This window comes from uncultured Sphingomonas sp. (genome assembly GCF_937871615.1).
Lineage (GTDB): Bacteria > Pseudomonadota > Alphaproteobacteria > Sphingomonadales > Sphingomonadaceae > Sphingomonas.
The window spans coordinates 1-46665 of the sequence record NZ_CALMPA010000032.1 but is presented as its reverse complement, the minus strand read 5'-3'; the positions used below and the strand labels follow the sequence as shown (position 1 = coordinate 46665).

Annotated in this window: 49 protein-coding genes; 24 read left to right on the top strand and 25 right to left on the bottom strand. The window is 66.9% G+C overall.

Features of this window, described 5'->3' with window-relative positions; all coding sequences use genetic code 11:
* The first annotated feature begins 228 nt into the window (after nucleotides 1–228).
* Nucleotides 229–891 (top strand): MBL fold metallo-hydrolase, encoded by a 663-nt coding sequence (locus tag Q0316_RS08505; protein ID WP_298671299.1) that lies wholly within the window; start codon nucleotides 229–231, stop codon nucleotides 889–891.
* Between the two features lie 163 nt (nucleotides 892–1054).
* Here the strand turns inward: Q0316_RS08505 and rpoZ are convergent, their stop codons facing one another.
* Nucleotides 1055–1399 (bottom strand): DNA-directed RNA polymerase subunit omega, encoded by a 345-nt coding sequence (rpoZ, locus tag Q0316_RS08500; RefSeq protein WP_298671298.1) that lies wholly within the window; start codon nucleotides 1397–1399, stop codon nucleotides 1055–1057.
* 118 nt (nucleotides 1400–1517) lie between these two features.
* Between rpoZ and Q0316_RS08495 the strand changes: the two genes are divergently transcribed.
* Entirely contained in the window at nucleotides 1518–2663 is a 1146-nt protein-coding gene (locus tag Q0316_RS08495; protein ID WP_298671297.1) for a phosphatidylserine/phosphatidylglycerophosphate/cardiolipin synthase family protein, read from the top strand.
* A 114-nt stretch (nucleotides 2664–2777) separates the two neighbouring features.
* Here Q0316_RS08495 and Q0316_RS08490 read toward each other — a convergent pair whose 3' ends face one another.
* Nucleotides 2778–3413: a class I SAM-dependent methyltransferase gene (locus tag Q0316_RS08490; protein WP_298671295.1), complete on the bottom strand. Its 636-nt coding sequence runs from the start codon at nucleotides 3411–3413 to the stop codon at nucleotides 2778–2780.
* A 132-nt stretch (nucleotides 3414–3545) separates the two neighbouring features.
* Here Q0316_RS08490 and Q0316_RS08485 point away from each other — a divergent pair, with 132 nt between their 5' ends.
* Together Q0316_RS08485 and Q0316_RS08480 are read left to right on the top strand one after the other, a co-directional pair.
* A complete protein-coding gene (locus tag Q0316_RS08485; RefSeq protein ID WP_298671293.1) occupies nucleotides 3546–3881 on the top strand; it encodes an antibiotic biosynthesis monooxygenase in 336 nt (111 codons plus the stop codon).
* Complete coding sequence (locus tag Q0316_RS08480; protein ID WP_298671292.1) at nucleotides 3878–5194, top strand: MFS transporter; 1317 nt, start codon at nucleotides 3878–3880, stop codon at nucleotides 5192–5194. Before Q0316_RS08485 ends, Q0316_RS08480 begins: the two co-directional genes overlap by 4 nt.
* Nucleotides 5195–5250: 56 nt before the next feature.
* On the opposite strand, the gene Q0316_RS08475 is transcribed toward Q0316_RS08480, so the two are convergent.
* Nucleotides 5251–7542, bottom strand: a complete 2292-nt coding sequence (locus tag Q0316_RS08475) for a CDC48 family AAA ATPase (protein ID WP_298671291.1) — start codon at nucleotides 7540–7542, stop codon at nucleotides 5251–5253.
* 324 nt (nucleotides 7543–7866) lie between these two features.
* Here Q0316_RS08475 and Q0316_RS08470 point away from each other — a divergent pair, with 324 nt between their 5' ends.
* Entirely contained in the window at nucleotides 7867–8760 is an 894-nt protein-coding gene (locus Q0316_RS08470; protein ID WP_298671290.1) for a LysR substrate-binding domain-containing protein, read from the top strand.
* A gap of 58 nt (nucleotides 8761–8818) precedes the next feature.
* Here Q0316_RS08470 and Q0316_RS08465 read toward each other — a convergent pair whose 3' ends face one another.
* Complete coding sequence (locus Q0316_RS08465) at nucleotides 8819–9274, bottom strand: peptidylprolyl isomerase (protein WP_298671289.1); 456 nt, start codon at nucleotides 9272–9274, stop codon at nucleotides 8819–8821.
* Nucleotides 9275–9417: 143 nt separating this feature from the next.
* Here Q0316_RS08465 and mgtE point away from each other — a divergent pair, with 143 nt between their 5' ends.
* Both mgtE and Q0316_RS08455 read left to right on the top strand, forming a co-directional pair.
* On the top strand, nucleotides 9418–10815 hold the full coding sequence (mgtE, locus tag Q0316_RS08460) for a magnesium transporter (RefSeq protein ID WP_298671288.1): 1398 nt from the start codon (nucleotides 9418–9420) through the stop codon (nucleotides 10813–10815).
* Nucleotides 10816–10879: 64 nt separating this feature from the next.
* A complete protein-coding gene (locus tag Q0316_RS08455; protein ID WP_298671287.1) occupies nucleotides 10880–11278 on the top strand; it encodes a DUF1489 domain-containing protein in 399 nt (132 codons plus the stop codon).
* Here Q0316_RS08455 and Q0316_RS08450 read toward each other — a convergent pair.
* The 4 genes from Q0316_RS08450 to recQ all read right to left on the bottom strand — a co-directional run bounded on the left by Q0316_RS08450 (nucleotide 11173) and on the right by recQ (nucleotide 14879).
* Nucleotides 11173–12153, bottom strand: a complete 981-nt coding sequence (locus Q0316_RS08450; protein ID WP_298671285.1) for a sterol desaturase family protein — start codon at nucleotides 12151–12153, stop codon at nucleotides 11173–11175. The genes Q0316_RS08455 and Q0316_RS08450 overlap by 106 nt on opposite strands.
* Before the next feature lie 13 nt (nucleotides 12154–12166).
* The gene (locus Q0316_RS08445) at nucleotides 12167–12562 is read right to left on the bottom strand and encodes a hypothetical protein (protein ID WP_298671283.1); all 396 of its coding nucleotides are present in this window, start codon (nucleotides 12560–12562) and stop codon (nucleotides 12167–12169) included.
* 14 nt (nucleotides 12563–12576) lie between these two features.
* Complete coding sequence (locus tag Q0316_RS08440) at nucleotides 12577–13011, bottom strand: TIGR01244 family sulfur transferase (RefSeq protein ID WP_298671282.1); 435 nt, start codon at nucleotides 13009–13011, stop codon at nucleotides 12577–12579.
* A 107-nt stretch (nucleotides 13012–13118) separates the two neighbouring features.
* Nucleotides 13119–14879, bottom strand: a complete 1761-nt coding sequence (gene recQ / locus Q0316_RS08435) for a DNA helicase RecQ (RefSeq protein ID WP_298671281.1) — start codon at nucleotides 14877–14879, stop codon at nucleotides 13119–13121.
* Nucleotides 14880–14944: 65 nt separating this feature from the next.
* Between recQ and Q0316_RS08430 the strand changes: the two genes are divergently transcribed.
* Nucleotides 14945–15217 (top strand): GNAT family N-acetyltransferase, encoded by a 273-nt coding sequence (locus Q0316_RS08430; RefSeq protein WP_298671280.1) that lies wholly within the window; start codon nucleotides 14945–14947, stop codon nucleotides 15215–15217.
* A 112-nt stretch (nucleotides 15218–15329) separates the two neighbouring features.
* Here Q0316_RS08430 and Q0316_RS08425 read toward each other — a convergent pair whose 3' ends face one another.
* On the bottom strand, nucleotides 15330–17150 hold the full coding sequence (locus Q0316_RS08425) for an ABC transporter ATP-binding protein/permease (RefSeq protein WP_298671279.1): 1821 nt from the start codon (nucleotides 17148–17150) through the stop codon (nucleotides 15330–15332).
* 132 nt (nucleotides 17151–17282) lie between these two features.
* On the opposite strand from Q0316_RS08425, the gene Q0316_RS08420 reads away from it, so the two are divergent.
* On the top strand, nucleotides 17283–17543 hold the full coding sequence (locus Q0316_RS08420; RefSeq protein ID WP_298671277.1) for a hypothetical protein: 261 nt from the start codon (nucleotides 17283–17285) through the stop codon (nucleotides 17541–17543).
* A gap of 4 nt (nucleotides 17544–17547) precedes the next feature.
* Here Q0316_RS08420 and ubiG read toward each other — a convergent pair whose 3' ends face one another.
* A complete protein-coding gene (gene ubiG, locus Q0316_RS08415; protein WP_298671275.1) occupies nucleotides 17548–18303 on the bottom strand; it encodes a bifunctional 2-polyprenyl-6-hydroxyphenol methylase/3-demethylubiquinol 3-O-methyltransferase UbiG in 756 nt (251 codons plus the stop codon).
* 57 nt (nucleotides 18304–18360) lie between these two features.
* Here ubiG and Q0316_RS08410 point away from each other — a divergent pair, with 57 nt between their 5' ends.
* A complete protein-coding gene (locus Q0316_RS08410; RefSeq protein WP_298671274.1) occupies nucleotides 18361–19620 on the top strand; it encodes an aspartate kinase in 1260 nt (419 codons plus the stop codon).
* A 21-nt stretch (nucleotides 19621–19641) separates the two neighbouring features.
* Here Q0316_RS08410 and Q0316_RS08405 read toward each other — a convergent pair whose 3' ends face one another.
* The 7 genes from Q0316_RS08405 to Q0316_RS08375 all read right to left on the bottom strand — a co-directional run bounded on the left by Q0316_RS08405 (nucleotide 19642) and on the right by Q0316_RS08375 (nucleotide 26035).
* Complete coding sequence (locus Q0316_RS08405; protein ID WP_298671272.1) at nucleotides 19642–20349, bottom strand: DUF2807 domain-containing protein; 708 nt, start codon at nucleotides 20347–20349, stop codon at nucleotides 19642–19644.
* A gap of 46 nt (nucleotides 20350–20395) precedes the next feature.
* On the bottom strand, nucleotides 20396–21133 hold the full coding sequence (locus tag Q0316_RS08400) for a head GIN domain-containing protein (protein ID WP_298671271.1): 738 nt from the start codon (nucleotides 21131–21133) through the stop codon (nucleotides 20396–20398).
* 48 nt (nucleotides 21134–21181) lie between these two features.
* A complete protein-coding gene (locus tag Q0316_RS08395) occupies nucleotides 21182–21925 on the bottom strand; it encodes a DUF2807 domain-containing protein (protein WP_298671269.1) in 744 nt (247 codons plus the stop codon).
* A gap of 119 nt (nucleotides 21926–22044) precedes the next feature.
* Complete coding sequence (locus Q0316_RS08390) at nucleotides 22045–22578, bottom strand: CarD family transcriptional regulator (protein WP_298671268.1); 534 nt, start codon at nucleotides 22576–22578, stop codon at nucleotides 22045–22047.
* Between the two features lie 289 nt (nucleotides 22579–22867).
* On the bottom strand, nucleotides 22868–23209 hold the full coding sequence (fdxA, locus tag Q0316_RS08385; protein ID WP_298671267.1) for a ferredoxin FdxA: 342 nt from the start codon (nucleotides 23207–23209) through the stop codon (nucleotides 22868–22870).
* A 35-nt stretch (nucleotides 23210–23244) separates the two neighbouring features.
* Entirely contained in the window at nucleotides 23245–23568 is a 324-nt protein-coding gene (locus Q0316_RS08380) for an RNA-binding S4 domain-containing protein (RefSeq protein ID WP_298671265.1), read from the bottom strand.
* Nucleotides 23561–26035, bottom strand: coding sequence for a helicase-related protein (locus Q0316_RS08375; RefSeq protein ID WP_298671263.1), 2475 nt, complete (start codon nucleotides 26033–26035; stop codon nucleotides 23561–23563). The genes Q0316_RS08380 and Q0316_RS08375 overlap by 8 nt, the downstream gene beginning before the upstream one ends.
* Before the next feature lie 193 nt (nucleotides 26036–26228).
* On the opposite strand from Q0316_RS08375, the gene Q0316_RS08370 reads away from it, so the two are divergent.
* A complete protein-coding gene (locus Q0316_RS08370; protein ID WP_298671262.1) occupies nucleotides 26229–27695 on the top strand; it encodes a M23 family metallopeptidase in 1467 nt (488 codons plus the stop codon).
* Nucleotides 27696–27728: 33 nt separating this feature from the next.
* Here the strand turns inward: Q0316_RS08370 and ctaD are convergent, their stop codons facing one another.
* Together ctaD and Q0316_RS08360 are read right to left on the bottom strand one after the other, a co-directional pair.
* Nucleotides 27729–29387 carry a cytochrome c oxidase subunit I gene (gene ctaD / locus Q0316_RS08365; RefSeq protein WP_298671260.1) on the bottom strand — a complete coding sequence of 553 codons (1659 nt, stop codon included), beginning with the start codon at nucleotides 29385–29387 and terminating at the stop codon, nucleotides 27729–27731.
* A gap of 241 nt (nucleotides 29388–29628) precedes the next feature.
* The gene (locus Q0316_RS08360; RefSeq protein WP_298671258.1) at nucleotides 29629–31395 is read right to left on the bottom strand and encodes a chloride channel protein; all 1767 of its coding nucleotides are present in this window, start codon (nucleotides 31393–31395) and stop codon (nucleotides 29629–29631) included.
* Nucleotides 31396–31476: 81 nt separating this feature from the next.
* Between Q0316_RS08360 and Q0316_RS08355 the strand changes: the two genes are divergently transcribed.
* Entirely contained in the window at nucleotides 31477–31902 is a 426-nt protein-coding gene (locus Q0316_RS08355) for a MarR family transcriptional regulator (protein WP_298671257.1), read from the top strand.
* 81 nt (nucleotides 31903–31983) lie between these two features.
* Nucleotides 31984–32322, top strand: coding sequence for a hypothetical protein (locus Q0316_RS08350; protein ID WP_298671255.1), 339 nt, complete (start codon nucleotides 31984–31986; stop codon nucleotides 32320–32322).
* On the opposite strand, the gene Q0316_RS08345 is transcribed toward Q0316_RS08350, so the two are convergent.
* The 5 genes from Q0316_RS08345 to Q0316_RS08325 all read right to left on the bottom strand — a co-directional run bounded on the left by Q0316_RS08345 (nucleotide 32279) and on the right by Q0316_RS08325 (nucleotide 38198).
* A complete protein-coding gene (locus Q0316_RS08345; RefSeq protein WP_298671253.1) occupies nucleotides 32279–33943 on the bottom strand; it encodes a DUF87 domain-containing protein in 1665 nt (554 codons plus the stop codon). The two genes, Q0316_RS08350 and Q0316_RS08345, sit on opposite strands and share 44 nt — an antisense overlap.
* Nucleotides 33944–34033: 90 nt before the next feature.
* A complete protein-coding gene (locus tag Q0316_RS08340) occupies nucleotides 34034–34801 on the bottom strand; it encodes a TIGR02186 family protein (protein ID WP_298671252.1) in 768 nt (255 codons plus the stop codon).
* The gene (locus tag Q0316_RS08335; protein WP_298671250.1) at nucleotides 34798–35712 is read right to left on the bottom strand and encodes a sulfite exporter TauE/SafE family protein; all 915 of its coding nucleotides are present in this window, start codon (nucleotides 35710–35712) and stop codon (nucleotides 34798–34800) included. Before Q0316_RS08335 ends, Q0316_RS08340 begins: the two co-directional genes overlap by 4 nt.
* A gap of 99 nt (nucleotides 35713–35811) precedes the next feature.
* The gene (locus Q0316_RS08330; protein WP_298671249.1) at nucleotides 35812–36834 is read right to left on the bottom strand and encodes a hypothetical protein; all 1023 of its coding nucleotides are present in this window, start codon (nucleotides 36832–36834) and stop codon (nucleotides 35812–35814) included.
* Nucleotides 36831–38198, bottom strand: coding sequence for a glycosyl transferase family protein (locus tag Q0316_RS08325; protein WP_298671247.1), 1368 nt, complete (start codon nucleotides 38196–38198; stop codon nucleotides 36831–36833). Before Q0316_RS08325 ends, Q0316_RS08330 begins: the two co-directional genes overlap by 4 nt.
* 119 nt (nucleotides 38199–38317) lie before the next feature.
* On the opposite strand from Q0316_RS08325, the gene gluQRS reads away from it, so the two are divergent.
* From gluQRS to Q0316_RS08310, 3 genes are all read left to right on the top strand, one after another.
* Nucleotides 38318–39160: a tRNA glutamyl-Q(34) synthetase GluQRS gene (gluQRS, locus tag Q0316_RS08320; RefSeq protein WP_298671302.1), complete on the top strand. Its 843-nt coding sequence runs from the start codon at nucleotides 38318–38320 to the stop codon at nucleotides 39158–39160.
* 11 nt (nucleotides 39161–39171) lie between these two features.
* Entirely contained in the window at nucleotides 39172–39408 is a 237-nt protein-coding gene (locus tag Q0316_RS08315; RefSeq protein ID WP_298671245.1) for a twin transmembrane helix small protein, read from the top strand.
* A gap of 104 nt (nucleotides 39409–39512) precedes the next feature.
* Nucleotides 39513–40073 (top strand): cob(I)yrinic acid a,c-diamide adenosyltransferase, encoded by a 561-nt coding sequence (locus Q0316_RS08310; protein ID WP_298671244.1) that lies wholly within the window; start codon nucleotides 39513–39515, stop codon nucleotides 40071–40073.
* 12 nt (nucleotides 40074–40085) lie between these two features.
* On the opposite strand, the gene Q0316_RS08305 is transcribed toward Q0316_RS08310, so the two are convergent.
* Complete coding sequence (locus Q0316_RS08305; RefSeq protein ID WP_298671243.1) at nucleotides 40086–40433, bottom strand: hypothetical protein; 348 nt, start codon at nucleotides 40431–40433, stop codon at nucleotides 40086–40088.
* Nucleotides 40434–40581: 148 nt separating this feature from the next.
* Here Q0316_RS08305 and Q0316_RS08300 point away from each other — a divergent pair, with 148 nt between their 5' ends.
* From Q0316_RS08300 to Q0316_RS08265, 8 genes are all read left to right on the top strand, one after another.
* Nucleotides 40582–41493 (top strand): heme o synthase, encoded by a 912-nt coding sequence (locus Q0316_RS08300; protein WP_298671241.1) that lies wholly within the window; start codon nucleotides 40582–40584, stop codon nucleotides 41491–41493.
* Nucleotides 41490–41630: a hypothetical protein gene (locus Q0316_RS08295; protein WP_298671240.1), complete on the top strand. Its 141-nt coding sequence runs from the start codon at nucleotides 41490–41492 to the stop codon at nucleotides 41628–41630. Before Q0316_RS08300 ends, Q0316_RS08295 begins: the two co-directional genes overlap by 4 nt.
* A gap of 2 nt (nucleotides 41631–41632) precedes the next feature.
* Nucleotides 41633–42166 (top strand): cytochrome c oxidase assembly protein, encoded by a 534-nt coding sequence (locus Q0316_RS08290; RefSeq protein WP_298671238.1) that lies wholly within the window; start codon nucleotides 41633–41635, stop codon nucleotides 42164–42166.
* Between the two features lie 34 nt (nucleotides 42167–42200).
* Nucleotides 42201–43127: a cytochrome c oxidase subunit 3 gene (locus Q0316_RS08285; protein ID WP_298671237.1), complete on the top strand. Its 927-nt coding sequence runs from the start codon at nucleotides 42201–42203 to the stop codon at nucleotides 43125–43127.
* 73 nt (nucleotides 43128–43200) lie between these two features.
* The gene (locus Q0316_RS08280; protein WP_298671301.1) at nucleotides 43201–43566 is read left to right on the top strand and encodes a DUF983 domain-containing protein; all 366 of its coding nucleotides are present in this window, start codon (nucleotides 43201–43203) and stop codon (nucleotides 43564–43566) included.
* Entirely contained in the window at nucleotides 43563–44180 is a 618-nt protein-coding gene (locus Q0316_RS08275) for an SURF1 family cytochrome oxidase biogenesis protein (protein WP_298671235.1), read from the top strand. Before Q0316_RS08280 ends, Q0316_RS08275 begins: the two co-directional genes overlap by 4 nt.
* An 11-nt stretch (nucleotides 44181–44191) precedes the next feature.
* On the top strand, nucleotides 44192–45586 hold the full coding sequence (gene thrC / locus Q0316_RS08270; RefSeq protein ID WP_298671233.1) for a threonine synthase: 1395 nt from the start codon (nucleotides 44192–44194) through the stop codon (nucleotides 45584–45586).
* Between the two features lie 7 nt (nucleotides 45587–45593).
* A complete protein-coding gene (locus Q0316_RS08265; protein ID WP_298671230.1) occupies nucleotides 45594–46466 on the top strand; it encodes a class I SAM-dependent methyltransferase in 873 nt (290 codons plus the stop codon).
* Nucleotides 46467–46665: the final 199 nt, after the last annotated feature.

Here is a 46665-nt window from a genome sequence, read left to right as displayed (position 1 = left end):
GCAACGCCGCGAGCGCGCCCGCCACATCGCCGGGCGCCCGCGCCTCGATCACCGCCGCCGGTGCGCTGTAAAGCCGCGCGGGCGCGCCACCGGCGCGCGCATCATCCAGCAATACGAAGGGGGCGGGGGGCAGCATCGCGCGGGTGATGCCCGTCGCCTCGCCTTGCGGCAAGGGCGCGCCGCGGGGTAGGGACGGGCGGCACCCCGCCTGCCGAAAGGATTGTTTGAATGAGCGAACCCGCGTTGCGCGCGATGATCGTGCCGGTCACCGCGATCGAGCAGAATTGTACGATCATCTGGTGCACCAGGACGATGAAGGCGGCGGTGATTGATCCCGGCGGCGATATCCCGCGCATCAAGGCGGCGATCGCGCAGGCCGGGGTGACGGTGGAGAAGGTGCTGCTCACCCATGGCCATATCGACCATGCGGGCGAAGCCAAGCCGTTCGCGGACGAATATGACGTGGCGATCGAAGGCCCGCATGAGGACGACCGCTTCTGGCTCGCGCGGCTGGGCGACGATGGGCGCAACTGGGGGATTCGCGGCGTGCCGTTCGAGCCGGATCGCTGGCTGGACGATGGCGATACGGTGACGGTCGGCGAATTGACGCTCGATGTCTATCATACGCCGGGGCATACCGCCGGGCATGTGATCTTCCACCATGCGCCCTCGAAATTCGCGCAGGTGGGCGATGTGCTGTTCCAGGGCTCGGTCGGGCGGACTGATCTGCCGCAGGGCGATCATCAGCAACTGATTCGCTCGATCGTTACCAAGCTGTGGCCGCTTGGCGATGATACCACCTTCATTCCCGGCCACGGCAAGGCCAGCACCTTCGGGCACGAGCGGCAGTGGAACATGTTCGTCAGCGATGAGGCGCTGTCAGCGGCCTGATCGTCGCGGTGCCGGCCCGCTCCCCCACCCCGCCTCCCATCAGGATATTGACGTGGGAGGCGGGGTGGGGGAGCGGGCCGGCACCGCGACAAAACAAAAAAGCCGCGACTGCCGATAGGGCGGTCGCGGCTTTTTGATCGGGCGGTTGTCGTGAAAGCTGAAATCAGCCCTCGTAATCGGCGCCGAGATTCTGGTTGCGCGGCGGGGCGGCGGCGGTGAGGCGCAGCGCCTCCGCCGACGCGGCCAGGCTGCCGACGGCATCCGCCTCGTCCTCATCGTCGATCTGCACGCGCTGCAGGCTGGCGACGAGCGATTCCTCAAGGCTGCCGGGCAGCACCGTCTCTTCGGCGATCTCGCGCAGCGCGACCACCGGATTTTTATCGCGATCGCGATCAATCGTCAGTTCCGCGCCGCCCGAAACCTGCCGCGCGCGCTGCGCCGCGAGCAGAACCAGATCGAAGCGGTTGGGGATTTTGTCGACGCAATCCTCGACCGTCACGCGCGCCATGGACGCTTTCCTTCGCAAATTTATCGCTGGATGAAGGCGCGCGATCTAGGGGCTGGTGGCCGCGAAGTCAAGAAAAGCGCGCTTGTCGCCTCGCCGGTATCCCGCCAACAATGATGCGATGGAGACGCTGACCGTCGACGGCAACCGCCTGACGCTGATTACGGAGGGGCCGGCGCTGCTCGATGCGCTGATCGCGCTGATCGAGGGCGCGCAGGCGAGCTTGCGCATCCTTTACTATATCTATGCCGACGATGAATCCGGGCGCCGCGTCAATGAAGCGCTGATCGCCGCCGCCGCGCGTGGCGTGGACGTGACGCTGATTGTCGACGGGTTCGGCAGCGATCGGGCGGGGCGCGAACATTTCTTCGATCCGCTGGCCACGGCGGGGATCGCGGTCTGCTGGTTCATGCCGCGCTTTGGCCGGCGCTATCTGTTGCGCAACCACCAGAAGCTCGCGCTGGCCGACGGGAAGCGCATTCTGATCGGCGGGTTCAACATCGCCAATGACTATTTCGCCGCCGCCAGCGCGGATGCGTGGCGCGATCTGGGGTTGCTGCTGGATGGCCCGGCGGCTGGCCGGATCGCGCCCTATTTCGATGCGCTGCGTGAATGGGTGCTGCGCCCCGATGCGGCGACGCGCCATCTGGGCAGGACGCTGGCGCAATGGAGCGAGCCGAGCGGCGCGGTGCGCTGGCTGATCGGCGGCCCGACGCGGCGTTTATCGCCCTGGGCGCGCGCGGTGCGCCACGATATGCGTTCCGCGCGCCGCATCGACATCATCGCCGGCTATTTCACGCCGAGCCCGATGATGCTGCGCCGGCTGGATCGCGCGGCGCGGCGCGACGATCGGGTGCGGATCGTGACCGCCGCTCGATCGGACAATAACGCGACGATCGCCGCCGCGCGCTTCACCTATCGCGGCCTGCTGAGGCAGGGCGTGCGGATTTTCGAATATGCCCCGTCGAAACTGCATACGAAGCTCTATGCGATCGACGATACGGTGCATGTCGGCAGCGCGAATTTCGATATGCGCAGCTTGTTCATCAATCTGGAGCTGATGCTGCGGATCGAGGATGCCGGCTTCGCGGCGCAGGCTCGCCGCTATATCGACGGCGAGGTGGCGCATTCGAACGAGATCACGCCGGATGGCTATCGCGCCGCCACCGGCTGGTGGCAGCGGATCAAGCAGTTCGTCGCCTATCTGATCGTCGGTGTGGCTGATCCCACGCTGTCGCGCGGGCTCAATTTCGGGATTGATGAGTGATGGTGTGCGGTCTCGGGGCGGACGATGGCGAAGCCATCGTCGTCGGACGGGCTCGGCTTTGCCGACCCGCCGGCCGGACGCGGAGTTGCGCGGCATGGGCCGCGCACCAGCGCGTCAGCCTGACGCGCTTACTTCCGCGTCTTTCCACGCCCAATAAAGCTGGGCCGGGGGCACGTTCCACCATTCCATGCCATGGTCGATCCGCGGGAAATGCGGCGCGACGAAATCGCGCACCTTCGGGCTGAACTGATAGACCAGGAAAGCCCCGCCGGGGCGGATCACGCGCTGAGTCGCGGCGGCGATCGTCGGGCCGACGCCGCTGGGCAGCGTGGAAAAGGGCAGGCCCGAAAGCACGTAATCGGCCTGTTCATGGCCGTGCTGCGCGACGATCGACTCGACATCCGCTGCTGAGCCGAGGACGGGCACGAAGCGCGAATCCCCGATCGTGTGGCGCAGATAATTGATGAAATCGGGGTTGGTGTCGATCGCGAGCAACGTCGCGTCGGGCGCCATCTTCTCAAGGATCGGGCGGCAGAAAGTGCCGACGCCGGGGCCATATTCGACGAACAACTTGCATTGCTGCCAGTCGACGCGTCCGAGCATCTTCTCGATCAGCTTGTCGGAAGACGGGATGATTGATCCCACCATCACCGGATGCTTGAGAAAGCCCTGGAAGAACATCTGCCAAGGGCCCGGAACACCTGCTGGGCGGGACCGCGCGGGGCGGACGGCACTGGTCGAACTGGGCATTGAGGCTATGTCACTCCCGGATGTGGAGATGGGCGGTATCCCGCCCCGTCGCACATCTGCCAAACGCTGGGCAAGCGCTATCGGTTGCGAACGGGGGGTTGCGTCGCGGCGACAAGCGCCTAAGCGAGCGGGATGCACGACGGAACGAGCGTGGGGCGGACGGGGCAGGTGGCGGTGATCTTCGTCTCGCAACGCACCGCTACCGATGGGGAAGGCTATGCCGCCGCCGCCGCGGCGATGGACGCGCTTGCCGCTCAGCAGCCCGGCTATCGCGGGGTGGAGAGTACGCGGGACGCGGATGGCTTTGGCATCACCATTTCCTATTGGGCGACCGATGCGGACGCGTGCGCGTGGCGCGATCACCCGGATCACGCCGCGATTCGCGCCCGCGGGCGGGCGGACTGGTATCAGAATTATCAGGTGATCGTGGCGCGGGTCGAGCGCGGCTATGGCTGGGTGCGGCCATGACGCGCGGTTTCGACCGACGCTTCACCTTATTGTTCCTCGTCATGCTGACGATCGCGGCGGGAAATACCGCGCTGCAATCGGTGCTGCCCGCGCTCGGGCGATCAATGGGCGTGAATGACAGCGCGGTCGCGGCGGCGTTTTCGGTTTCCGCGCTGCTGTGGGTGATCGCCGCGCCATTCTGGGCCAATCGCTCGGATCGGCAGGGGCGGCGCGCGATGGTGCTGCTCGGCGTGGGCGGCTTCACCGTGAGCCTTGGGCTGTGCGGGCTGTTTCTCGCGGCGGGGATCAACGGCTGGATCAGCGGCACCGCCGCGTTCGGGCTCTTTATCGTCGGGCGGCTGATCTACGGCACGTTCGGATCGGCCGCCCCCCCGGCGGTGCAGGCGATGGTGGCCGGCAACACCACGCGCGAGGAGCGTACCCGCGCGCTGACGCTGCTCGCCTCGGCCTTTGGGCTGGGCACGATCCTCGGCCCGGCGATCGCGCCTTATCTGCTGCTTGGGCATTTCGGCGCGTTCGAGGTCGGGCTGGCGGGGCCGGCGTTCATCTTTGCCGCGTTCGGATTCGCGATGTTCGTCACCGTGCGGCGCGTGCTGGAGGACGATCGCGATATCGCCTCGGGAATCCATGGCGCGGCGACCGCCTATCCCTCGATCGGTGGGCAGGGGACCGGCGCGAGCGTGCGCGCGGCGACCGAGCCGCGCGGCGAGGAGGTGAAATTCACCGATCCGCGCATTCGCGGCTGGCTGATCGCGGGGCTGGTTTCCGGCCATGCACAGGCGATGACCGGGCAGGCGATCGGCTTTCTGGTGATTGATCGGCTGCACCTTGTTCCGGCGATGGCGCTGCAACCCACGGGAATCGTGCTGATGATGGGCGCCGGCGCATCGCTGCTGGCGCAATGGGGCATCATTCCGATCCTGAACCTCACGCCGCGCGTGCTGATGCTGGCCGGGCTGGTGGTGGCGGCGGCGGGCACCGCGCTGACCGGGCTGGCGACATCGCTCTACGGCATCGCCACCGCTTATGCGCTGGCGAGCCTCGGCTTCGGCTTCATCCGCCCCGGCTTCACGGCGGGATCGAGCCTTGCGGTGGGGCATGAGTCGCAAGGCTCGGTCGCGGGCAAGGTGACGAGCATCAACGGCGCGAGCTTCATCCTCGGGCCGTCGATCGGTGTCGGCCTGTATGAACTGTATCACCCATTGCCCTATCTTACGGCGGGCGCGGCGTGCCTGCTGCTGCTGAGCTATTGCTGGTTGCGGCTGCGGGACCAGCCGGCGGATGAGGCCGTGGAAATCGCGACCGCCGATTAGTGGCAGACTCGATCAGCACGGTGCCGCGCTGATCGAGTTTGGACCCTAAGCCCGGCTCAGCCGCCCTTGGGGCCGTGCGGCATCAACTGGCCGGGCATGACGAAGCCGATTGATTGCGGCGCATGTGCCTCCTGCTTCAGCCGGGCGGCGATCTCGGCATATTCACGCTCAAGCTCGGGCGTCACGCTGGCGCGCGATTCCTTCAGCGCGGCACGGAAATGCGCCATGGTCACCGCCGGCGTCTCGCGCGATTCGCGCAGCGCGATCAGCCCGGCGCGGCGCACCACATCCCCCAGATCCGCGCCGGTGAAGCGATCGGTCTCCGCCGCGACGACATCGAGATCGACATCCCCGGCGAGCGGCATCTTCTGCGTCTGGATCGCGAGGATGCGGCGGCGCCCGGCGCGATCGGGCACGCCGACATAGATCAGCTCGTCGAACCGCCCCGGCCTGAGCAGCGCCGGATCAATCAGATTGGGCCGGTTGGTCGCGCCGATCACGACGACCGATTGCAACTCCTCCAGCCCGTCCATCTCGGCGAGGATGGTGTTGACGACGCGCTCGGTCACTTGTGGTTCGCCCAGCCCGCCGCCGCGCATCGGAACGAGGCTGTCGAGTTCGTCGATGAAGATCACCGTCGGCGCCACCTGGCGCGCGCGCTGGAACAGGCGCGCGATCTGCTGCTCGCTCTCGCCATACCATTTGCTCAACAGGTCGCTCGATTTGGTGGCGATGAAATTCGCCTCCGCCTCGCGCGCGACCGCCTTGGCGAGCAGGGTCTTGCCCGTGCCGGGCGGGCCATAGAGCAGAAAGCCCTTGGCCGGGCGGATGCCGAGTCGGCGGAAGGCATTGGGATCCTTCAGCGGCAGTTCGACGCCTTCCTTCAGCCGCATCTGCGCATCATCGAGCCCGCCGATATCCGCCCAGCGCACGGTGGGCGCCTGCACCATCACTTCGCGCATCGCGGATGGCTGCACCCGCTTCAGCGCCTCCATGAAATCCTCGCGCTTCACCGCCAGCGTATCCAGCACCTCCGCCGGGATCGTGCGCTCCTCCAGATTGAGCCGCGGCATGATCCGGCGCACCGCCTCGATCGCCGCCTCGCGGGTGAGCGCGGCGAGATCGGCGCCGACGAAGCCGAAGGTGGTCCGCGCCAGTTCGTCCAGGCTGACGTCGTGCTCCAGCGGCATCCCGCGCGTGTGGATGCCCAGGATCTCGCGCCGTCCGCGCTCGTCCGGCACCCCGATGACGATCTCGCGATCGAACCGGCCGGGGCGGCGCAGCGCCTCGTCGACCGCCTCGGGCCGGTTGGTCGCGGCGATCACGACGAGATTGGCGCGCGATTCCAGCCCGTCCATCAGCGTGAGAAGCTGGGCGACGACGCGTTTTTCCGCTTCACCCGATACCTGCCCGCGCTTTGGCGCGATCGAGTCGATTTCGTCGATGAACACGATCGAGGGCGCGTTCTTGGCCGCTTCCTCGAACACGGTGCGCAGCCGCTGTTCGCTCTCCCCATAGGCCGAGCCCATGATCTCCGGCCCGTTGATGAGGAAGAATTGCGCATCGCTTTCGTTCGCCACCGCGCGGGCGAGGCGTGTCTTGCCGGTGCCGGGCGGGCCGTGGAGCAGCACGCCCTTGGGCGGCTCCACCCCCAGCCGTTCGAACAGTTCCGGATAGCGCAACGGCAGTTCGACCATCTCGCGAAGCTGATCGATCGTGGCCGCCATGCCGCCGATATCGTCATAGGTGACATCGGCGCGGCGCGCGTCGCCCGGCGCCTGATATTCGGGGCGCAGCTCAACTTCGGTATTCTCGTCGATATGGACGATGCCCTTGGGCGCCGCCGACACCACGATCAGCCGGATTTCCTGAAGCGCATAGGCCGGCGCGTTGACGAATTGCGCCATGCCGGGCGGCATGTTCTGCACTCGCTGATGCCCGGTTGTCGCCACTATATCGCCCTGGCAGAGCGGGCGATGGAAGAAGGTGCGCTTCAGTGCGTTGGTCGAGCCTTGCAGCCGCAAATTCTCCTGCGCGGGGGCGAAGACGACGCGCGTTGCCGGCTTCGATTCAGCCCGGCGCACTTCGACGAAATCGCCCGAGCCGACCCCGGCATTGGCGCGCTGGAGCCCGTCGATCCGGATGATTTCCAGCCCCTCGTCATCGGCATAGGGGCCGACTGCGCGCGCGGGCGTCGATTTCTTGCCGAGGATTTCGACCACGTCGCCATCGGTGATCCCCGCCGCCGCCATGAAATCACGCGGCAGATGGGCGATGCCGTGCCCGGAATCCTCCGGCCGTGCATTGGCAACCTGTAGCTTGCGCACCGCATCCCCATCATCTGCCACTATCCGCCCTCCATACCGCTTCATCGTGGGAGATAGAAACGCACGGCGCGGGTTTCGAGGTGCGTGGCGATCCGCGTGGTATCGCATTGCCGCCTGGCGGCATGGTGCAGGCGCGAAAAAAAGGGCCGATCGTGAAGACCGGCCCGTGAAAGTTTTTAGGAGAGGATGCCTGAAAGGCCCGCCCTATTTGCGTCGAGAAGGTTCGTTGTGCAAGTGCGAAATAAATTGATGCTCTTGCAATTTGTGCAATCGTGATGCGGGCGCGCTTGCCTTGACGTGTGCAGGAAGTGCATGATGCGGCGCACAAGAAATGAGTGAGACTCCATGCGCCGGCTGCCACCACTGACCGCGATCGAAGCGTTCGTCGCCGTCGCCCGGCTCGGCTCGGTGAAGGCGGGCGCGCAGGAACTGGCGCTGTCCGCGCCCGCGCTCAGCCGCCGGGTCCAGACGCTCGAACGGTTTCTCGGGCGCCCGTTGTTCGATCGCCGCCACCAGTCGATGGTCGCCAATGGCGATGGCGAGCGATTGCTGGCGCAGATCGCGCCGGTGCTCGATCAATTATCCGATGCGCTCGCCGGGCTGACCAGCGCGGCGGAGGTGGTGCGCCTTCGGCTTGGCGTGATGCCGCTGTTCGCCTCGCAGCGGCTGTTTCCGCGATTGGGCGAGTTGCGCGCCAAACATCCCGAGCTGCATCTGGACATTGATACGGCGGGCCACGCGATGACCCGGCTTGGCGAGGGGCTGGATGCGGTGATCGCGCTGGCGCGGGAAGTCGATCCGACGCTCTATGCCCGCCGGCTCGATCGCAACCGGGTCTATGCGATCGGCGCGCGCGCGCTGGTGGATGGCCCAAATCCGATCACCCGGCCCGAGCAGCTCGCCGATCTGTCGGTGCTGATCCACCGCGACATGCCCGATACCTATTCGACCTGGCGCCACGCCGCCGGCCTGCCGGAAATAGACCCGGTGGCGATCGACCATTTCGATTCGGGCGCGCTGATGCTGGAGGCGGCAGCGCAGGGGCTTGGCGTCGCCTTCATGCTCGAAAGCCATTTCGAGGATGCGAATGATCCGCGGCTCGTGCGACTGTTCGGCGAGATCGAAGTGGAGAGCCCGTACAGCTATTGGCTCGTCTGCCGCCCGCGCGCGCTTCAGCTCAAGCAGGTGCGAATCTTCCGCGACTGGCTGCTCGCCACGCTGCGGCAGGAGGGGGTTTAGGCGCCCGCCCGCTCCCGCGTCAGCGTTTTGACGCGGGAGGCGGGCCGGCGCCTTTGGATCACTCGGCGCGCATCGTCACGATCTTGCCGGGCTCGCGCGGCGGCTCGCCCTTGGGCAGCGCGTCGATATGCTCCATGCCCGATGTCACCACGCCCCACACCGTATATTGGTTGTCGAGGAAGCGGGCGTCGTCGAAGCAGATGAAGAACTGCGAATTGGCGCTGTCCGGGTTGTTGGTGCGCGCCATCGAGCACACGCCACGGATGTGCGGCTCGCGGTTGAACTCCTGCTTCAGATCGGGGAGGTCCGAACCGTGCATCCCCGTGCCGGTCGGGTCGCCGCCCTGCGCCATGAATCCGGGGATCACGCGGTGGAACACCACGCCATCGTAAAAGCCCTGGTTGGCGAGGGTGGCGATCCGCTCGACATGGTTCGGGGCGAGATCGGGGCGCAGCTTGATCGTCACGTCGCCGTCGGCGAGCGTCATCGTCAGCGTATTGAAAGTATCGGCCATGCTAGGCTCCTGCATCCGGGTAAGCCGGCGCACTACCGCTGGCGGAACGCCATGGCAATTCGTCTTCGCGTGGGTTGTCGATCCTGGGCCTTGGCCATATCAGTCATGACGCGAGGCGCGCGATACTGGAAGGAGGCGAAGCGATGAGCGACACCGAACTTCAGGTCGCGGATGATGAAAGCCAGCTCGACGAGGACGACCGGCTGAAGCCCGAATTCGTCGACGCGGTGCTCGCCGCCGTCGATGCCGGTGATGCCGGCGCCGCGCGCGCGCTGGTCGAGCCGCTCCACCCCGCCGATGTCGCCGATCTGTTCGAGCTGACGCCCGAGGATCGCCGCGCCGCGCTCGCCCGTGCGCTCGCCGGCCTGCTCGATGGCGACGTGTTCGCGGAGATGAACGATTACGTCCGCGAGGAGCTGCTCGACACGCTCGATCCGCGGCAGGTGGCGGATATCGCGTCGGAACTCGATACCGACGATGCGGTCGCGATCATCGAGGATCTCGATGCCGATGAGCAGCGCGAGGTGCTGCGCGCGATGGAGCCGGACGATCGCGCCGCGATCGAGGAGGCGCTGAGCTACCCCGAGGAATCCGCCGGTCGCCTGATGCAGCGCGAGCTGATCGCGGTGCCGGAACATTGGACGATCGGCGACACGATTGATTTCCTGCGCGGGCATGACGAACTGACGACCGATTTCTGGGAGGTGTTCGTCGTCGATCCGTCGCACCACCCGGTTGGCACGGTGGCGCTGTCGTGGATATTGCGGACCCCGCGCGGCATCGCGATGGCCGATGTGATGCAGCGCGAGCAGACGCTGATCCCGGTCGATATGGATCAGGAGGAAGTGGCGCTGCGCTTCCAGAAATATGCGCTGATCTCGGCGGCGGTGGTGGACGGCAGCGGGCGGCTGGTCGGCATGATTACCGTCGATGACGTGGTCCACATCATCCAGGAGGAGGCGGGTGAGGATACGCTGAAGCTGGCGGGCGCGGGCGACGGCGATATCAACGAGCCGCTCGCCGTCACCGTGCGCTCGCGCGTGGCGTGGCTGATCGTCAATCTCGGCGCGACGATGCTGTCCGCCTCGGTCGTCGGCCTGTTCCAGGGCGAGATCGCGCGATTCGCGCTGCTGGCCGCGCTGATGCCGATCGTCTCGGCGCTTGGCGGCAATGCCGGGACGCAGACGCTGGCGGTGGTGGTCCGCGCGCTGGCGACGAACCAGCTCACCAGTTCGAACACGTTGCGGATGCTGTTCCGCGAATTCCGGGTCGCGATCTTCAACGGCGCGGCTCTGGGGGCGGTCGGCGCGGCGGGCAGCTATCTCATCCTCGGCAATATCGGATTGTCGACCGTGTTCGCGGCGGCGATGGTCTTCACCAGCATCGTCGCCGGGCTGGTTGGTGTGGCGGTGCCCGTGGCGCTGGACAAGGCGAAGGTCGATCCGGCGGTGTCGTCGGCGGTGTTCGTCACCACGATCACCGATGTCATGGGCTTCTTCTCGTTCCTAGGCCTCGCCACCTTGTGGGGGCTGGGGCGGTGATATCTCGTCGCGGGAGCGGGCCGGCCCGTTGCCGAAGCGTCGCTTCGGCCCGATATAAAGCGCCATGCTCCATCTAACCAAGGTCGCGTTCGGTTGCGGCAGCGTGGAAATCCTGGCCGAGCGGCTGCGATTGCGTGGCGAGGAGGGGCCGGTGACGCTCACCACCCGCTATCTGCCCAAGCGGCATGAGGAGATCGCTGGGCAGGGTTCGCTGTTCTGGATCATCAAGCACATGCTGGTCGCGCGATCGCCGATCCTGTCGTTCGGCGAGGCGGAGGGCGGGCGCGTCGCGATCCACCTCGATCCGATATTGCGGTTGACCCATGCGCGACCCAAGCGCGCGCATCAGGGCTGGCGTTATCTGGAAGCGAGCGACGCGCCGGCGGACCTGTCGGATGGTGAGGGCGCGGCGGTGTTGCCCTCCGCGCTGGCCGGGCGGCTGGCCGAACTCGGGCTGATCTGACGCGCGCGCCACGCGGCCTTCAGCGTCTCGCTGGTGTCGCGGCTGTTGTCGTGGCTCCATCCCGGCGGGCGCCAGATATAGCCGGGCTTCGCGCGCCACGGCGCGCGCCACACGTCACGCGCGATCCCGATCCATTCGTGCGTGGCCGCCCATAACAGGTTGAACGAGCCGAGTTGGTGAACGATGCCGTAGCGTGGGCGTTCCTCGTCCAGCTCGGGTTCGAACGTGCCGAACATCTTGTCCCACACGATGAACACCCCGGCATAATTGCGATCGAGATAGCGCGGGTTGGTGGCGTGATGGACGCGGTGGTGCGAGGGCGTGTTCATCACCGCTTCGAACCAGCGCGGCATCCGCCCGATCATCTCGGTATGGATCCAGAATTGATAGACGAGGTTCACCGCGCCGACGAAGATCACCATCGCTGGCGGAAAGCCGATCAGGAACAGCGGCAAGCGGAATATGAAGGCGATGCTGAAGAAGCCGGTCCACGTCTGGCGGAGCGCGGTGGAGAGATTATAGTGTTGCGAGCTGTGGTGGATCACATGGCTCGCCCAGAACCATCGCACCCGGTGCGCCGAACGGTGGAATACGTAATAGGCAAGATCGTCCAGCACGAAGGCGATGACGAACCAATACCATTGCCAGCCGATGTCAAAGAGCCGGAATTGCCACACCCACATCGCCAGCGCGAAGACGGCGCCGGCGGTAATCGCCCCGGCCATCGTGCTGCCGAATCCCAGCATCAGGCTGGTCAGCGTGTCGCGCGGCTCGTAGCGCCCGCGATCGCGATAATGCGCGACGACCATCTCGACCAGCACGAGCAGGACGAACGCGGGGACCGCGAGGTTAACGGGATCGGGTAGCTGCGGCACGATGGCCGCGAGCTTACACTCGTGTCAATTGCGGCGCCAGCCTGCGCACGTCGAGCGCATCCACCCCGGCAAGCAGCACTGCGCCGAAGCGCCGCTCGCCCGTTTCGACGAGCATCCCGCCCGGCGTCGCGCGCACCGCATCCCATTCGATCACTCGCGCGGCGATCCGCGCGCCATGCGTTTTCAGCACGACCACGCGGCGATCTTCGCCGAACACCAGCGCGGCGCGGCCATCCGCCCCGATCACCGCCGACACGCCGGTGAACCCCGCCACCGCATCATCGGCGGCGCGCAGCGCATCGTCCGTTTCGATCAGCATTCGATCGGTGCGGCCCAGCCGCAGCGCGGCCGCGATTCCGCCCAGCGCGAGCACGGCGGCGAGCGACCCGCCGGTCATCAACCAGTTCATCGCGGCCAAGTGCGTCAGCCCTGCGACGCCACCGCATCCATCAGCGGGCGGAGGTTGGTGAGGCTATAGCCGGCGCCCGCGCCCTTCGCGGCCACATCGTCGCGATCCGCGCCCAGCTTCGCCTGCGCCAGCGCCCATAGGTTGCACGAGCGCGTGCCCGATCGGCAAAAGGCCAGGATCGGCCCGTTGGCGCCCGCCAATGCCTCGATCATCGCGCTGACCTGCGGCTGCGAGAAACCGGCATGGGTGATCGGGATCGCGGTATAGGCGAGGCCGGCATCCTCCGCTGCGGTGCGGATCGCGTCGCCTTCGGGCTGGCCGCTCTCCTCGCCATCGGGGCGATTGTTGACGATCGCGACGAATCCGGCGGCCTTGATCGCGGCGATATCCTCCGGTGCGATCTGCGGCGCGACGGAAATGGTGGCGTCGATGGGGCGGATATCGAGCATGATCGGAAACCTCGGGCTAGCCCATTTGCGCGGGAGCGGTGCGGGCACCGCGGTGGATTCGGCGAATCCCTAGCGCAGCCCATCGCAGGTTTGAACCGGGTGAGCGATCAGTTTTCGTGGATAACCCGCAAGAACGCGTCACCATAAGCGTCGAGCTTGCGCTGCCCGATGCCCGCGATCCGCGCCATCTGCGCCAGCGAAGCGGGGCGCGCGGCGGCCATTTCGCGCAGCACCGAATCGTGGAAGATCACATAGGGTGGCACCTGCCCTTCGCGCGCGAGATCGCGGCGCTTTTCGCGTAATGCCTCGAACAACGGATCGCCGACCGGATTGTCCACCGCCTCGCCCTTGCGGCGGCGTTCGCGCTTCGGTGGCAGGATCAGCGCCAGTTCCTCCTCGCCTTTCAGGATCGCGCGCGCGGCGGGGCCGAATTCCAGCCCGCCATGCGGATTGGTGCGCAGCGCGTCGCGCACCTGAAGCGCGCGGCCGACCGGCTTGAGCAGCGCCGTCTCCTCGGCATCGACGATGCCCCAGACGGACAGCGCCTCGTGCCCGCTCATCAGGCTGCGCTCGGTCGATTTGCCGGTCAGCACCTGCTCGACATAGGTTGAGCCGAACATCTGCCCGGTGCGGAACACCGCCGAGAGATATTTGCGCGCCGTCTCGGTCGCGTCGATCGCCTTGGGGGGCGACAGGCAATTGTCGCAATTGCCGCAGGTGGCGGGGGCATCCTCACCGAAATGCTTGAGCAGCAGGCGGCGGCGACAGCCCGCGGTTTCGACCAGCGCGCCCAATGCGTTCAGCCGCGCCCGCTCGCCCGGCTGGCGATGCTGCTCCACCTCGGCGGTGCGCTGGCGTGCGCGGGCGAAATCGTCCGCGCCCCAGAACAGATGCGCCACCGCCGGATCGCCATCGCGCCCCGCACGCCCGGTTTCCTGATAATAAGCCTCGATCGACTTGGGCAGCCCGGCATGGGCGACGAAGCGTACATCGGGCTTGTCGATCCCCATGCCGAAGGCGACGGTGGCGCAGATCACCATATCCTCGGATGCGACGAACGCGGCCTGGTTGGCGGCGCGCACCGCCGGATCGAGCCCGGCGTGATAGGCGCGCACCGGGCGCCCGATGACCGCCAGCGCCTCCGCCATCCGCTCGGTGCCCGCGCGCGTCTGCGCATAGACGATGCCGGGGCCAGGGGTGGCGCGAACGAGATCGACGATCTGCCGCGTGGTGCCGTCGCGCGGGCTGATCGCGTAGCGGATGTTGGGGCGATCGAACCCGGCGACGATCATCCCGTCGTGCGGAATGCCGAGCTGATCGAGGATATCGGCGCGGGTATGTGCGTCGGCGGTGGCGGTCAGCGCGAGCCGGGGAACCGCCGGGAAGGTATCGAGCAGCGGGCGCAACAGACGATAATCGGGGCGGAAATCATGCCCCCATTCGCTGACGCAATGCGCCTCGTCGATCGCGAACAGCGCCACTTTGCCGCGCTGGAGCAGATCGCGGAAATCGGCGGTTGAGGCGCGTTCGGGCGCGATATAGAGCAGATCCAGTTCGCCATCGAGGAAGCGCCCGCGCGTTTCGGCGCGATTCTCGTCCACGCTGGTCAGCGTCGCGGCGCGGATACCGACCGCTTCCGCCGCGCGAAGCTGATCGTGCATCAGCGCGATCAGCGGGGAGACGACCACGCACGTCCCCTCGAACATCACCGCCGGCAGTTGATAGCACAGCGACTTGCCCGCGCCCGTCGGCATCACCGCCAGCGTGTTCTCGCCCGCCAGCACGCGACCGACCACATCGCGCTGCACACCGCGGAAGTCGGGGAAGCCGAAGATGCGCTGGAGGGTGGAAACCGGGTCGGCAAGCATGATCCGCGCGCTATAGCGATGGAAAAGGTTGCGGCACCAGCCCGACAGGCATGAAAGGACTTTCGATGGAAATCGTGCGTGACAACAAGGCGGAGCAGGAATTCGAGCTGGACGTGGACGGCCATCGCGCCCTTGCCGCCTATCAGATCGAGGGCGACCGGATCGTGTTCACGCATACGCTGGTGCCCAAGGCGCTTGAGGGGCAGGGGATCGGATCGAAGCTGATCCGCGCCGCGCTGGACAGTGCGCGCGATCAGGGGCTGAAGGTGGTGCCGCAATGTTCCTTCGTGCGCGTCTATATCGAGCGGCACGACGAATATCAGGATCTGCTCGGCTGACGAGAAGGGCCGATGCCCTGCCCCCGTTCGGGCTGAGCTTGTCGAAGCCCTGCACCTTTTTCGGAAAGAAAGGCAACCCTTCGACAAGCTCAGGGCGAGCGGAGGAGGGGGATCACTCCGCCGCCAGCGCCTCCTCGCGCTCTTTCGCCTGCCGCGCCCACATTTCGGCGTAAAGCCCGTCGCGCGCGAGCAGCGCCGCGTGGGCGCCTTGCTCCACGATCCGCCCGGCCTCCAGCACGACGATCGTGTCGGCATGGACGATCGTGGAGAGGCGGTGCGCGATGATGATCGTGGTGCGCCCGCGCTCGATCGCCTCCAGCGTCGCCATGATCTCCGCCTCGGTGCGGCTGTCCAGCGCGCTGGTCGCTTCGTCGAGGATCAGGATCGGCGGGTTCTTGAGCAGGGTGCGTGCGATCGCCACGCGCTGCTTCTCGCCGCCCGAAAGCTTCAGGCCGCGTTCGCCGACGCGGGTTTCGTAATGATCGGGCTGGCGATCAATGAAATCGGCGATCGCCGCGCCGCGCGCCGCCGCGACGATCTCGCCCGCGTCCGCGCCTTCGCGGCCATAAGCGATGTTATAGCCGATGGTGTCGTTGAACAGCACGGTATCCTGCGGCACGATGCCGATCGCGGCGCGCAAGCTCGCCTGCGTCACCCCGGCGATATCCTGTCCGTCGATCGTCACCCGCCCGCCCGTCAGGTCGTAGAAACGATAGAGCAGCCGCGCGAGCGTCGATTTCCCCGCGCCCGATGGCCCGACCACCGCGACGGTGGAGCCCGCCGGCACATCGAGATTGATGCCCTGCAATATGTCCCGCCCCGGCTCGTAACCGAAGCGCACATCCTCGAACCGCAGATGCCCGCGCGTGATGGCGAGCGGCTCGGCACCCGGCGCGTCGACCACCTCGGCGGGCGTATCGACCAGATCGAACATCGCGCCCATGTCGATCACGCCTTGCCGGATCGTGCGATAGACCATGCCGAGCAGGTCGAGCGGGCGGAAAAGCTGCGACAGCAGGGTCGAGACCAGCACCACATTGCCCGCGGTGAACTTGCCCTGCCCCCAGCCGAGCACGACCCACGCCATGCCGGCGGCGAGCATCACATTGGTGATGAGCGCCTGCCCGATGTTGAGCCAGGCGAGGCTGTTCTCCGATCGCACCGCCGCTTTGGCATAAGCGGTCATCGCGGCTTCGTAGCGGTTGCGCTCGCGCGCTTCGGCACCGAAATATTTCACCGTCTCGAAATTGAGCAGCGAATCGACCGCATGGGCGACCGCGCCGGTATCGAGATCGTTCATCCGCGCGCGCAGCCCGGCGCGCCAGTCGGTCACCATCCGGGTGAACCAGATATAGACCGCCACCATCACCAGCGTCGCCGCGACCAGCGGCCAGCCGAATTTCGTCCAGAAGATGCCGACGACCAGCGCCAGTTCCAGGATCGTCGGCGCGATGTTGAACAGCATGAAATAGAGCATCGTGTCGATGCTCTTGGTGCCGCGCTCCACCACCTTGGTGACGGCGCCGGTGCGGCGTTCGAGGTGGAAGCGCAGCGACAATTGGTGGAGATGCCCGAACACGCGCACCGCAAGCCGGCGCGTCGCTTCCTGCCCGACCTGCTCGAACACGGTGTTGCGCAGATTGTCGAACAAGGTGGTGCCGAAACGCGCGGCGGCATAGCCTGCCGCCAGCAGCACGATCAGCGTCACCGCATCGCGCGATCCGGGTGCCATGCCGTCGACAACGCCCTGCAACGCGAACGGCGCGCCATAGACCTGCACCAGCTTCGATAGCACCACCAGCGCCAGCGCGACGACGACACGCGCCCGCACGCCCGGCGCATCGGATGGCCAGAGATAGGGCAGAAAACGCCGCAGCGTCGGCCACATCGGGCGATCGGCGGTGGTGGCCGTGGTGGGATCAATGGGCGGCATGGATGGAGCGCATGTCAGAAGCCGTGGCCGCCACGTCAATCCCTGCCGTCACGCGGCAGGGCGGAATGATCGGGCTGACTGCCGCTGAACTCGATTCGTCGCCCGGAGGGAACCGTTCGTCGTGTCGGCCCGTTGTGGAAGGGAGACTGGGAGGCGGTGGCGATGGAGCCGGTGTTCTTCGTGATGGCGATCCTCGGCTGCGGCGATGCGCAGGAAATGTGCACTGAGGTGCGCGTCGAGCCGACGCGTTACGCGACGATCCAGCAATGCCGGGCGGCGGCGCCCGCGGCGCTCGCCCGCCACACCGATCTTTCCTATCCGGTAATCAGCGCCGCCTGCCGGCGAGACGGGATGGAGGTGGCCGTGCGGGGCGTGGCTGCCCTGCACGGCTGAACCGTCACGCCGCCACGGCGGCGATGAAATAGTCGAGCGTGGTGGATTCGCTCAAGGCGAAGCCGCGCGTCGGCGAAAAGGCGAGCCCGCGCACATTGCAAACGCGCATTCCGGCGTGTTCGAGCATCACGGTCAATTCGTCCGGCGTGATGAAGCGATCCCAGTCATGCGTGCCGCGCGGGATGCGCCCGGTTCCTTCCGCGACGGTGATGAGCGCGAGCCTCGACAGCGCGGTGCGGTTTGGCGTGGAAAGGATCAGCATTCCGCCCGGCGCCACCGCCTGCGCCAGCCCGGCGACGAATGCGGGCGGATCGGTGACATGCTCGATCACCTCCATGCAGGTGACGAGATCGAACGCCTCGCCTGCCACGGCTTCCACCCCGCCGACGCGATAGGTGATCGCGAGGTTTCCGGCGTGATCGCGCGCGGCGGCGATATTCTCGGGCGCTGCGTCGATCGCGGTGACGGCGGCGCCGAGCCGCGCGAGCGGCTCCGCGAGCAGCCCCGCGCCGCAACCGACATCGAGCGCGCTTTTGCCCGCGAGCGGGGCGAAATTCTCCGCGTCGCCATCCCAATGCGCGTCAATCCGTTCACGGATATAGGCGAGCCGTGGCGGGTTGAGCCGGTGGAGCATGGCGGACGAGCCATTGGGGTTCCACCAGTCGGTGGCCATCGCGCCGAAATGCGCGGCTTCGCGTGGATCGACCGATGAAGGAGCGGTTTCAGCGGCAGTCGCTTTTGTTACGGTTGCTTCGGACATGCTCCCTTCCTATCAGGGCCGCCGTTTTCCCCCAAGGGAGGTTGGACGTAAGCGATAATGGCGCGCATCGTGATGAAGTTCGGCGGTACGTCGATGGCCGGGATCGAGCGCATCAGGAGCGTTGCCGCGCGCGTCAAACGTGAGGCTGATGCCGGCAACGAGGTTGCCGTGGTGGTTTCCGCGATGGCGGGAGAGACCGACCGGCTCGTCGGCTTCTGCCGCGAAGCCTCCCCGCTTTACGATCCGCGCGAATATGACGTGGTCGTCTCCGCTGGCGAGCAGGTGACGAGTGGGCTGCTCGCGATCACCCTGCAGGCGATGGGGGTGAAGGCGCGCTCATGGCTTGGCTGGCAATTGCCGATCCACACCTCCGATGCTTTCGCCAAGGCGCGAATCGGCACGATCGACACCGAGGCGCTCAACGATAGCCTGGCGGCGGGCGAAGTGGCGGTGATCCCCGGCTTCCAGGGGGTCAACGAAGGGCGGGTGACGACGCTTGGCCGTGGTGGCTCCGATACGTCGGCGGTGGCGGTGGCGGCGGCGATGCAGGCCGATCGCTGCGATATCTACACCGATGTGGACGGCGTTTACACCACCGATCCGCGCATCGTGCCGCGCGCGCGCAAGCTCAACAAAGTGACATATGAGGAAATGCTGGAACTCGCCAGCGTCGGGGCCAAGGTGCTCCAGACGCGCTCGGTGGGGCTGGCGATGAAGGAAAAGGTCCGCGTTCAGGTGCTGTCGTCGTTCACCGGCGAGGATGCGCCGATGGCGGATACACTGCCCGGCACGATGATCGTGGGCGAAGAGGAGATCGACGACGTGGAACGCCAGCTCATCACCGGCATCGCCCATGACAAGAATGAGGCGAAGATCACGCTGACCAGCGTGCCTGACAAGCCCGGTGCGGTGGCCAGCATCTTCGAGCCGCTGGCCGAGGCGAACATCAACGTCGATATGATAATCCAGAATATCGCGCATGGTTCGGGATCGACCGACGTTACCTTCACCGTGCCGTCGGCGGATCTGGCGCGCTCGATCGAAACGCTCAATCAGGGGCGCGAGAAGATCGGCTTTGCCGAACTGGTCCATGATCCGCGCGTCGCCAAGGTATCGGTGGTGGGCGTGGGGATGCGCAGCCATGCCGGCGTCGCCTCGACGATGTTCACCACGCTTGGTGCGCGGGGCATCAACATCATGGCGATCACCACCAGCGAGATCAAAGTCTCGGTGCTGATCCATGAGGACGAAACCGAACTCGCCGTGCGCGTGCTCCACACCGCCTACGGGCTGGACGCGCGGGACGACGCGGCCTGAGATCGCACGCCGCGCCAGGCGTTATTTCCCAGCGCCGCAGCGCACCGGGCCGTCCGCGATCGTCTTGACGGTGCATTTTGGCTTGCCGAGCACCGTTACCTTGCCGAGCCCGGTTGTCGTCACGTCAGCGGTATAGCGCGCGGTCGCGCTGGTTTCGCCGGTGCCGTCGAGATGCACGATGAGGTCGCCGGCGGTGAGCGCGGCGGCGTCGATCGTGCCCGCGCCATTACTCGCCAGCCGCGCGCGATTGGCGCGCCCGGCGAGCCGCATGGTGCCCGTGCCGATCAGCGTGGCGCTGAGCTGATCCGCCTGCACCCCGTCCACCGCCAGCCTGCCCGCGCCGCTCAGGTTGAGATCGAGGCGCTGTGCCTCGACTTTGCTGGCGCTCACCTGCGCACCGGCGGTCAGCGCGATCGCGGTGAGGCGCGGGGTCGATAGCGTGACCACCACCGGGACCTGGCTCGCGGCGAGCCGGGGCATCTCGCCCCAGCCGCCCGCGCCGAGCCGCACCGCCAGCGTGGTGCCCTCCACCTTGAGATCGAGCCGCGCGAGCGTCGCCTCGCTGCCCGTGGCGCTCGCGCGTGGCGAGCGGCCCGCGACGATATGCACCTCGAACGGTCCGTCGACGCGCAGTCGGTCATAACTGCCCACGCTGTAGCTGCGTTCGGCGGCATGGGCTGGCGCGGCGCAAGCAAGCGCGGCAAAGGCGGCTATGGCGGGCAATCTCATGCGCGGAAGCCTTGCGCGAAGCATCATGCCGCGCAAGCCCGGCGTATCAGCCGCCGCACCGCACCGCGCCGGAACCCGCCTTGTGCGTTTCGCATTTCGCCTTCGGGCCGAGATCGACCGCGCCCGATCCCATCATCGAGACGGTCGCATTGCCATCGACCTCAGCGCGCACCTTGCTGGAGCCGGCCACATCCACGGTCGCCCCGCCAGCGACGACGCGCGGAGCATAGACATCGCCCGATCCCGCGATGGCGATCTTCATCTGGTGCGCCGTGCCGCGATCGGCGGAAACGTTGCCCGATCCCGAAATCGAAAAATCGGCGGTGTTGACCGCGATCGAGCCGATCTTGAGATCGCCCGATCCGGAAAGCGAGCCTTCGAAGGCCGCGCCATCGATCCGATCGACCGTGATATCGCCCGAGCCGGACAGCGCCGCCTCGGTGATGCGCGGCATCGTGACGTAGATTTTGACCTTGCCGCCCGAACCCAGGCTGAATCCGCTCTTGCGGCTGACGCGCAGGGTTTTTCCGTCGCGAACGACGCGCAATCGGTCGAGCGTGCCCGGATCGCCATCGGCGCGCACGGAAAAGGCGCTGCCGACGCGCACGTCCATGTCGTCCGGCCCCAGGAGGGCGACCGCGGTGAAATCATTCGCGGCAAAGGTGCGCGATGGACCCGATCCGTTGGGCGGGATCGACGGCCGCGAATCCTCGTCGTGAAGCCCGCCGCAGGCGGCGAGCGGAAGGAGCAAAGCGAGCGTAAGATGGCGCATATTGGACCTCATGTGTATTATCCATATAGCACACATGAGGTCCAAAGGTAAATGCGAGGCTCAACCGCCGCAGCGCGCCCTTCCGCTGCCGACGCGGCTGACCGCGCAACGCGCGCGCGGGCCGAGATCGGCGTCGCCGCTGCCGGCGATGGATATGCGCGCGTCGCCATCGACCTGAGCGCGGACGCCGCCCGAACCGGCGATCGAAATACTGGCGCCGCGCGCGCGCAGCCGTTCGCCCGCGAAATTGCCCGAGCCGCCGATATTGATCCTGAGATCGCGCGCCTCCCCCGCGGCGAGGATCGAGCCCGAGCCGCCGATCGAGCCGGTCAGCCGCTCGACCGCGATATTGCCGAGCGTCAGCGAGCCGGAGCCGCCGATCGCCGCGTCAAACTGCCCGCCGGGAACACGATCGACCGTGATGCCGCCGCTGCCGCCGATACTCGCGCCCGCGATGCGCGGCATCGTCACAATGAAGCGCACCGCGCGCAACGCGCGCTCGTCGCGCGGGCGATTGCGGTAGCGTTGCTCGATCTGCAACGATGTGCCGTTGCGCGTGACGCGCACATCGTCGAACGCCTGTGCCGGCCCGGTCGCGCGCACCGAGAAAGCGGGGCCGACGCGCACATCGACCTGCGCGGGGAGCGCCAGCCCGATCGCGGTGAAGCCATCGACCGGATAGGCGAGGGCGCCGCCGTCATGCCGTGGCGCGATGCCCGGTCCGCGATCATTTCCCCAGGGTGCGGCTGTGGCGGTGGCGGCGATCGCCGCGATGGGGAGCAAAGCGAGCGGCAGACGGCGCATGTTCATTCTCTCCTGGTGTGTTGCGTTGCCAATACACCAAATGATTACGCGCGTAAACGAAAAAGGGAGCGCCCCGCGAAGGGCCGCTCCCTTTCAATCAGCCGGGCAGGTGGCGGCGATCAGGCCGGCACCTTATCCTTGTTGTAGATCGCCGCGGCCTTGCGCAGGATGTCGAGGATCTTTTCCTGTGCCGCCGGCTCGTCGATCTGTTCCATCGCGGCCAGTTCGCGCGCGAGGCGGCTGGTCGCGCCTTCGAAAATCTGGCGCTCGGAATAGCTCTGCTCGGGCTGGTCGTCGGCGCGAAACAGGTCGCGCACCACCTCGGCGATTGACACGAGATCGCCCGAGTTGATCTTCGCTTCATATTCCTGGGCGCGGCGCGACCACATGGTGCGCTTGATCTTGGGCTTGCCCTTCAGCGTTTCCATCGCTTCGCGCATCGTCTTGTCCGACGAAAGCTTGCGCATACCAACCGATTCGGCCTTGTTGGTCGGGACGCGCAGCGTCATCCGTTCCTTTTCGAAGCGCAGCACGTAGAGTTCGAGCTGCATCCCGGCTATTTCTTGTTTCTGCAGTTCGATGACCCTGCCTACCCCGTGCTTGGGATAAACGACATAATCACCGACATCGAAATGCAGAGCCTTGGCAGCCATTTAGGGGCCTTTCGTCAGGATGGTTCCCGTCACCCGAGGCGCGGTATAAGCCACGTCGAGGAATCAGGCGGGAGGATATGGGTTGTACATCTCCGGCGGCCATGGGGTCGATTCCGGCCGTCATGGGCGCATATAGCACGCCTGTAATAAAATTGCCAGCATCACCATGACAGCAATGCTGGCCTGAATGACCTAGGCACGCGCACGTCTGAGTCGCGCGGCGATTTTATCCGCTGCCTGGCGGCTGTGATCGGCGGTCAGGCCGGCGGGAATATCGCCGGCGCCTGGCTCAGTCGCCCGCGCCGGGCTCGGACGAGAAATATTTGTCGTATTTGCCCGTCTCGCCCTTGTGCTCATCGGCGTCGGCGGGGGTCTGATCGTTCTTGCGCGTGACGTTGGGCCATTGCGCCGAGAAGGTGTTGTTCAGTTCGAGCCACTTCTCCAGCCCGCTTTCGGTGTCGGGCAGGATCGCTTCCGCCGGGCATTCCGGCTCGCACACGCCGCAATCAATGCACTCACTAGGGTTGATGACGAGCATGTTCTCGCCCTCATAGAAGCAGTCGACCGGGCAGACTTCGACGCAATCCATGTATTTGCAGCGGATGCAGGCGTCGGTGACGACGTAGGTCATTGCCGGTTTTCTCCCTCGGACGAACGAATCCGCTGCTATGCCTCGCGATCCGCATCGTCAATCGTTCCCGGCTTGCTGCGAGCGGTTATCAATTCCTCGTAACAACCACGCGCTTCCGCCGAGGGGCCGCGCCGCGCGGGCAGCGCCTCGATCCTGAGCACGCGGACCCGGCCATGTTGCGCCAGCGTCAGGATGTTGCCGGCGCGCACCGGCGTCGCGGCGCGATCCACCGCGCGGCCATCGAGGCGCAGATGCCCGTCGCTCGCCATCGCCTGCGCGGCGCTTCGCGTTTTGGTGATTCGCGCGAACCACAGGAAGCGATCGAGCCGCATCGCGCCCGGCGCGGCGCCGTCAGCCATGTTTGAGCGCGGCGAGCGCGGCAAAGGCGTTGCTGGGCGCGGGATGTATGTTGATGTGGCGCGGCGGCGGGCGCCCCTTCCAGCGCCATGCCGGTGCGCCGTCGCTGGTGGGGGCGGGCTGGAAGCCGAGTTCGGCCATCAGCCGCGCGATCGTCGATGGCAGCAATCCCATCGAGGTGGCGAGCGCGGGATCGGGGACGAAGGGTTTGCGGCCATCGCGCGCCTCATGCGCGGATCGCGCGATCCGCTCGACCAGATCGAGGCGCACCGCCTGGGTGGCGAGCGTGCGGAAGCCCATTGCCGGTGTGGCGCCGTGCGTGTTGCGCGGCACGGCGGTCGCGCCCGCCGGGGGCAGCGTCACGCTTTCACCGCGCACCGCGAGCAGCGCCATGCGCCACGGCTGCGCGCGCGGTTTCAACAGGCGCGGGTCGAACAGGTCGAGTGCGCCGATCGTCACGCCGATCTTGCGCAGGCGATGGCGCTCTGCGGGGCCGAGCGCGTCGACCGCGGCACGCAGCGGCAGCCGCGCGGCGAATCCGGCGCCTGCTTCCAGCGCGCCGGCGATGCTGCGCAGCCCCGAAGTGGCATGTTCGTCGCGCGCCAGTTCGGCCAGCCGGGCGAGCGAGGGGAGGGCATGGGTGAGCGCGTTCCCCACCCAGCGCCGCATCCGTGCCAGCACCTCCTTGCGCAATGCGGCGTCAAGGCAATCAAGCGCCGGATCGAGCGTGACATCGGGCCGCGCCGCCGAACGCCCGGCGGCCAGCCGCGCCAGCACGTGTCTCTGCCACCGGATCGCGCCGCCATGGATCGACAGATCGGCGTCGCTTGCGGCGATCACCGCGCGCGCGCGCCGCGCTCGTTCGGTAATCAGCCGCTTTTCGGCGGTGGCGAGCAGCAGGCGCTTGTCCGCCGCGCGCGCTTCGGGCGCGACGGTGAAGCGGAATCCGTCGAGCCGCCCGATCGGATGGGTGTCGATCAGAACGTCGCCATTGTCCTCGATCGTCACCGGCAGGGCGCCCGCGCCGGCGCCGATCTGGCGGATCAGCGCGCTGGTGCGCTTGTCGACGAAGCGCTGGGTCAGGCTGGTGTGGAGCGCGTCGGACAGGCGCTCCTCCACCGCCAGCGTGCGCGCCGCCCAAAGTGCCGGGTCCGCCAGCCAGTCGCTGCGTTGCGCGATATAGGCCCAGGTGCGGATCGCGGCGAGCCGCCCGGCCAGCGTTTCGACATCGCCATCGGCGCGATCGAGCCGCGCGACCTCATCGGCGAACCATTGATGCGGGATATATCCCTCGGCGAGATGGCCGAACACGCGCGAGACGAAGCGCGCGTGAATGTCGGCGCCGAGCTTCTGGAAATCGGGAATGCCGCACGCCGCCCACAGCCGCGTGACCTGCCCCCTGGCGCGCGCGCGGATCGCGGGGTCGTCCGCCAGCCGGCGCAACACCGTGAGGTCGATCGCTTCGGGCGCGGCGCGCAGCATCGGATCATCGGGCGGCGCGGAAAGCGAGCCGATCAGCGCGTCCAGGCTGTCCATGTCGGGCCGGCCCTCGCGCCAGTAGAGCGCGTCGAGCGGCGCGAAGCGATGCGCCTCGATCGCAAGCACTTCCTCGGGCAGAAACGCGTCGGGGCCATCTTCGGCCAGCGCGCCAAACGTGCCGTCGCGCTGATGGCGGCCCGCGCGCCCTGCGATCTGCGCCATTTCAGCGATGGTCAGCCGCCGCCGGCGGCGTCCGTCGAATTTGTGCAGCCCGGCGAAGGCGACATGCGCCACATCCATGTTGAGGCCCATGCCGATCGCATCGGTCGCGACGAGATAATCGACCTCACCGGCCTGGAACATCGCGACCTGCGCATTGCGGGTGCGCGGGGAGAGCGAACCCATCACCACCGCCGCGCCGCCGCGCAGCCGGCGCAACATCTCCGCCACCGCATAGACCTCCTCAGCCGAGAAGGCGACGATCGCGGAGCGGCGCGGCAGGCGGCTGATCTTCTTCGCGCCGGCATAGCTGAGCGTCGAAAAGCGCGGCCGCGCGACGATCTCTGCATCGGGCACGAGGTGGCGGATCACCGGGCGCAACGTATCGGAGCCGAGGATCATCGTCTCCTCGCGCCCGCGCGCGTTGAGCAGGCGCTCGGTGAAGACATGGCCGCGCTCCGGGTCGGCGCCAAGCTGCGCCTCGTCGAGCGCGACGAAGGCGGTATCCTTGTCGGTCGGCATACTTTCGGCGGTGCACAGGAACCAGCGCGCATCCTTCGGCACGATGCGTTCCTCGCCCGTTATCAGCGCGACGCGATCGGCGCCCTTCATCGCCACCACGCGATCATAGACCTCGCGCGCCAGCAGCCGCAGTGGAAAGCCGATCATGCCGCTGGAATGCGCCGCCATCCGCTCCACGGCGAGATGGGTCTTGCCGGTGTTGGTGGGGCCGAGCACCGCGGTAACGCGGGCATTGTCTGGAACGCGCATGACCAACGCTACATCGGCGGCGGCGCGCGATGATGCAACCATTTGCCGCTTTGCCGCAGCGCGCGAACGCCCCGCCGCATCGGAACCCACGGTTTCCCGCGGTTAATTTGACTTTAGAACATCCGGCTTACATCCCGGCGCGTGGACACGCCGGGGGGTCGGCGACGGATTTTTTGAGGGATTCTTCCTCGCCATGTTTTTGCGCGAACAACCTGGACTGGAGCTTGCCGGTGGCGCCGGCACGGGCTCGTTCGGTCGCGCGCTCGTTCCGGTCGCTTCCCTGTCCCGCCTCGATCGGCTGCGCGCTGCGCTGGCGCGGATTGACTGGGTGCCCGATCTCGGCGCCGAAATCGGTTCGCGGACGTGGTGGCGCGGGCTTGCCACCTGCGCCACGCTTTGCGCCGCCGCGATCCTCACCGCGCCGGGCGTGCGCCCCGTGCAGGGCTATGTCGCGCCGCCGCTCACCGGCGCGGCGTGGGAGGAGGCCCGCCCATTGTCGATCGCCCCGCTCGGGCTGGGCGGCGGCACCGGGCGGCGGATGGCGGCGAGCGATTTCGTCCGCCCGCTGGCGGAAACACCGGAACGCCCGGTGATTGAACTGACCGCGACGCTTGGCGATGGCGATCGGCTCGGCGCGGTGCTGCAACGCGCCGGGGTCGGGCGCGCGGATGCCGCGCGCGCGGCGGCGCTGGTGGCGCAGGCCGCCTCGCTGAGCGACATTCCGTCGGGCACCGTGCTCGATCTCACGCTCGGCCGGCGGACGGACCGGCGCGAGGCAAGGCCGCTCGAACGGCTCGCTTTTCGCGCGCGCTTCGATCTCAACCTCGCGGTCAACCGCACCGGCGACGCGCTGACGCTGGAGCGCAGCCCGATCGCGATAGATCACACCCCGCTGCGCATCACCGGGCGGGTGGGATCGAGCCTCTATCGCTCGGCGCGCGCGGTGGGCGTGCCGGCGCGGCTGGTCGAAAGCTATATCAAGGCGCTGTCCTCGCGCGTGTCGATCGGTCGTGACGTGCGCGCTGATGACAGGTTCGATATCATCGCCGAACAGGCCCGCGCCGCCACTGGCGAGGTGCAGATCGGCAAGCTCCAGTTCGCCGGGCTCGATCAGGGCACGAAGAAGATCGAACTGGTCCGCTGGGGCGATAGCGGCCAGTGGTGGGATGCCAAGGGGCAGAGCGAGCAGCGCGGCGCGATGGGTATGCCCGTCGCCGGCCATGTCACTTCCACTTACGGCAAGCGCGTCCATCCGCTGCTCGGCTTCATGCGGATGCACAAGGGCATGGATATCGGCGCGCCTTATGGTGCCCCGATCCGCGCGGCGGTGGATGGCGTGGTGGCGCAGGCGGGCCGCGCCGGGGGCTATGGTAACTTCGTGAAGCTGAACCATGCCGGCGGCGTCGCCACCGGCTATGGCCATATGAGCCGCATCGCGGTGCGCGCCGGGCAGCGCGTGTCGCGCGGGCAGGTGATCGGCTATGTCGGCTCGACCGGGCTGTCCACCGGGCCGCACCTCCATTGGGAGGTGTGGAAGAACGGCGTGTCGGTCAATCCGCGCACGATTTCGATGTCGAGCGTTGCGATGCTGTCGGGCAGGGCGCTTCGTGAATTCAAGGCCAAGGTGGCGACGCTGCTGGCAACCGCGCCGGCACGGTAACGCGCGCGATCGCCCATCTCCCCGCCATCCCCGCTATTCGATCCGGGGCAATGTTTCGAACTGGTGATATGGCGGCGGGCTGCTCAGTGTCCATTCGAGCGTCGTCGCGCCCGGCCCCCATGGATTGTCGCCCGCCGGTCGCCCACGCAGGAACGACCACACCACGTTGATGAAGAAGAACACCATGCCCACCGCCATCACCGCATAGCCGATCGAGGCGATATGGTTCCAGAAGGCGAAGCCATCCGGATAATCGGGATAGCGGCGCGGCATTCCTTGCAGCCCTAGGAAATGCATCGGGAAGAACAGGATGTTCACGCCGAGGAAGAAGATCGCGAAGTGCAGATCGCCGAGCGTTTCGGAATACATTTTCCCGGTCATCTTCGGGAACCAATAGTAAAATCCAGCGAACAGCGAGAATATGGCGCCAAGCGACAGCACATAATGGAAATGCGCCACCACGTAATAAGTGTCCTGCATGTAATCGTCGACGCCGCCGTTGGCGAGCACCACGCCCGTCACGCCGCCAATGGTGAACATGAAGATGAAGCCGAGCGCCCAGAGCAGCGGCGTGCGGAATTGCACCGATCCGCCCCACATCGTCGCGATCCAGGAGAATATCTTGATGCCGGTCGGCACCGCGATCACCATTGATGCCGCGCTGAAATAGATCTTCACATCCATCGACAGACCGGTGGTGAACATATGGTGCGCCCACACCACGAACCCGATCACCGCGATCGCCACCATGGCATAGACCATGCCGAGATAACCGAACACCGGCTTGCCGCTGAAGGTTGCCGTCACCTGGCTGATGATGCCGAAACCCGGAATTATCATGATGTACACTTCCGGGTGGCCGAAGAACCAGAACAGGTGTTCGAACAGCATGGGATCGCCGCCGCCCGCCGGATCGAAGAAGGTGGTGCCGAAATTGCGATCGGTCAGCAGCATGGTGAGCGCGGCGGCGAGCACCGGCAGCGCGAACAGCAGCATGAACGCGGTGACGAGGATCGACCATACGAACAGCGGCATCTTGTGCAGCGTCATGCCCGGCGCGCGCATGTTGAAGATCGTGGTGATTAGGTTGATCGCGCCGAGGATCGACGATGCGCCCGCCAGGTGCATCGACAGGATCACCATATCGACCGCCGGCCCCGGCGATCCGAATGTCGACAGGGGGGCATAGAGCGTCCAGCCGGTGCCCGCGCCATTGCCTGTTCCCCCCGGTACGAACGCGGAGCCCGCGAACAGGATGAACGCCGGCACGAGCAGCCAGAAGGAGATGTTGTTGAGGCGTGGAAACGCCACGTCCGGCGCGCCGATCATCAGCGGAACGAACCAGTTGCCGAACCCGCCGACCATCGCGGGCATGATCGTGAAGAAGATCATGATAAGGCCGTGCGCGGTGATAAGCACGTTCCACAGATGGAGCGTGGCGGCATAATCGGTCGTGCCGGCCCATAATGGCAGATACTGGATGCCCGGTTCGGCCAGTTCGAGGCGCATCATCCCCGAAATCCCCCCGGCGACCACGCCGGCGCAGATCGCGAAGATCAGATAGAGCGTGCCGATATCCTTGTGGTTGGTCGACATGAACCAGCGCGCGAAAAAACGCGGCTTTCGTTCGTGCTGCCCGGTGTCCTCCAGATCGCTTCGGAATTCGCTGGCGCCCGCAACGGCTTCGACCATCCTCGCCTCCTGACACGACAGGAGACGACCGTTCATGCCCGATGCGATCACAACGCGCGGATTCTCCCCTCGCGCCGCCGATCGCCCCGGCCGACTGGCGGATCGCCGCCCGCCGGGAGCCTACGCCTTACCGATCAAGCAAAAAAGCGGATATTCTTCCTGTCTTGGCGCAATTATTTTGCCGTATCCCGCCTCCCACTGCAATTTTGCCGCTCGATCGCGCCGCCGCGCGGCAGATCGGTCAGGCGGTGTCGCGATCCCGCGTGCCGCCGGATGAACCGCCGCGCTGGCGGACATGCTCCGCCTGGCGGTGGACGCTGCGCGTCTTCAGCAGATCATGGCGCGAGAGGATGCCGACGACGCTGTGCCGATCCGGCTCGACGATCGGCACCCGGCCGATGCCGGTATTCACCATCATGTCCGCGACCTCGGCGATCGGCGAATCGGGATAGGCGAACGGTTGCGACGCATCGGACAACGCCTCCGCCAGCACGATCGCGTGATCGCCCCCCTCCACCTGCCAGCGCAGCGCATCGGAGCGCGATACCAGCCCGAGCAGCCGCCCGCCGCCGTCAACGACGGGATAGCTCCGGTGGGTGGCGTCTTCGGCGAAGAACGTCACCGCCTCCGCGATCGTCATATCCCCGCGCAGCGTTGCTGGTTGGGGGGTCATCACCTGCCCGGCCTGGAGGAATTCGAGCGGATCCACCGTATATTCCTGCAACACATGGCGACCGCGCCGGGCGATCTTTTCGGTGAGGATCGAGCGGCGCATGATGAGCACGCTGATCGCATAGGCGCCGGCAGAGGCCGCGATCGTCGCGGGCAGCGCATCGAAATGCCCGGTCAGTTCCACCGCGAACAGGGCGCCGGTCAACGGCGCGCGCATCGCCCCGCTCATGATGCCGGCCATGCCGGCCATCGCCCACAGCCCGGTAGGCCCCGGCAGGAATTGCCCCACCAGCACGCCAAGCGCCCCGCCGAGAATGAGCAACGGCGCGAGGACGCCGCCCGACGTGCCCGAGCCGAGCGCCACCAGCCAGACGATCGCCTTGACCGCGAGCAGCGCCAGCACCACGCGCATCGCCAGCGATCCATCGAGCAGCCCCTGGATGTTCGAATATCCCGCGCCGAGCACATGCGCGTCGATCAGGCCGCCCAGCCCGACGACGACGCCGCCGATCGCCGGCCACCACATCCAGTGCACCGGCAGCTGGTGGAACATATCCTCGATCCGATAGAGCACCGACGACAGCAATGTCGCCTCCAGCCCGACGAGCACGCCCAGCCCGAGCGCAAGGCCGCTGGTTTCCCAGTGGATCGGGCCGGTCGCGCCAGCGAAGGGAAACAGCGGCCCCGCGCCCAGCAGCAGCGGGCGCCAGCCCAGCGCCGCCACGACCGCGATCACGACGGGCACGAAGCTGCGCGGCTTCCATTCGAACAACAGCACCTCGATCGCGAGCAGGATCGCGGCGAGCGGCGTGCCGAAGATGCCGGTCATGCCGGCGGCGGCGCCCGCGACGAGCAGCGTCTTGCGCTCCGCCGCGCTCAGGCGGAAGCATTGCGCGAACAGCGAACCGATCGCGCCGCCGGTCATGATGATCGGCCCTTCCGCGCCGAACGGTCCGCCGCTGCCGATCGAGATCGCCGACGACAGCGGCTTCAGGATCGCGACCTTGAGCGAAAGGCGGCTTTCCCCATAGAGGATCGCCTCGATCGCTTCGGGGATGCCGTGCCCCTTGATCTTCTCCGAGCCGAAACGCGCCATCAGGCCGACGAGCAGGCTGCCGAGCACGGGGATCGCGACCACCCACAATCCGACATGCGCCTCCGCGATATCCGCCGATGCCGCCGACCAGCGACCAAACCAGAAGACATTGGTGGCAAGCGCGATGAGCTTGAGCAGAATGAGCGCGCCGAATGCCGCGCCGCTGCCGATGACAAGCGAGGCAGCGGCGAGCATCACCATGCGCCAATCGGCGCTATGATCGGCGAGACGGGGGGGCATTTTCACTTGTGCCGGAGGGTTCATGGGGCCTGCTTGCCTGGAAAGATCGCGGCGCATTAGATCGCGATACGATATAATTCAATGAGGACGGATCTAGTTTCGATGACCAGCGAATTGACCGATGCGGATTATGCCGCGCTCGCCGATTTTCGGCACGCGCTGCGGGAATTTCAGGCGTTCAGCGAGCGTCACGCCGCCGAATTCGGCCTGACGCCGCAGCAGCATCAGGCGCTGCTCGCCATCCGTGGCGCGCCCGCGGGCGCGGCGAGCATCGGCCATATCGCCGATCGCCTGATCGTGAAGCCGCACAGCGCATCCGGGCTGGTGGCGCGGCTTGAGGCGCTGGATCTCGTCGCGCGCCATGCCTCGCCGGAAGACGGGCGGCAGGCAATTCTCCGGTTGACCGCGAAATCGCGCAAATTGCTGTCGGCGCTTTCCTCGGCGCATCGCGAGGAAGTCGTCCGCCTACGCCCGCTGCTCAAGAACCTGCTCGACCGATTCTCCTGATCGCGCCGACCCGCGAAGACCCGCCCGGATATTGAAAAAATATCGTTTTACGATATATTACTCGGGAAAGGAGCGCGGCGCGTGGATGTCGTTGCGATCTTCGTTCAGGCGGCTGCGCTGATCGTCGGCAGCCTCGCGGCGGGCATGTTGCTGTGCTGGCTGTGCTGGTATCTGGCGAGGATCATCCATCATCCGGCGTGGGGGCCGCCGCTCGTCGCGATACCGATCCTGCTGCTATTGACCGGGCATTCGCCGCACGGGGAATTCCTGCGCGTGACGCTCGCGTTCGCGGCGATCTTCGCCGTGCCGTTCTGGATGGAGGGGCGGGCGTGGCGGCGGCGCTTCCGCGATCGCGCGGCTTCGGGCGGGGCTGCGCCTATTTCCCCTGCACGCGCCATTTCTGGATCGTCCGCTCGATAATCTCCTCCTCGTGCCCCACCTCGGTCCACAATCTGGAGAATAACGGATCGGCGGAGGCCGGGCGGCGCTCCTCCTCCAATGTGTCGAATGCCACGCGGATCGGGATGGATACGCCCTCGCCGCAGATCACGCATTCGCGATTGCGCAGCGCCGGAATCGCATCGAGGAAACCGCGCGCGCCTTCGGGCATCGCCGCGCGGACGAACGCCTGATCGCGATCATTGTTGAGGCGCATCGCCATGATCGTGCCGCACTGAGAAAGCACGCCTTCCGCGAGATCGGAGGGTCGCTGGGTGATGAGGCCAAGCGCCACGCCATATTTGCGGCCTTCCTTGGCGATGCGGCCAAGGATGCGCGAGACGGAGGTGGCGGCCTCGCGATCCGACGGGATGTAGCGATGCGCTTCTTCGCAGACGAGCAGGATCGGGCGTTGCGGCTCGTTGCGAGACCAGATCGCGAAATCGAACACCATGCGGCTGAGCATCGCGACCACCACGGAGGTGATCTCGCTCGGCACGCCGGACACGTCGATGATCGAGATCGGCTTGCCGTCGCCCGGCAGGCGGAACACGCGGGCGATGAAGCTCGCCATCGTATCCGCCACCAGCATCCCGGAGAACATGAAGCTGTAACGCGGATCGGCCTTGATCTCGTCGATCTTGGATTTGATGCGCAGATAGGGCGCGCTGTTGCTCGCCTTGTCCATCTTGCCCATCTCGGCCTGAAGGTGCGCGGAAAGATCGCTCAGCAGATAAGGCACCGGCGCATCGACCGTCAGCTTCGGGATCGCCTGGCCGGCGCGATTCTTGCCGCGCGCGGCGAGCAGGCATTTCGCGAGGATATCCGCATCCACCTGACGCTCGGCGCCGTCGGTGGTGAGGAACACCTCGCAATGCTCCTCGAAATTCATCAGCCAATACGGCATCTGAAGGTTCGATACGTCGTAAAGCGCGCCGTTGCCGCGGAACGCCGCCGCATATTCGCCATGCGGGTCGATCATCACGATATGGCCGTTGGGCGCGCGTTCGCAGATGCGGTGCAGGATCAGCGCGGCGGAAGTCGATTTGCCGGTGCCGGTCGAGCCGAGCAGCGCGAAATGCTTGCCGAGCATCGAATCGATGAACAGCGCGCCGCGAATATCCCGCGTGGGATAGACCGCGCCGATCTCGATATGCGCGCGGTCGTCGGCGGCATATACCTGCCTGAGATCGACGCGCGTTACCGGGAACACCTGCGCGCCGGGGGTGGGATAACGCGTGATGCCGCGCCTGAAGTGATAGAGCTTGCGGGTCAGCTTCTCCTCGCCGCCTTCGCCGAGGAAATCGACATCGGCGATGACGCGCCCGTCGTCGATGCTGTCGAGCCTGAGCGAGCGGATATTGGCGATCAGCCAGTTCGCGCCGACCGGCACCTTGATCTGCCCGCCGACCTGCCCGGCGCCTGCGACCAGCGGATCGGGATGATCGGCCAGCGCCGCCAGCGCCGCCATGTCGAACATCACCTTGCTCGATGAGCCGCCGATCTCCACCACCATCCCGATCGGATCGGGGAGCGCGTGGCTGTCGTGCGCCGCATCGGGCCTGTTTTCCAGAAAGGCGCCCGGCGCCGGCATCTCGGTCATGCGGATAAGTCCCACGGGATCAATCGAACCGGGGCATCATCGCCGGATTTGGTAAATTAAGGGTGAGACAGGCCGTCGTCGCTGTCACCGTCACACGCGGCGCGCGATCGCCCCCGCGCCCCAGCCGAGGAACACTGACAGCGCAACCGCGGTCAGCCCGTAGAGGAACGAGGATCGCTCCGCCGCGCGCGCGACGAAACGCTCGAAGCCGGATTTGCGCACGTCGATATCGCGCACTGCGGCGCCCAGCACCTTGCCGTCGCGGATCAGGAAGGTCTCGGCGGTGAATTTCCCCACCGGCACGCGCGCCGGGATATTCATTCGCGCGCGATACAGCACGCCATCGGTGATCTCCACCGCGTGCGGCGCCTCGTAATAGAGGTTGTTGCGCTGGCGCAGTTCGACCAGCCCGCGCGTGAAGCGATCCTGCACGTCGGGCGGCGCGGACGAGGTGGGGGAGAGTTGCAGACTGTCCAGCCCCAGTTCGTAGATCGCGCGCGTCCGGTCGTCGACCAGATCGCGGATCGGCCGCGACGAGGCTATCGCGTAAAAGCTCGGCGCGGAACTGTATCGTAGCCGATCAGCGTTGATCCAGATCCCCGCCACCTTCTCCTTCTCGCGGATCGTGATCGATTCCGACGGCCCCTTCACCACCACCACCACATCAATCGGATGATGGGCGTCGGCGCGCGGCTCGCCCGGGGGCAAAAGGATTGCGCCGAACAGTAGCAGTTCCGCGCCGGTGAAGCTGTACGCGATCTCGATCTCGCGCTGTGACACGTCGGGCACCAGTACCGGCTTTGCCTGAGCCATCATCAGCGGCGCGGCGAGCGCCAGCGCGAGGCCTGCGCGCTTCACGACAGATCCACCGTGTAGATCTCGTCCGGGCGCCACCCCAGCCCAAGCCCGATGCGGATCGCGACCAGCAGCACCATGATCGCCAGCGCCAGCCGGAGATATTCCGGCCGGGCTTTTTCCGCGAAGCGCGCCCCGATCTGCGCGCCGGCGACCGAGCCGAGCAGCAGCAGCCCGGCAAGCACGATATCCACCGCCTTGGTGGTGGTGGCGTGGACCATCGTGGCGACAGCGGTGACGAACAGGATCTGGAACAGCGAGGTGCCGACCACCACCTGCGTCGCCATGCCAAGCAGATAGATCATCGCCGGCACCAGCACGAAGCCGCCGCCGATGCCGAGCAGGATCGTCAGGATGCCCGTCGCCATGCCGAGCAGCAGCGGGGCGAGCGGCGAGATATAGAGGCCGGAACGATAGAAGCGCATCCGAAACGGCAGGCTGGCGACCAGCGGGTGATGTCGCCGCCGGCGCGGGTGTGCTGCGCTCTTGCCGTGGACGACACGAATCGCCCCGATCGATTCCTTGAGCATCAGCCCGCCGATCGACCCGAGCAGCAGGACATAGGTGATCGCGATCGTCGTATCTATCTGCCCGACCGATTGCAGCAGGCGGAACAGCCATGCTCCCAGGAACGAGCCGATGATGCCGCCCGCGACGAGCACCCCGCCCATCTTCACGTCCACCCCGTCGCGCCGGAAATAGGCGAAGACGCCCGAGACGCTCGCGCCCGTCACCTGGCTCGCCGCGCTGGCGGCGGCGACGGTCGGCGGGATGCCATAGACGATCAGCAGCGGCGTGGTGAGGAAACCGCCGCCGACTCCGAACATGCCTGAAAGCAACCCGACGCCCGCGCCAAGCGCGACGATCACGAGCGCGTTCACCGACAGATTGGCGATCGGCAGATAGAGATCCATGAAAGAGCGGTAAGCGTTTCGCGGCGCCGGTGGAAGATGCGCGCGTGCCGCCAATTGATGTGGTGGGGTTTCGCCGGTGCTTTTGCGGTTTCCGGCGCCCTAGAAATCCGCGCCGATCGACAGCGCCGGCCCCGATGACGGGGTAGCATCGCCGGCGATGCGCTGGCGCCAGTCGAGCGTGATGCGTAGCGGCACGATCGCGGGAACGGCCACGCTCGCCGAGGGGCCGATATCCAGCCGCGCCGCGCCGCGCTGTGCGCCGCCCCATGCACCGAGGCCGAGTTCGATGCGCGCCTTGCCGATCGCCGCGACCGGGCGGGTCACATGCGCGGCAGCGTCGACGAATCCCTCGCCGCCGTTGCGCCCGATCGCGCCCGCCTGCCCATAGCCGTCGAGCGAGAAACCAGCGGCGATCCGGGTGGAGGGAAGGCCCGCGATCACGCCAATGGCGGGGCCGCCGCGCCCGCCGGCAAGCGCGACGCGCTGTTCGGCGAACAAATGGACGGGCAAGGCGGTGGGCTGCCAGTCCAGCCCGATCGCGGCTTCGCGCTGGCGCATCGCCAGCGCCGAGGAAAGGCGCGCCGCGATCGCGACGCGCCGCGAATCGCCCAGCGCATAGGTAAGGCGCGCGCCGGCCTGGCTGCCGCCCAGTTGCGGCGTGAAGGGCGCTGCCGGCCCCGCGCCGCGTGCGATCAGCCACGCGCTGCCCGCAAGGCGCGCGCGCGTTGCGACTGGCCCGCGTTCCACCGGCAGCGGCGCCCCGATCGGGAACTGAGCAGTGGTGGGGGTGGCCCGGCCTGTTTCGACCGCAGCGACGAAGCGCGCCGGGACGATCAGCGGGACCGCTTGTTCGCTCGCATCGGCGATCGGGTGTGGCGGCGACAGGCGGGGCATCGTGGCGCGCGCGCGAACCGGACCGCGGCGCGATCCTCCATCGATGGAGCCGCCGAACGCCGGCGATGGCGGCTCGGCACGGGCCGGGCGCGAAACGGGCGCGGCGGACGAAGCCGCCATCAGCACTGCGGCGGGATCATAGGCCGGCCACAGGAGCGCCACGCGCACGCCGATCCAGCCGCCGACGATCACCATCACGAAGCGCAGCGGGCGGCTTTCGCCGATCATGGCGCTTTTTCCGCGAATTGCGCGGGATAGACATGAGCGGTCTTGTCCCATTTGGGCGCTCTGCCAGTGAGCAATGCGGCGTAGCGGATGACGGCGCGGCGCGCGGCAAGCAGCGAGACGATATTGCCGACGATCATGCGCGGTGGCGACCAGCACGCCTCGCGCCAGCCATAGCGGCGCGCGGTGAAGGCACAGCGCCACCCCACCCGCCACAGCAACAGCAGCAGATTGGCGAACAGCATCATCCGCGTGGCGTCGCTGGCCGCCGGCATGGCGCCACCGAGGATCGCATGACCCGCCATCGACAGCGCCCAGCCGACCAGCGCCGCATAACCAGCCGCCAGCACGATCACCGCCAGCGTCGCGCGGCGGTCCCTGATCCGCATCCAGTGATCGCCAAGATCGAGCGCGCGGCCCCAGCCCATGCGATCCCAGCCCGCGAGCGCGATGCCGGTCATCCATCGCGCCTTCTGCCGCACCGCCGCGCCGACCGTCGCGGGGAAATATTCGCGCACCGCGATCAGCGCGCCGCCCGGCGTTTCGCGCACCCGCGCGAAATGCGCGGCTTGGCCGGCGGCGGCGAGGCGCAGGCCGAGTTCGTAATCCTCGGTAAGGCTGTCCGCGTCGAACGGCGCGCCATGTTCGGCGCTGATCGCGATCAATGCGTCGCGCCGGATCGCGCAGCCCACCCCGGCGAAGGGCAGCCCCGCCCCAAGCGCGCCGCGCACCACCAGATCCTTGCCGTGCGCCTCGGCAAACTCCCCGCAATAATGGCCGGCGACGAGCGGCGATTCGGCGCGCGGCAGCGGCAATACCGGAATCTGCACCGCCGCATGTGCATCGAGATGCGCGTCGAACACGCTCAATTCGGCGGGATGCACCACGTCTTCGGCATCATGGAGCACGATCGCGTCGGGCGGCGGCGCGGCGCGGGCCAGCGCGCGCCACAAGGTGTTGAGGCAATCGGCCTTGGTCGTCGGTCCGGGGCGCTCGCCGATGACGAGGGCGATCCGGGAATCCGCCGCCGCGACCGTGGCGACCGCTTCGATCGTCGCGCGATCATTGGGGTAGCAGCCGACGAAGATGCGGAAATCGGGATGATCGAGCCGCGCCAGCGTGGTGCGCAGCATCGCGCCGATCACCGCGCTTTCGTCCCATGCGGGGACGAGGATCGCGAAGCGGCGCGGAAACGCGGGGCGCGGCAGGTCGTTGAGCGTCATCACGACGCCGCCCCGCGTCAGCCGCCGGACAAGCCACACCAGATCGACCAGCAGATCGTCGATGCCCCCGATCAGGAAACCGGCTGCCGCGAACAGCGTCGCTTCGCGCGTCGCCGCGTCGATCCAGCCGAGCACGAATGCCATCGCCCCCAAATACCGCTCTCCCGATTCGGCGGCAGGATTTTGGCATTTTGCGTAAGTTACGCAACCGTTACGATCATTTCGGGCCGGATGGCATTGCCGGTGCGCGGCGCGCGCGCCACATGGTGGGGGTGATCGTTACGCGCTTCGCTCCCTCGCCGACCGGGCGATTGCACCTCGGCCACGCCTGGTCCGCGATCCGCGCGCATGATTTCGCGCGCGCGCGCGGCGGGCGTTTCCTGCTGCGGATCGAGGATATAGACGGCACCCGCAGCCGCCCGGAGCATGTGACGACGATCGTTGACGATCTCCACTGGCTCGGGCTGGCGTGGGACGGGGAGATCGCCTTTCAGTCGCGCCGGCTCGATCATTATGCCGATGCGCTGGATCGGTTGCGCGCGATGGGGCTGCTCTATCCGTGCTTCTGCACCCGTGCGGAGATTTCCGCCGCCAGCCTCTCCGCGCCGCACCAGCCCGAACCCGTCTATCCCGGCACCTGTCGCGCGATCGACGCCCGCGCGCGAATGCACGAGCCGCATTGCTGGCGGATCGACATGGCGAAGGCGGTGGCGCGCGCCGGGCCGCTCGAATGGCGCGATCATGGCGCGGCGGTGGCCGCCGATCCGCTGGCGGCGGGGGACGTGGTGCTGGCGCGCAAGGACGCGCCGGCGAGCTATCATCTCGCGGTGACGGTGGACGATGCCGCGCAAGGCGTGAGCGACGTGATACGCGGGCGCGATCTGTTCGCCGCCACGCATGTCCACCGGCTGTTGCAGGCGCTGCTCGGTCTGCCGGTGCCGGCCTATCATCACCACGATCTGCTCGTCGGGCCGGATGGCGAGCGGCTCGCCAAGCGGCATGGCAGCCCCACGCTTGCCGCGCTGCGCGAGGCGGGTGAGGATGGGCGGGCGATCGCGGCAATGCTGCGCGCGGGGCGGCTTCCCATCACCATCACGAAGGCGTAGGAGAATCCGCCATGAAAATTTTCCTCATCATCCTGCTGGTATCAGCGATGATCGCCACGGTGGTCGCGCTGGTGCGCGGTGTGGTCACCTTTCTCCAGGGGGCGAGCGCCGAAGCGCGCGGCGAGGGCGGCACCGGCCCCAGCGCGACACAGCTCAAATCGAACCGGATGATGCAGCAGCGCATCCTGTTTCAGGCGCTGGCGATCCTGATCTGCGTGGTGCTGCTTTTCTCGATGGGCCGCACCTGAGCGATCCGGTTCCGGCGCCGGGCAACTCCTTTTCCCGGCGTCTCATCCAGTAAATCCCAGATGGGCGGACCGGCCGGGGAAAGCGTCGGTGCGGTGAGGGAAAAATGGTAAAACTCAACAAGATCTACACCCGTACCGGCGATGCGGGGACGACCGGGCTGGTCGATGGCACGCGCGTATCCAAGACGGATGCGCGGATGCAGGCGATCGGCGACGTTGACGAGGCGAATTCCGCGATCGGCGTGGCGATCGCCGGGCTGGCGGGCGATCACGCGCTGGCGGCGGCGCTTGGCCGAATCCAGAACGATCTGTTCGATCTCGGCGCCGATCTCGCGACACCCGGCGAGGATTTCACCCCGACCGAGATGACGCTGCGCATCGTGCCCGCGCAGATCGAGCGACTGGAGGCGGAGATCGACGCGATGAACGCGGGCGTGCCCCCCCTGCGCAGCTTCATCCTGCCCGGTGGTGCGGCGGCGGCGTTGCATCTGGCGCGCGCGATTTCGCGGCGCGCGGAGCGATCGGCGGTGGCGATCGGCGCGGGCGCCAATCCTCAGGCGCTGATCTATCTCAATCGCCTGTCCGATTTCCTGTTCGTCGCGTGTCGCGTGGTAAACCTGCGCGCTGGGGGCGACGTACTGTGGGTGCCCGGCGGCTCGCGATAGGGCCGCGCGGACTCAGCCGGCCTTCAACTCCACCGCGATGATGCGAAGGTCGCATTGGCCGATATTCTCGACCGAGTGAGGGACGAGCGGCGGCAGCCATAGCGCCTCGCCCGGCGCGGGCCGGCGCGCCATCGTGCGCGAATCCATGACGATGTTCCCATCGGCGTCGCGCCGCACGAAATCGCTCCAGCTCATCACATAGAGCGCCGCCGGCGCGCCGTGCGTGTGGACCGGCGTTCGTTTACCCGGCTCCAGCCGCGTGTCGAGCACCCGCACCCGATCATTTTCGAGCAAAATCCGGTGATGATTCGGCGCCGCGATCATCGCGTCCAGCGCGCCTGCGTCTTGAGCAACAGCCATGGTTTCACCTGCCTGCCGGCGCGATATAGCATGGCGCAGCGGGCGGGTCGCGCCGAATGTCCGTTTCCTGTGGGCGAGCCATCGGCCCCCGGCGAACCCGACCCTTCCCCCGCGCGGCGCGACGGGCTATGGCCGGCGGCGAATTGCCATGAGCACCACCTCGCCCCTTCTGCCGCCAGCCCATTGGCGGGATTTCCTGGCGCTGACCAAGCCCAGGGTGATGACGCTTGTTGTCTTTACCGGCCTGTGCGGCCTGCTCGCCGCGCCGGCGGTCGACGGGCATCACATCAATGCCGTGCTAGGCTTCACCGCGATCTTGTGCATCGCGCTCGGCGCGGGTGCTGCGGGGGCGCTCAACCAATGGTATGAAGCGGATATCGACGCGGTGATGCGCCGCACCGCCGAACGCCCGCTGCCCGCCGGGCGGATGGAGCGGCAGGCGGCGCTGCACTTCGGCGTCGGGCTGGGCGCATTCTCCGTGATCCTGATGGGGCTGGCGATCAACGTGCTGGCGGCGGCGATCCTTGCGGTGTCGATCCTGTTCTACGTGCTGATCTACACGGTATGGCTGAAGCCGCGCACGCCGCAGAATATCGTGATCGGCGGCGCGGCGGGCGCCTTCCCGCCGCTGATCGGCTGGGCGGCGGCGACCGGGCATGTCACCTTGCTGCCGCTGCTGTTGTTCCTGCTCGTTTTTCTGTGGACGCCGCCGCATTTCTGGGCGCTCGCGCTGTTCGTGAAGACCGATTACGCCAATGCCGGCATCCCGATGCTCCCAGTGGTGGCGGGAGAACGCACCACGCGGCACCAGATCGGGCTTTATACGATCCCGATGGCGGTGGCGGCGGTGCTGCCCTGGCCGCTCGGCCTGTCGGGCGCGATCTATGGCGTGGTGTCGATTGTCACCACGGCATGGTTCGGGTTGCTTGCGTTGCGCGTCGCGATCCGCAAGGCGGGGCCGGATGACGCGATGAAGCCTGAAAAGGCGTTGTTCAAATATTCGATTCTCTACCTGTTCGTCGTTTTCGGCGCGCTGGTGATTGATCGGTGGGTGGCATGAACAGGGACGATGAAGAACTGATCCGCCAGCGCCAGAAGGGCCGCGCGATCGTGATGGCGCTGCTGCTAGGCGCGTTCGTCATCCTGGTGTTCGCGATCACCCTGGTGAAGATCAAGGCGGGGATGGCGGCAAAGTGAAGATGGCGCGCACCACGCGCACCGCGCTGCTCGCGGTGCTCTGCATCTGTTTCATGACCGGGCTCGCCTTCGCCAGCGTGCCGCTCTACCGCCTGTTCTGTCAGGTCACCGGGCTGAACGGCACCACGCAGCGCGGGCTGGTGGCGCCCGGCAGCGTACACCGGCAAATCCGCATCGACTTCGACGCCAACACCAGCACGCGCCTGCCGTGGCGTTTCGCGCCGGAGCAGGAGAGCGAAACGGTCGACGTGGGCGCGCGCGACATGGCGTTCTTCACCGCCACCAATCGCGCCGCCGTGCCGATCACCGGCACCGCGACCTATAATGTAACGCCTTATCAGGCGGGCAAATATTTCACCAAGATCGAATGCTTCTGCTTCACGCAGCAGACGCTGAAACCGGGCGAGACGGTGCGTATGCCGGTGATCTTCTTCGTCGATCCGAAGATATTGACCGATCCCGACACCAAGGATGTCGAGACGATCACGCTAAGTTACACATTTTACCCGGTGGATTCCGGCAAAACCGCAAGCTAGAGAACCAGCCACTTAGGAACAGGGAACGCAACGAATGGCCGGCGCGAAGAACCACGATTATCATATCCTGCCCCCCGATCCGTGGCCGCTGATCGGCTCGTTCTCCGCGCTCGCGATGGCGGCCGGCGGCATCATGTGGATGCACGGCGGCCATGTCGGCAAGCCAAACGGTGGCGGCTATCTGTTCTTCGCCGGGCTGGTGGCCGTGCTGTTCACCATGTTCTGCTGGTGGCGCAACGTCATCAAGGAAGCGCATCACGGCGATCACACGCCGGTGGTGCAGCTCCACTTCCGCTATGGCATGATCCTGTTCATCGCTTCGGAAGTGATGTTCTTCGTCGGCTGGTTCTGGGCCTATTTCGATTTCGCACTGTTCCCGGCGGCGATCAGCTACGCGAACGGCCAGGTCGAACATGCGGTGGAAGGCGCCGCCGCGATCGCGGCGCAATGGCCGCCCAAGGGGCTGGAGGTAATCAACGCCTTCGAGCTTCCGCTGCTCAACACGCTGATCCTGCTGACCAGCGGCACCACCGTCACCTGGGCGCATCATGCGCTGATCCACAATCACCGCGGCGGCGAGAAGGTCGGTCTGTGGGGGCTGCTCGGCGTCGGCAATCGCGACAGCGTGCTGAAGGGCCTGTGGCTGACGATCGTGCTCGGCCTGATCTTCACCTCGATCCAGGCATATGAATACATTCACGCGCCATTCCCGTTCAAGGGGCTGAACTATGGCGCCGCCTTCTTCATGGCGACCGGGTTCCACGGCTTCCACGTCATCATCGGCACGATCTTCCTGATCGTGTGCCTGATCCGCGCGTACAAGGGCGATTTCACCCCGCGCCAGCATTTTGGCTTCGAGGCGGCGGCGTGGTATTGGCATTTCGTCGACGTGGTGTGGCTGTTCCTTTTCGTCGCCATCTACGTTTGGGGCGGCTGGGGCGCGCCGGTCCACGGTGGCTGAGCCGGACGGGGTTTCCGGGCGGGTGGAGACACCCGCCGGTACGGCAATCCCGGACGAGAACGAGCCGGGCGCGGTGGCGACGAGCCAGCCGCGCCCGTTCGATTGCGGCCTCAAAGGGCTGTGCCCGCGCTGTGGCGTGAAGACCTTGTTCGCCGGCTGGATCAAATTCGCGGATCGCTGCCGCGCCTGCGGCCTCGATTATGCCGCGTTCAACGTCGGCGACGGGCCGGCGGCGTTTCTTACGCTGATCCTTGGCGCGCTGGTCACGATCGGGGCGGTTGCGTTGGAGCTGACCGTCGGGCCGCCATTGTGGTTCCAGCTTCTGCTGTGGACGCCGGTGACGCTGGCTGGCGTCATCCTGAGCCTCCGGATCGCCAAGGGCGGGCTGATCGCGCTCGAATATCGCAACGCCGCGCGTGAAGGGCGATTGAAGCAATGAAGCGCTGGCCGGTGATCCCCACGATCCTCGTCACGTTCGCGATCGCGGCGATGATCGGGCTGGGGTTGTGGCAGCTCCTTATCCGCCTGCCCGAGAAAGAGGCGCAACTCGCGCAGCTTGCCGCGAACCCCGCCAAGCCGGCGATCGCCTTCCCGCGATTCCCCGATGATTCGCTGCTGTTCCGCAAGGCGAGCGGCTTTTGCCTGTCGGTCGCGCGAATCGAGCGGGCAGGGGCGGGCAATGCGGGGTATCGTCTGATCGCGCATTGCCGCACCGGCGCGGAAGGGCCGGGGATGCTAGTGCAACTCGGCACCACCCGCGATCCCGACGCCAAGGTCGCGTGGAACGGCGGCAGGGTGAGCGGCTGGATCAGCCATGCGCCCGATGCGCGCCCGCTGATCGCGGGGCTGTTCGATCATATGCCGCGCGCGTTGTTGCTCGTCGCCGATGCGCCCGCGCCGGGGCTGGCCGCGAACACCCGGCCCGATATCGGCATCGTGCCCAACAATCACTTCGCTTATGCGTTTCAATGGTTCTTCTTCGCGGGCGTCGCGGGCGTGATCTATGTGCTCGCGGTGCGGCGGAGGATTGCCCGCGCGGGCGACGCGCGTTAGGCGCGCCACTCATGCGCTATATCTCCACTCGCGGCGCCGCGCCCGCGCTCGATTTCCGCGACGTAACGCTCGCCGGCCTCGCCTCCGACGGGGGGCTGTACGTCCCAGCGCAATGGCCGGTGCTCAGCCGGGACGAGATCGCCGCGCTCGCGGGCCTGTCCTATGTCGATACGGCGGTGGCGGTGATGGCGTCGTTCGTCGCGGGCAGCCTGACGCGCGATGAGTTGAAGGCGCTGTGCGCCGCCGCTTACGCCCGGTTCGATCATGCCGCCGTCACCCCGCTGGTCCAGCTCGATCACGATCAATGGCTGCTTGAGCTGTTCCACGGCCCGACGCTGGCGTTCAAGGATGTCGCGCTGCAATTGCTCGGGCTGCTGTTCGAGAAGTTCCTGGCGGGATCGAACAAGCATCTCACGATCGTCGGCGCGACATCGGGTGACACTGGATCGGCCGCGATCGACGCGGTGGCGGGGCGCGCGGGCGTCGATATCTTCATGCTCCACCCCGAAGGCCGGGTGAGCGAGGTGCAGCGCCGCCAGATGACCACCGTTGGCGCGCCCAACGTCCATAATATCGCGATCCGCGGCGATTTCGACCAGGCGCAGGCGCTGGTGAAGGCGATGTTCAACGATCCCGGCTTTTCGGGGCGCTTCAACCTGTCGGCGGTCAATTCGATCAACTGGGCGCGGCTGATGGCGCAGGTGGTCTATTATTTCTACGCCGCCGTGCGGCTCGGCGCGCCGGAGCGTTCGGTGGCGTTCAGTGTGCCAACGGGCAATTTCGGCGACGTTTTCGCCGGCTATGTCGCGGCGAAGATGGGGCTGCCGGTGGCGAAGCTGGTCGTCGCCACCAACGTGAACGATATCCTCGCGCGCGCGCTGGCGAGCGGCGATTATTCGTGCCGTGATGTGGTGCCGACGCCGACGCCGTCGATGGATATCCAGGTTTCCTCCAATTTTGAGCGGCTGCTGTTCGATCTCGGCGGGCGCGATGGCGCGAGCCTTGCCGAGCAGATGCGCGGGTTCGAGGCGACGCGCGCGATGCGCCTGAGCAACGCGCAGCAGCAGGGCGCGGCGACATTGTTCGCCAGCGAGCGTGTCGATGTGGACGATATGGCGCTGGCGATGCGCTGGGCGAGCGAGCGCGCCGGCCAGGTGATCGACCCGCACAGCGCGATCGGCCTCGCCGCCGCGCGACGGCAAGCGGGCGACGTGCCGATGGTGACGCTGGCGACCGCGCATCCGGCCAAGTTCCGCGACGCGGTGGAGCGCGCGACCGGCATCCGTCCGTCGCTCCCCGCGCGGGTCGGCGATCTGTTCGAGCGCGAGGAGCGTTATGTCACGCTCGATGCGACGTTCGATGCGGTGAGCGGCTATATCGCCGGGCTGGCCACCCCTCGCGGATGAGCGCAGCGTGATCCTCGATACTCTCGTCGGTGAGCCATGGGCAGATTACGGCCTGATTGATTCGGGGCACGGCCGGAAGCTGGAACGCTATGGCCGCTTCCGTTTCATCCGCCCGGAGCCGCAGGCGTTATGGGCGCCGGCGACCGCGGACTGGCGCGCGCATGGCGAGTTCGTGCCGGGCAGCGATGAGGACGGCGGCGGGCAATGGCGCTTTGCCGAGCCGGTGCCGCATGATGGCTGGCCGCTGTCGTGGCGGGAGGTGCGCTTCACCGCGCAGACCACGCCGTTCCGCCATCTCGGCTTCTTCCCGGATATGGCGCCGGTATGGGGCTGGATGCGCGAGCAACTCGCCGGGCGCGACGATCCGGAATGCCTCAATCTGTTTGGCTATACCGGCGTGGGCACGCTCGCCATGTCGGCGATCGGCGCGCGGATGGTGCATGTTGATGCGTCCAAGAAATCGGTCGAGGCGGCGCGCGGCAATGCCATGCTCTCCGGCCTCGCCGATGCGCCGGTGCGCTGGATGATCGACGATGCGGCGAAGTTCGTCGCGCGCGAGGTGCGGCGCGGGCGGCGCTATGACGGCATATTGCTCGATCCGCCGAAATACGGGCGCGGGCCGACCGGCGAAGTGTGGCGGCTGGAGGAAAATCTCCCGGCGTTGATCGCCGATTGCCGCAAGCTGCTGGATGCCGAATCGCGCTATCTGTTCCTCACCGTCTATGCCGTGCGCATGTCCGCGCTGGCGATCGGCGAGATGCTGCGCCAGGCGTTCGCGGACTTGCCGGGCAAGGTTGAGGCGGGCGAACTCGGCGTGCGCGAGGAAGCGCGCGGGCTGGTGCTCCCCACTGCGATCTGGGCGCGCTGGTCGCGGGAGTGAGGGCGCAAAGTTCGCGAAGTTCACACGAGTGAAGCTGCGCAGGGCCGGTGGCCCGCACGGTCAGGCGATGCCACAGGCCGCCCGATGTGCGGCGAGTCTATCACGGGCAGGCGCGTGTAGGGTAGGGGACGCAGCGGCGGGGATTGGGTGGAAAAGCGACAGTCCGGTCTTGGCCGATTGAACCGGATTGCAGACATGA

What these genes read in the sequence shown, in the direction of transcription:
- Q0316_RS08505 (WP_298671299.1), top strand. Translation starts at nt 229, where the DNA reads ATGAGCGAACCCGCGTTGCGCGCGATGATCGTGCCGGTCACCGCGATC.
- rpoZ (WP_298671298.1), bottom strand. Translation starts at nt 1,399, where the DNA reads ATGGCGCGCGTGACGGTCGAGGATTGCGTCGACAAAATCCCCAACCGC.
- Q0316_RS08495 (WP_298671297.1), top strand. Translation starts at nt 1,518, where the DNA reads ATGGAGACGCTGACCGTCGACGGCAACCGCCTGACGCTGATTACGGAG.
- Q0316_RS08490 (WP_298671295.1), bottom strand. Translation starts at nt 3,413, where the DNA reads ATGCCCAGTTCGACCAGTGCCGTCCGCCCCGCGCGGTCCCGCCCAGCA.
- Q0316_RS08485 (WP_298671293.1), top strand. Translation starts at nt 3,546, where the DNA reads ATGCACGACGGAACGAGCGTGGGGCGGACGGGGCAGGTGGCGGTGATC.
- Q0316_RS08480 (WP_298671292.1), top strand. Translation starts at nt 3,878, where the DNA reads ATGACGCGCGGTTTCGACCGACGCTTCACCTTATTGTTCCTCGTCATG.
- Q0316_RS08470 (WP_298671290.1), top strand. Translation starts at nt 7,867, where the DNA reads ATGCGCCGGCTGCCACCACTGACCGCGATCGAAGCGTTCGTCGCCGTC.
- Q0316_RS08465 (WP_298671289.1), bottom strand. Translation starts at nt 9,274, where the DNA reads ATGGCCGATACTTTCAATACGCTGACGATGACGCTCGCCGACGGCGAC.
- mgtE (WP_298671288.1), top strand. Translation starts at nt 9,418, where the DNA reads ATGAGCGACACCGAACTTCAGGTCGCGGATGATGAAAGCCAGCTCGAC.
- Q0316_RS08455 (WP_298671287.1), top strand. Translation starts at nt 10,880, where the DNA reads ATGCTCCATCTAACCAAGGTCGCGTTCGGTTGCGGCAGCGTGGAAATC.
- Q0316_RS08445 (WP_298671283.1), bottom strand. Translation starts at nt 12,562, where the DNA reads ATGAACTGGTTGATGACCGGCGGGTCGCTCGCCGCCGTGCTCGCGCTG.
- Q0316_RS08440 (WP_298671282.1), bottom strand. Translation starts at nt 13,011, where the DNA reads ATGCTCGATATCCGCCCCATCGACGCCACCATTTCCGTCGCGCCGCAG.
- recQ (WP_298671281.1), bottom strand. Translation starts at nt 14,879, where the DNA reads ATGCTTGCCGACCCGGTTTCCACCCTCCAGCGCATCTTCGGCTTCCCC.
- Q0316_RS08430 (WP_298671280.1), top strand. Translation starts at nt 14,945, where the DNA reads ATGGAAATCGTGCGTGACAACAAGGCGGAGCAGGAATTCGAGCTGGAC.
- Q0316_RS08425 (WP_298671279.1), bottom strand. Translation starts at nt 17,150, where the DNA reads ATGCCGCCCATTGATCCCACCACGGCCACCACCGCCGATCGCCCGATG.
- ubiG (WP_298671275.1), bottom strand. Translation starts at nt 18,303, where the DNA reads ATGTCCGAAGCAACCGTAACAAAAGCGACTGCCGCTGAAACCGCTCCT.
- Q0316_RS08410 (WP_298671274.1), top strand. Translation starts at nt 18,361, where the DNA reads ATGGCGCGCATCGTGATGAAGTTCGGCGGTACGTCGATGGCCGGGATC.
- Q0316_RS08405 (WP_298671272.1), bottom strand. Translation starts at nt 20,349, where the DNA reads ATGAGATTGCCCGCCATAGCCGCCTTTGCCGCGCTTGCTTGCGCCGCG.
- Q0316_RS08400 (WP_298671271.1), bottom strand. Translation starts at nt 21,133, where the DNA reads ATGAGGTCCAATATGCGCCATCTTACGCTCGCTTTGCTCCTTCCGCTC.
- Q0316_RS08395 (WP_298671269.1), bottom strand. Translation starts at nt 21,925, where the DNA reads ATGCGCCGTCTGCCGCTCGCTTTGCTCCCCATCGCGGCGATCGCCGCC.
- Q0316_RS08390 (WP_298671268.1), bottom strand. Translation starts at nt 22,578, where the DNA reads ATGGCTGCCAAGGCTCTGCATTTCGATGTCGGTGATTATGTCGTTTAT.
- fdxA (WP_298671267.1), bottom strand. Translation starts at nt 23,209, where the DNA reads ATGACCTACGTCGTCACCGACGCCTGCATCCGCTGCAAATACATGGAT.
- Q0316_RS08380 (WP_298671265.1), bottom strand. Translation starts at nt 23,568, where the DNA reads ATGGCTGACGGCGCCGCGCCGGGCGCGATGCGGCTCGATCGCTTCCTG.
- Q0316_RS08375 (WP_298671263.1), bottom strand. Translation starts at nt 26,035, where the DNA reads ATGCGCGTTCCAGACAATGCCCGCGTTACCGCGGTGCTCGGCCCCACC.
- Q0316_RS08370 (WP_298671262.1), top strand. Translation starts at nt 26,229, where the DNA reads ATGTTTTTGCGCGAACAACCTGGACTGGAGCTTGCCGGTGGCGCCGGC.
- ctaD (WP_298671260.1), bottom strand. Translation starts at nt 29,387, where the DNA reads ATGGTCGAAGCCGTTGCGGGCGCCAGCGAATTCCGAAGCGATCTGGAG.
- Q0316_RS08360 (WP_298671258.1), bottom strand. Translation starts at nt 31,395, where the DNA reads ATGCCCCCCCGTCTCGCCGATCATAGCGCCGATTGGCGCATGGTGATG.
- Q0316_RS08355 (WP_298671257.1), top strand. Translation starts at nt 31,477, where the DNA reads ATGAGGACGGATCTAGTTTCGATGACCAGCGAATTGACCGATGCGGAT.
- Q0316_RS08345 (WP_298671253.1), bottom strand. Translation starts at nt 33,943, where the DNA reads ATGACCGAGATGCCGGCGCCGGGCGCCTTTCTGGAAAACAGGCCCGAT.
- Q0316_RS08335 (WP_298671250.1), bottom strand. Translation starts at nt 35,712, where the DNA reads ATGGATCTCTATCTGCCGATCGCCAATCTGTCGGTGAACGCGCTCGTG.
- Q0316_RS08330 (WP_298671249.1), bottom strand. Translation starts at nt 36,834, where the DNA reads ATGATCGGCGAAAGCCGCCCGCTGCGCTTCGTGATGGTGATCGTCGGC.
- Q0316_RS08325 (WP_298671247.1), bottom strand. Translation starts at nt 38,198, where the DNA reads ATGGCATTCGTGCTCGGCTGGATCGACGCGGCGACGCGCGAAGCGACG.
- gluQRS (WP_298671302.1), top strand. Translation starts at nt 38,318, where the DNA reads ATGGTGGGGGTGATCGTTACGCGCTTCGCTCCCTCGCCGACCGGGCGA.
- Q0316_RS08315 (WP_298671245.1), top strand. Translation starts at nt 39,172, where the DNA reads ATGAAAATTTTCCTCATCATCCTGCTGGTATCAGCGATGATCGCCACG.
- Q0316_RS08310 (WP_298671244.1), top strand. Translation starts at nt 39,513, where the DNA reads ATGGTAAAACTCAACAAGATCTACACCCGTACCGGCGATGCGGGGACG.
- Q0316_RS08305 (WP_298671243.1), bottom strand. Translation starts at nt 40,433, where the DNA reads ATGGCTGTTGCTCAAGACGCAGGCGCGCTGGACGCGATGATCGCGGCG.
- Q0316_RS08300 (WP_298671241.1), top strand. Translation starts at nt 40,582, where the DNA reads ATGAGCACCACCTCGCCCCTTCTGCCGCCAGCCCATTGGCGGGATTTC.
- Q0316_RS08295 (WP_298671240.1), top strand. Translation starts at nt 41,490, where the DNA reads ATGAACAGGGACGATGAAGAACTGATCCGCCAGCGCCAGAAGGGCCGC.
- Q0316_RS08290 (WP_298671238.1), top strand. Translation starts at nt 41,633, where the DNA reads ATGGCGCGCACCACGCGCACCGCGCTGCTCGCGGTGCTCTGCATCTGT.
- Q0316_RS08285 (WP_298671237.1), top strand. Translation starts at nt 42,201, where the DNA reads ATGGCCGGCGCGAAGAACCACGATTATCATATCCTGCCCCCCGATCCG.
- Q0316_RS08275 (WP_298671235.1), top strand. Translation starts at nt 43,563, where the DNA reads ATGAAGCGCTGGCCGGTGATCCCCACGATCCTCGTCACGTTCGCGATC.
- thrC (WP_298671233.1), top strand. Translation starts at nt 44,192, where the DNA reads ATGCGCTATATCTCCACTCGCGGCGCCGCGCCCGCGCTCGATTTCCGC.